This is a genomic window from Rhodococcus sp. IEGM 1307 (genome assembly GCF_030056915.1).
Taxonomy (GTDB): Bacteria; Actinomycetota; Actinomycetes; order Mycobacteriales; family Mycobacteriaceae; genus Rhodococcus_F; species Rhodococcus_F opacus_D.
Map to the genome: position 1 here is coordinate 1 of NZ_JASHKW010000012.1, position 55485 is coordinate 55485.

At 67.2% G+C, this 55485-nt stretch carries 58 protein-coding genes (1 of these 58 only partly in view); 19 read left to right on the top strand and 39 right to left on the bottom strand.

Annotated features, from left to right (window positions below; all coding sequences use genetic code 11):
• Positions 1-98 precede the first annotated feature (98 nt).
• Both pyk and QM841_RS22965 read left to right on the top strand, forming a co-directional pair.
• On the top strand, positions 99-1571 hold the full coding sequence (gene pyk, locus QM841_RS22960) for a pyruvate kinase (RefSeq protein ID WP_283333676.1): 1473 nt from the start codon (positions 99-101) through the stop codon (positions 1569-1571).
• A 134-nt stretch (positions 1572-1705) separates the two neighbouring features.
• The gene (locus QM841_RS22965) at positions 1706-3889 is read left to right on the top strand and encodes a malate synthase G (RefSeq protein ID WP_283333677.1); all 2184 of its coding nucleotides are present in this window, start codon (positions 1706-1708) and stop codon (positions 3887-3889) included.
• Between the two features lie 58 nt (positions 3890-3947).
• On the opposite strand, the gene QM841_RS22970 is transcribed toward QM841_RS22965, so the two are convergent.
• The 9 genes from QM841_RS22970 to QM841_RS23010 all read right to left on the bottom strand — a co-directional run bounded on the left by QM841_RS22970 (position 3948) and on the right by QM841_RS23010 (position 12393).
• Positions 3948-4685 (bottom strand): anti-sigma factor, encoded by a 738-nt coding sequence (locus QM841_RS22970; RefSeq protein WP_283333678.1) that lies wholly within the window; start codon positions 4683-4685, stop codon positions 3948-3950.
• The gene (locus QM841_RS22975; protein ID WP_011595276.1) at positions 4678-5256 is read right to left on the bottom strand and encodes a sigma-70 family RNA polymerase sigma factor; all 579 of its coding nucleotides are present in this window, start codon (positions 5254-5256) and stop codon (positions 4678-4680) included. Before QM841_RS22975 ends, QM841_RS22970 begins: the two co-directional genes overlap by 8 nt.
• A gap of 98 nt (positions 5257-5354) precedes the next feature.
• Positions 5355-6155: a DUF1295 domain-containing protein gene (locus QM841_RS22980; protein WP_283333679.1), complete on the bottom strand. Its 801-nt coding sequence runs from the start codon at positions 6153-6155 to the stop codon at positions 5355-5357.
• Positions 6152-7462, bottom strand: a complete 1311-nt coding sequence (locus QM841_RS22985) for a class I SAM-dependent methyltransferase (protein ID WP_283333680.1) — start codon at positions 7460-7462, stop codon at positions 6152-6154. The genes QM841_RS22980 and QM841_RS22985 overlap by 4 nt, the downstream gene beginning before the upstream one ends.
• Positions 7459-8841 carry a class I SAM-dependent methyltransferase gene (locus QM841_RS22990; protein WP_280780610.1) on the bottom strand — a complete coding sequence of 461 codons (1383 nt, stop codon included), beginning with the start codon at positions 8839-8841 and terminating at the stop codon, positions 7459-7461. Before QM841_RS22990 ends, QM841_RS22985 begins: the two co-directional genes overlap by 4 nt.
• Complete coding sequence (locus QM841_RS22995) at positions 8838-9578, bottom strand: DUF1365 domain-containing protein (protein ID WP_283333681.1); 741 nt, start codon at positions 9576-9578, stop codon at positions 8838-8840. Before QM841_RS22995 ends, QM841_RS22990 begins: the two co-directional genes overlap by 4 nt.
• Positions 9575-10915: an NAD(P)/FAD-dependent oxidoreductase gene (locus QM841_RS23000; protein ID WP_283333682.1), complete on the bottom strand. Its 1341-nt coding sequence runs from the start codon at positions 10913-10915 to the stop codon at positions 9575-9577. The genes QM841_RS22995 and QM841_RS23000 overlap by 4 nt, the downstream gene beginning before the upstream one ends.
• Entirely contained in the window at positions 10908-11555 is a 648-nt protein-coding gene (locus tag QM841_RS23005; protein WP_283333683.1) for an alpha/beta hydrolase, read from the bottom strand. Before QM841_RS23005 ends, QM841_RS23000 begins: the two co-directional genes overlap by 8 nt.
• A 172-nt stretch (positions 11556-11727) precedes the next feature.
• The gene (locus QM841_RS23010; protein WP_283333684.1) at positions 11728-12393 is read right to left on the bottom strand and encodes a fasciclin domain-containing protein; all 666 of its coding nucleotides are present in this window, start codon (positions 12391-12393) and stop codon (positions 11728-11730) included.
• A gap of 205 nt (positions 12394-12598) precedes the next feature.
• Here QM841_RS23010 and QM841_RS23015 point away from each other — a divergent pair, with 205 nt between their 5' ends.
• Positions 12599-13201 carry a lipocalin family protein gene (locus QM841_RS23015; RefSeq protein WP_283333685.1) on the top strand — a complete coding sequence of 201 codons (603 nt, stop codon included), beginning with the start codon at positions 12599-12601 and terminating at the stop codon, positions 13199-13201.
• Here the strand turns inward: QM841_RS23015 and QM841_RS23020 are convergent.
• The gene (locus QM841_RS23020; protein WP_283333686.1) at positions 13180-14661 is read right to left on the bottom strand and encodes an SDR family oxidoreductase; all 1482 of its coding nucleotides are present in this window, start codon (positions 14659-14661) and stop codon (positions 13180-13182) included. The two genes, QM841_RS23015 and QM841_RS23020, sit on opposite strands and share 22 nt — an antisense overlap.
• A 59-nt stretch (positions 14662-14720) precedes the next feature.
• Here QM841_RS23020 and QM841_RS23025 point away from each other — a divergent pair, with 59 nt between their 5' ends.
• On the top strand, positions 14721-16073 hold the full coding sequence (locus tag QM841_RS23025; protein ID WP_283333687.1) for a TIGR01777 family oxidoreductase: 1353 nt from the start codon (positions 14721-14723) through the stop codon (positions 16071-16073).
• Positions 16074-16092: 19 nt separating this feature from the next.
• On the opposite strand, the gene QM841_RS23030 is transcribed toward QM841_RS23025, so the two are convergent.
• The 3 genes from QM841_RS23030 to QM841_RS23040 all read right to left on the bottom strand — a co-directional run bounded on the left by QM841_RS23030 (position 16093) and on the right by QM841_RS23040 (position 19129).
• Entirely contained in the window at positions 16093-17361 is a 1269-nt protein-coding gene (locus QM841_RS23030) for an MFS transporter (protein WP_283333688.1), read from the bottom strand.
• Positions 17362-17477: 116 nt separating this feature from the next.
• Positions 17478-18248, bottom strand: a complete 771-nt coding sequence (locus QM841_RS23035; RefSeq protein WP_283333689.1) for an SDR family NAD(P)-dependent oxidoreductase — start codon at positions 18246-18248, stop codon at positions 17478-17480.
• Between the two features lie 29 nt (positions 18249-18277).
• On the bottom strand, positions 18278-19129 hold the full coding sequence (locus QM841_RS23040; RefSeq protein ID WP_283333690.1) for a sugar phosphate isomerase/epimerase family protein: 852 nt from the start codon (positions 19127-19129) through the stop codon (positions 18278-18280).
• A 170-nt stretch (positions 19130-19299) separates the two neighbouring features.
• Between QM841_RS23040 and QM841_RS23045 the strand changes: the two genes are divergently transcribed.
• Positions 19300-20163 (top strand): LysR family transcriptional regulator, encoded by an 864-nt coding sequence (locus QM841_RS23045; RefSeq protein ID WP_283333691.1) that lies wholly within the window; start codon positions 19300-19302, stop codon positions 20161-20163.
• Here QM841_RS23045 and QM841_RS23050 read toward each other — a convergent pair.
• Positions 20153-20521: an MmcQ/YjbR family DNA-binding protein gene (locus QM841_RS23050; RefSeq protein ID WP_283333692.1), complete on the bottom strand. Its 369-nt coding sequence runs from the start codon at positions 20519-20521 to the stop codon at positions 20153-20155. The genes QM841_RS23045 and QM841_RS23050 overlap by 11 nt on opposite strands.
• 170 nt (positions 20522-20691) lie before the next feature.
• Between QM841_RS23050 and QM841_RS23055 the strand changes: the two genes are divergently transcribed.
• Positions 20692-21111 carry a carboxymuconolactone decarboxylase family protein gene (locus QM841_RS23055; protein ID WP_283333693.1) on the top strand — a complete coding sequence of 140 codons (420 nt, stop codon included), beginning with the start codon at positions 20692-20694 and terminating at the stop codon, positions 21109-21111.
• Between the two features lie 16 nt (positions 21112-21127).
• Here QM841_RS23055 and aztD read toward each other — a convergent pair whose 3' ends face one another.
• The 4 genes from aztD to aztB form a co-directional block, all read right to left on the bottom strand.
• The gene (gene aztD, locus QM841_RS23060; RefSeq protein ID WP_283333694.1) at positions 21128-22291 is read right to left on the bottom strand and encodes a zinc metallochaperone AztD; all 1164 of its coding nucleotides are present in this window, start codon (positions 22289-22291) and stop codon (positions 21128-21130) included.
• A 66-nt stretch (positions 22292-22357) separates the two neighbouring features.
• On the bottom strand, positions 22358-23269 hold the full coding sequence (gene aztC, locus QM841_RS23065; RefSeq protein ID WP_283333931.1) for a zinc ABC transporter substrate-binding protein AztC: 912 nt from the start codon (positions 23267-23269) through the stop codon (positions 22358-22360).
• 5 nt (positions 23270-23274) lie between these two features.
• Positions 23275-24549, bottom strand: a complete 1275-nt coding sequence (locus QM841_RS23070; protein ID WP_283333695.1) for an ABC transporter — start codon at positions 24547-24549, stop codon at positions 23275-23277.
• A gap of 13 nt (positions 24550-24562) precedes the next feature.
• Positions 24563-25417, bottom strand: a complete 855-nt coding sequence (aztB, locus tag QM841_RS23075; RefSeq protein ID WP_283333696.1) for a zinc ABC transporter permease AztB — start codon at positions 25415-25417, stop codon at positions 24563-24565.
• A gap of 18 nt (positions 25418-25435) precedes the next feature.
• Between aztB and aztA the strand changes: the two genes are divergently transcribed.
• Positions 25436-26071: a zinc ABC transporter ATP-binding protein AztA gene (gene aztA / locus QM841_RS23080; protein WP_283333697.1), complete on the top strand. Its 636-nt coding sequence runs from the start codon at positions 25436-25438 to the stop codon at positions 26069-26071.
• Here aztA and QM841_RS23085 read toward each other — a convergent pair.
• The 3 genes from QM841_RS23085 to QM841_RS23095 form a co-directional block, all read right to left on the bottom strand.
• Positions 26052-26444 (bottom strand): VOC family protein, encoded by a 393-nt coding sequence (locus tag QM841_RS23085; RefSeq protein WP_283333932.1) that lies wholly within the window; start codon positions 26442-26444, stop codon positions 26052-26054. The two genes, aztA and QM841_RS23085, sit on opposite strands and share 20 nt — an antisense overlap.
• A 26-nt stretch (positions 26445-26470) precedes the next feature.
• Positions 26471-26947 (bottom strand): VOC family protein, encoded by a 477-nt coding sequence (locus QM841_RS23090; RefSeq protein ID WP_283333698.1) that lies wholly within the window; start codon positions 26945-26947, stop codon positions 26471-26473.
• 91 nt (positions 26948-27038) lie between these two features.
• Positions 27039-28316, bottom strand: coding sequence for an MFS transporter (locus QM841_RS23095; RefSeq protein WP_283333699.1), 1278 nt, complete (start codon positions 28314-28316; stop codon positions 27039-27041).
• 194 nt (positions 28317-28510) lie between these two features.
• Here QM841_RS23095 and QM841_RS23100 point away from each other — a divergent pair, with 194 nt between their 5' ends.
• The 3 genes from QM841_RS23100 (at position 28511) to QM841_RS23110 (ending at position 32610) form a co-directional block, all read left to right on the top strand.
• A complete protein-coding gene (locus tag QM841_RS23100) occupies positions 28511-30586 on the top strand; it encodes an acyltransferase family protein (protein ID WP_283333700.1) in 2076 nt (691 codons plus the stop codon).
• A gap of 16 nt (positions 30587-30602) precedes the next feature.
• The gene (locus tag QM841_RS23105; RefSeq protein WP_280780593.1) at positions 30603-31340 is read left to right on the top strand and encodes an IclR family transcriptional regulator; all 738 of its coding nucleotides are present in this window, start codon (positions 30603-30605) and stop codon (positions 31338-31340) included.
• Between the two features lie 91 nt (positions 31341-31431).
• The gene (locus tag QM841_RS23110; RefSeq protein WP_283333701.1) at positions 31432-32610 is read left to right on the top strand and encodes a 4-hydroxybenzoate 3-monooxygenase; all 1179 of its coding nucleotides are present in this window, start codon (positions 31432-31434) and stop codon (positions 32608-32610) included.
• Between the two features lie 31 nt (positions 32611-32641).
• On the opposite strand, the gene QM841_RS23115 is transcribed toward QM841_RS23110, so the two are convergent.
• The 7 genes from QM841_RS23115 to QM841_RS23145 all read right to left on the bottom strand — a co-directional run bounded on the left by QM841_RS23115 (position 32642) and on the right by QM841_RS23145 (position 37256).
• Positions 32642-33268 carry a TetR/AcrR family transcriptional regulator gene (locus QM841_RS23115; RefSeq protein ID WP_283333702.1) on the bottom strand — a complete coding sequence of 209 codons (627 nt, stop codon included), beginning with the start codon at positions 33266-33268 and terminating at the stop codon, positions 32642-32644.
• Positions 33269-33278: 10 nt separating this feature from the next.
• Positions 33279-34553 carry an NAD(P)/FAD-dependent oxidoreductase gene (locus tag QM841_RS23120; RefSeq protein WP_283333703.1) on the bottom strand — a complete coding sequence of 425 codons (1275 nt, stop codon included), beginning with the start codon at positions 34551-34553 and terminating at the stop codon, positions 33279-33281.
• Positions 34550-34735 carry a rubredoxin gene (locus tag QM841_RS23125; protein WP_009475223.1) on the bottom strand — a complete coding sequence of 62 codons (186 nt, stop codon included), beginning with the start codon at positions 34733-34735 and terminating at the stop codon, positions 34550-34552. The genes QM841_RS23120 and QM841_RS23125 overlap by 4 nt, the downstream gene beginning before the upstream one ends.
• A 1-nt stretch (position 34736) precedes the next feature.
• Complete coding sequence (locus QM841_RS23130; protein ID WP_280780589.1) at positions 34737-34904, bottom strand: rubredoxin; 168 nt, start codon at positions 34902-34904, stop codon at positions 34737-34739.
• Complete coding sequence (locus QM841_RS23135; RefSeq protein ID WP_283333704.1) at positions 34904-36136, bottom strand: alkane 1-monooxygenase; 1233 nt, start codon at positions 36134-36136, stop codon at positions 34904-34906. The genes QM841_RS23130 and QM841_RS23135 overlap by 1 nt, the downstream gene beginning before the upstream one ends.
• 283 nt (positions 36137-36419) lie before the next feature.
• Positions 36420-36662: an aminoglycoside phosphotransferase family protein gene (locus QM841_RS23140; protein WP_283333705.1), complete on the bottom strand. Its 243-nt coding sequence runs from the start codon at positions 36660-36662 to the stop codon at positions 36420-36422.
• A 105-nt stretch (positions 36663-36767) separates the two neighbouring features.
• The gene (locus QM841_RS23145; RefSeq protein ID WP_283333706.1) at positions 36768-37256 is read right to left on the bottom strand and encodes a GAF domain-containing protein; all 489 of its coding nucleotides are present in this window, start codon (positions 37254-37256) and stop codon (positions 36768-36770) included.
• A gap of 120 nt (positions 37257-37376) precedes the next feature.
• Between QM841_RS23145 and QM841_RS23150 the strand changes: the two genes are divergently transcribed.
• Positions 37377-38459: an NAD(P)H-dependent amine dehydrogenase family protein gene (locus tag QM841_RS23150; protein ID WP_283333708.1), complete on the top strand. Its 1083-nt coding sequence runs from the start codon at positions 37377-37379 to the stop codon at positions 38457-38459.
• Between the two features lie 32 nt (positions 38460-38491).
• Here QM841_RS23150 and QM841_RS23155 read toward each other — a convergent pair whose 3' ends face one another.
• The 7 genes from QM841_RS23155 to QM841_RS23185 all read right to left on the bottom strand — a co-directional run bounded on the left by QM841_RS23155 (position 38492) and on the right by QM841_RS23185 (position 43237).
• On the bottom strand, positions 38492-39190 hold the full coding sequence (locus QM841_RS23155; RefSeq protein ID WP_283333709.1) for an HAD family hydrolase: 699 nt from the start codon (positions 39188-39190) through the stop codon (positions 38492-38494).
• A 52-nt stretch (positions 39191-39242) separates the two neighbouring features.
• Positions 39243-39566 carry a putative quinol monooxygenase gene (locus QM841_RS23160; protein ID WP_167115687.1) on the bottom strand — a complete coding sequence of 108 codons (324 nt, stop codon included), beginning with the start codon at positions 39564-39566 and terminating at the stop codon, positions 39243-39245.
• Positions 39567-39601: 35 nt separating this feature from the next.
• On the bottom strand, positions 39602-40174 hold the full coding sequence (locus QM841_RS23165) for an LmrA/YxaF family transcription factor (RefSeq protein WP_283333710.1): 573 nt from the start codon (positions 40172-40174) through the stop codon (positions 39602-39604).
• A 20-nt stretch (positions 40175-40194) separates the two neighbouring features.
• Positions 40195-40665, bottom strand: a complete 471-nt coding sequence (locus tag QM841_RS23170; protein ID WP_283333712.1) for a nuclear transport factor 2 family protein — start codon at positions 40663-40665, stop codon at positions 40195-40197.
• 141 nt (positions 40666-40806) lie between these two features.
• Complete coding sequence (locus tag QM841_RS23175) at positions 40807-42411, bottom strand: solute symporter family protein (protein WP_283333713.1); 1605 nt, start codon at positions 42409-42411, stop codon at positions 40807-40809.
• On the bottom strand, positions 42408-42761 hold the full coding sequence (locus QM841_RS23180) for a DUF485 domain-containing protein (RefSeq protein WP_009475213.1): 354 nt from the start codon (positions 42759-42761) through the stop codon (positions 42408-42410). The genes QM841_RS23175 and QM841_RS23180 overlap by 4 nt, the downstream gene beginning before the upstream one ends.
• The gene (locus QM841_RS23185) at positions 42758-43237 is read right to left on the bottom strand and encodes a nuclear transport factor 2 family protein (RefSeq protein WP_283333714.1); all 480 of its coding nucleotides are present in this window, start codon (positions 43235-43237) and stop codon (positions 42758-42760) included. Before QM841_RS23185 ends, QM841_RS23180 begins: the two co-directional genes overlap by 4 nt.
• A gap of 203 nt (positions 43238-43440) precedes the next feature.
• On the opposite strand from QM841_RS23185, the gene QM841_RS23190 reads away from it, so the two are divergent.
• The 6 genes from QM841_RS23190 (at position 43441) to QM841_RS23215 (ending at position 49950) form a co-directional block, all read left to right on the top strand.
• Positions 43441-44046: a TetR/AcrR family transcriptional regulator gene (locus tag QM841_RS23190; protein WP_280780578.1), complete on the top strand. Its 606-nt coding sequence runs from the start codon at positions 43441-43443 to the stop codon at positions 44044-44046.
• Between the two features lie 134 nt (positions 44047-44180).
• Positions 44181-45374, top strand: coding sequence for an acyl-CoA dehydrogenase family protein (locus QM841_RS23195; protein ID WP_283333715.1), 1194 nt, complete (start codon positions 44181-44183; stop codon positions 45372-45374).
• Positions 45371-46174 (top strand): hypothetical protein, encoded by an 804-nt coding sequence (locus QM841_RS23200; RefSeq protein ID WP_283333716.1) that lies wholly within the window; start codon positions 45371-45373, stop codon positions 46172-46174. Before QM841_RS23195 ends, QM841_RS23200 begins: the two co-directional genes overlap by 4 nt.
• Positions 46171-47019 carry an alpha/beta fold hydrolase gene (locus QM841_RS23205; RefSeq protein WP_283333717.1) on the top strand — a complete coding sequence of 283 codons (849 nt, stop codon included), beginning with the start codon at positions 46171-46173 and terminating at the stop codon, positions 47017-47019. The genes QM841_RS23200 and QM841_RS23205 overlap by 4 nt, the downstream gene beginning before the upstream one ends.
• A complete protein-coding gene (locus QM841_RS23210) occupies positions 47016-48722 on the top strand; it encodes an AMP-binding protein (protein WP_283333718.1) in 1707 nt (568 codons plus the stop codon). Before QM841_RS23205 ends, QM841_RS23210 begins: the two co-directional genes overlap by 4 nt.
• Positions 48715-49950 carry an acetyl-CoA C-acetyltransferase gene (locus QM841_RS23215; protein WP_283333719.1) on the top strand — a complete coding sequence of 412 codons (1236 nt, stop codon included), beginning with the start codon at positions 48715-48717 and terminating at the stop codon, positions 49948-49950. The genes QM841_RS23210 and QM841_RS23215 overlap by 8 nt, the downstream gene beginning before the upstream one ends.
• 4 nt (positions 49951-49954) lie before the next feature.
• On the opposite strand, the gene QM841_RS23220 is transcribed toward QM841_RS23215, so the two are convergent.
• From QM841_RS23220 to QM841_RS23235, 4 genes are all read right to left on the bottom strand, one after another.
• Positions 49955-50749, bottom strand: coding sequence for an alpha/beta fold hydrolase (locus QM841_RS23220; RefSeq protein ID WP_283333720.1), 795 nt, complete (start codon positions 50747-50749; stop codon positions 49955-49957).
• A gap of 72 nt (positions 50750-50821) precedes the next feature.
• A complete protein-coding gene (gene catA / locus QM841_RS23225) occupies positions 50822-51670 on the bottom strand; it encodes a catechol 1,2-dioxygenase (RefSeq protein WP_283333721.1) in 849 nt (282 codons plus the stop codon).
• Positions 51671-51691: 21 nt separating this feature from the next.
• Positions 51692-53308 (bottom strand): 4-hydroxyphenylacetate 3-hydroxylase family protein, encoded by a 1617-nt coding sequence (locus tag QM841_RS23230; protein ID WP_280780570.1) that lies wholly within the window; start codon positions 53306-53308, stop codon positions 51692-51694.
• Positions 53309-53329: 21 nt separating this feature from the next.
• Entirely contained in the window at positions 53330-53902 is a 573-nt protein-coding gene (locus QM841_RS23235; protein ID WP_280780569.1) for a flavin reductase family protein, read from the bottom strand.
• Positions 53903-54141: 239 nt separating this feature from the next.
• Here QM841_RS23235 and QM841_RS23240 point away from each other — a divergent pair, with 239 nt between their 5' ends.
• Complete coding sequence (locus tag QM841_RS23240) at positions 54142-55089, top strand: AraC family transcriptional regulator (RefSeq protein WP_283333722.1); 948 nt, start codon at positions 54142-54144, stop codon at positions 55087-55089.
• Positions 55090-55363: 274 nt separating this feature from the next.
• Positions 55364-55485 carry the 5' portion of an HNH endonuclease signature motif containing protein gene (locus tag QM841_RS23245; protein WP_283333723.1) on the top strand. 1408 nt of this gene lie beyond the right edge of the window, so the window shows 122 of its 1530 coding nt (coding positions 1-122); the start codon lies at positions 55364-55366; the stop codon falls past the right edge of the window.

Sequence of the window (55485 nt, forward strand, 5' to 3'; positions counted from 1 at the left end):
CCGTCGAGGCCGCCAACCGGTACCGCATCGACGACGTCCGCGCCGCGGCCGTCTCCTACGCCGACACCGGCAGTGCCTAGAACGGAATCGAAAATCCGATGACAGCAACAGTTTCCGAATACCTCGGCACACCCGGCCGGGAGGCGCCCGCATCGGCGAGGCGCGCGAAGATCGTGTGCACCCTCGGGCCCGCAACGGCAACCGGCGACCGCATACGTGAACTCGTCGACTGCGGAATGGATATCGCACGGCTCAACTTCAGCCACGGCGAACATTCCGATCACGAGGAGAACTACCTCCGGGTGCGGGACGCGTCCGAACGCACCGGCCGGGCGGTGGGTGTTCTCGCCGACCTCCAGGGCCCGAAGATCAGGTTGGGGCGTTTCGCCGAAGGCAACACCGTCTGGTCGGACGGCGACCTCGTGCGGATCACCGTCGACGAGTGCGACGGCACCCACGACCGGGTGTCGACCACCTACAAGCAACTGGCCGAGGACGCCGAGCCCGGTGACCGGTTGCTCGTCGACGACGGCAAGATCGGATTGGTCGTCACGGACGTCGACGGCAACGACGTGGTGTGCCGGGTCACCGAGGGCGGTCCGGTCAGCAACAACAAGGGTGTGTCGTTGCCGGGGATGAACGTGTCGGTCCCGGCGCTGTCGGGCAAGGACATCGCCGATCTCGAGTTCGCACTGCATCTCGGTGTCGACCTCATCGCCCTGTCGTTCGTGCGATCGGCGGCAGACATCGAACTCGTCCATGCCGTGATGGATCGGGTCGGCCGCAGGGTTCCGGTGATCGCGAAGCTGGAGAAGCCGGAGGCGATCGACAACCTGGAGGCGATCGTGCTCGCGTTCGACGCGGTGATGGTCGCCCGCGGCGATCTGGGCGTCGAGCTTCCTCTCGAACAGGTGCCGCTCGCGCAGAAACGGGCCATCCAGGTCGCCCGCGAGAATGCGAAGCCGGTCATCGTCGCGACGCAGATGCTCGAGTCGATGATCGAGAACTCACGGCCCACCCGCGCCGAGGCGTCCGACGTGGCGAATGCCGTCCTCGACGGCGCCGACGCCGTCATGCTGTCGGGCGAAACGTCCGTCGGGAAGCACGTGATGGAGACGGTCCGCACCATGGGCCGCATCATCAGCGCGGTGGAGGAGAAGTCCACGCAGGTTCCGCCGCTGGCGCACGTACCCCGCACGAAGGGCGGAGTCCTGTCCTACGCGGCGCGCGACATCGGGGAACGATTGGGTGCGGCGGCGCTCGTCGCGTTCACCCAGTCCGGGGACACCGTGCGCCGGCTCGCGCGGCTACACACTCCGCTGCCGTTGCTGGCGTTCACCCCGCTCCCGGAAGTGCGCGCTCAACTCGCGCTGACCTGGGGGACCGAGACGTTCCTCGTCGACCCCGTCGAGTCGACCGACCAGATGATCCATCAGGTCGACCACGCGCTCCTCGGCCTGGGCCGGTACCAGCGGGGCGACCTCGTCGTCATTGTCGCGGGATCGCCTCCGGGCACCGTCGGCTCGACCAACCTGATCCACGTCCACAGGATCGGCGAGGAAGACCACTGATCGGATGTGACGCTGTAACCGTACGCCCGTCCGCTATTGACAGAACTCGATGGACACGGTTTTCTTAATGTCAAGATACGAAACTGTGTTTTCGCATCGTGGAAGTTTTGCCAAGTGCGGAAGGTGGTCATTTCATGACTGAGCGTGTTGAGGTCGGCGGTCTGCAGGTCGCGAAGGTGCTCTACGACTTCGTGAACGAGGAGGCGCTGCCGGGGACCGGGGTGGACGCCGACGGGTTCTGGTCGGGTGCGGCCAAGGTGATCGACGAGCTGGCGCCGAAGAACAAGGCCCTGCTGTCCACCCGCGACGACCTGCAGGCCCGGATCGATTCCTGGCACCGCGACCGGGCCGCCGCCGTGATCGACCCGGCCGAGTACAAGGCGTTCCTGACCGAGATCGGGTACCTGGTGCCCGAACCGGCCCCGTTCGAGGTGTCCACGGCGAACGTGGACACCGAGATCACCTCGACCGCCGGCCCGCAGCTGGTGGTCCCGGTCCTCAACGCCCGCTTCGCGCTGAACGCCTCCAACGCGAGGTGGGGGTCGTTGTACGACGCCCTGTACGGCACCAACGCCATCCCCGACGACGGCGGCGCGGAGGCCGGGAGCTCCTACAACAAGGTCCGCGGCGACAAGGTCATCGCCTGGGCCCGCACCTTCCTCGACACCGCCGCCCCCCTGACGACCGGGTCGCACGCCGACGCCGCCCGCTACACCGTCGACGGCACCGCCCTGACCGTGCAGCTCGCCGACGGCACGATCACCGGCCTCGCGGAGCCGGGCAAGTTCGTCGGCTACCTCGGCGACCCGGCCGCCCCGACCAGTGTGCTGCTGCGCAACCACGGGTTGCACGCGGAAATCCAGATCGACCCCACCTCCCCGATCGGCCAAACGGACGCGGCCGGGGTCAAGGATGTGGTGCTCGAGTCCGCGGTCACCACCATCATGGACTTCGAGGACTCCGTCGCCGCCGTCGACGCCGACGACAAGGTGATCGGCTACCGCAACTGGCTCGGCCTCAACCGCGGCGACCTGACCGAGGAGATGACCAAGGGCGGCAAAAGTTTCACCCGCCGCCTCAACGGCGACCGCACCTACACCGCCGCGGACGGGTCCGAGCTCACCCTGCACGGGCGGTCGCTGCTGTTCGTCCGCAACGTCGGCCATTTGATGACCACCCCGGCGATCCTGCACGGCGACGGCACCGAAATCCCCGAGGGCATCCTCGACGCCCTGATCACCTCCCTGTGCGCCGTCCACGGACTCAGCACGGGCGAGCAGACGGGGCCGTTGGTCAACTCCCGCACCGGGTCGATCTACATCGTCAAACCCAAACAGCACGGCCCCGACGAGGTCGCGTTCACCACCGAACTGTTCGGCCGCGTCGAGCAGGTGTTGGGGCTGCCCGCCAACACCCTCAAGGTCGGCATCATGGACGAGGAACGCCGCACCACCGTCAACCTCGCCGCCTGCATCCGGGAGGCGTCGGAGCGGGTGGTGTTCATCAACACCGGGTTCCTCGACCGCACCGGCGACGAGATCCACACCTCGATGGAGGCCGGACCGATGATCCGCAAGGCCGAGATGAAGAAGCAGACCTGGATCACCGCCTACGAGGACTGGAACGTCGACACCGGTCTGGCCTGCGGGTTGCAGGGGCGGGCGCAGATCGGCAAGGGCATGTGGGCGATGACCGAGCTGATGGCCGAGATGCTCGAGCAGAAGATCGGCCACCCCAAGGCCGGCGCGAACACCGCGTGGGTGCCGTCCCCGACCGGGGCCACCCTGCACGCCACCCACTACCACCAGGTCGACGTCGTCGCCGTCCAAAACCGGCTGACGGGCACCCGGCGGGCCACCCTCGACGAGATCCTCACCATCCCCCTCGCCCCGAACACCGACTGGTCCGAGGCCGAGAAGCAGGAAGAACTCGACAACAACTGCCAGTCCATCCTCGGCTACGTGGTCCGCTGGATCGACGCCGGCGTCGGCTGCTCCAAGGTCCCCGACATCCACGACGTCGCCCTGATGGAAGACCGCGCCACCCTCCGCATCTCCTCCCAGCTGCTGGCGAACTGGATCCGGCACGCAGTGGTCACCGCCGACCAGGTCGTGCAGTCGCTGCAACGGATGGCCCCGGTCGTGGACCGGCAGAACCAGAACGACCCCACCTACCGGCCCCTGGCCCCCGACTTCGACACCAACATCGCCTTCCAGGCCGCGAAGGAACTCATCCTCGACGGCACCAAGCAGCCGTCGGGCTACACCGAACCGATCCTGCACCGCCGCCGCCGCGAATACAAAGCAGCCAACGCCTGACCGGTCGCCCCCCACGTGAGTGGCAAAGCGTGCTCGCGCACGCTTCGCCACTCACGTATCAGGTGAGGTTCACCGTCGCGAAGATGTCGCCGGTCGGCTGGGTGGAACCGCCGGGCGGTTCCACACTGAATCCAAGTTCCGTGGACTGGTCGATGTCGTTCACGACCGCGGTGGTCGACGGTGACACGTCATCGGCTTCCATGATTCCGGCGGACACCGGCTCGTGTGACGGTCCGAGCAGCCACATCTGATACACCGAACCCGGTGCGGGCGGCGGGACGTCGTTCATCACCAGCACTCCGGCGTCGACGTCCTTGGAGTACACGACGGTGGCCGAACCGCCACCGGCGATCGGTGCGACCGCCGTGCGGACGTCGTCGGCCGCGAGGATCTGAGCGGGCACGGGTTGGCCGTCCTCGCTCTGCAACTGCTGGGCGACGGTGATGCCACCCACGGCGAGGACGATCACCGCTGCCGCCGCGCTCAACGCCGCCACGAGACGCCTGCGCTTGCGCGCACGAACCTCGTCCAGTGCTATCGGCGCGGGCGAAGCGGCGGTGCCGGGCAGCGCATCGAGGATGCGCCCGAGCAGGTGAGCGGGCGGCTCGACCGCGGTGGACGCCGACTGGGCGGCCATCGTCTCGTGCACACCGCGGACGGTGGTGTCGAATTCGAGGCGAACGTCGGGCGGTGCGCTCTGGACCGCGGTGTCGATCTCGCGGCGCTGCTGATCGTCGACGGCGTCGAGGGCGTACACCTGGGCGAGGTCGAGGATCTCGTGCTGGGACTCATCCATCGAACTGCACCCCCAGACATTGCTTGAGCCTGATCAATCCGTCTCGAATTCGTGATTTCACCGTCGGAAGCGCCACGGACAGCCGTTCCGACACCTCTCGGTACGTCAGGCCTCCGTAATAGGCGAGGACCACCGTTCTCTGCTGGACTTCGGTGAGCGTGCCGAGGCAGTCGACGACGTCGCTGGTGTCGCCGCGTCGGGTGACTTCCTCCGACACCGCGTCGAACGGTCCGTACCAACTCGAGGCGCCGTAGGCGGCTTCCCGTTCGGTGCCGGACTGCTCCGACCGCACCCGGTCGACGGCACGGCGATGAGCGAGGGTGATCAGCCACGACAGCGGCGACCCCTGCTTCGGATCGAATTTGTCCGCGTTGTTCCAGACCTGCAGGTACACCTCTTGGGTGGTTTCCTCGCTGTATCCGGGATCGCGCAGGACCCGCAGCACCATGCCGTACACCCGCGCGCTGGTGCGTTCGTAGAAGTCGCTGAAGGCATCCCGCTCGCCCTGTGCGATACGCGCCAGCAACGCCGTCAGCGTCACGTTCTCCGTGTCCCTGTCGACACCGGTCATCGGCCCATTCCGTTCATCGATCCACAGCCTAATAGCAGGTTGCGGCCGGTGTGACCACGATGGGATCCGAGGGGATGCGAGCGATGCCGGCATGGCACTCACCGCTTCGGCGGCAAGGGGAGGAAATAGCTGGTGCGCTGCTGGTATTCGGGGTAGCCGGGACGCTGCGACATCGTCTTCTCGAGCAGTCGCGCGCCGGTCGCGAACACCAGGAAGTACGTCATGACCACGGGAGACAGCACGGTGACGGCGCCGGGCCACACGCTCGCCGCGATGAGCCAGAGTCCCCACCACACGCAGGAGTCGCCGAAGTAGTTCGGGTGCCGCGTCCACGCCCACAGGCCGACGTCCATGATCACGCCCTTGTTGGACGGGTCCGCCTTGAATGCCTTCAACTGGTGGTCGCCGACCGCTTCGAACACGACACCGACCACCCACAGGAGGACTCCGAGTACCGCGACGACCGCGCCGAGGCCGGATGCGGGACCGAGTACGGCCGACATCTGCAGCGGCAGCGAGACGAACCACTGCGCGAGTCCCTGGGTGAGAAAGATCTTCCGGACGACGACCCAGGGCGAGTCGCCGCCCGCCCGGTCGAGCATCTCCACGTAGCGCGGGTCCTCGCCCTTGCCCGCAGACTTGGCGTACATGTGCCAGGTCAGCCGCAGACCCCACACCGCGACGAGCACCACCACCAGCCAGCGGCGCAGTGCGTCGCCGTCGCCGACGACGGCGGCCATGAGCGCTACCAGGACGAAACCGAGGCCCCAGGACACATCGACGACGTTGTAGCGTCCGATCCGCCGCCCGATGAGGAACGTCGCGGCCTGGAGGACGGCGAGCACGAGAACACTCGCCGCGGTGACGGCGCCGAATTCCGACCAGTCGATCCCGTTCATCGGAGCACGCCGGATCCCGCGGAGTCGACCCGCACGGCAGGCATCATCGACCGACCCGCCGCGGTCGGCTTGACGGCCAGGATCTGATCGACACCCATGCGGCCCTGCTCGAAGCTCATCGCGCCGCCGACGAGGTACAACCGCCACACCCGGGCCATCTCGAGCCCGACCATCTCGACGACGTCGTCCCAGCGGGACTCGAACTTCTCCAGCCAGGCGTCGACGGTCCAGACGTAATGCTCACGGAGACCGTGCACGTCGCGCACCTCGAGCCCGGCTCGTTCGAGGTACGCGACGCTCTCACCGACGGGACGCATGGTCATGTCGGGAGCTATGAACGACTCGATGAACGGGCCGCCGCCGGGATGGCGTCCGGTGCGCGACATCTGCTGGATCAGCACCCGCGCACCGGGCTTCGCGTTGTCGTGGAGGGCCTGCGCGTACCGGGCGTAGTTCTTCTCGCCCACGTGCTCACCCATTTCGAGGGACGCGACGGCGTCGAACGGGCCGTCGGGGACCTCGCGGTAATCCTGCAGACGGATCTCGACGCGGTCCTGCAAACCGCGCTCGGCGATCCGCTTGTCGATGAACACTTTCTGCTCACGGGAGATGGTGACACCGACGACGTGTGCGCCGTATTCGGCCGCGGCGTGGAGGCTCAGCGATCCCCAGCCGCATCCGACGTCGAGCAGTCGCATGCCGGTTTCGAGTCCGATCTTGCGGCACACCAGGTCGAGTTTGTCCCGCTGGGCGTCCTCGAGTCCGTAGTCCGAATCCTGCGGCGTTCCCGGCGCATTCCGGGTGAAATAGGCGCACGAGTAGGCCATCTGCGGGTCCAGGATCAGTGCGTAGAAATCGTTGGACAGGTCGTAGTGGTGACTGATCGCGGCGCGGTCGCGCAGCATGCTGTGCAGCCGTCCGCGGATGTTCGCCTGTGCGGCGGGTGCGGGAAGCGGCCCGCCCGTGACACCCAGCTTCGCGGCGACGCGCAACACCTTCGCGACCGTCCACGGGCTCGGCCGGACGCCGCTGAGACCTCGCTCGCGCGCCACCGCCCACACATGTGCCAGGGCCTCGCCCAGGTCGCCCTCGACGTCGATCTCACCCGTCACGTAGGCCTGTGCGGCCCCGAGTTCCCCGGGGCTCCACAGCAATCGGCGCAGGGCGTCGGGACTGCGCAGCACCACCTTCGGCGCCGTCACCGGGCCGGCGGTACTGCCGTCCCACGCGGTCAGATGAACGGGCAATTCCCCGCGGACGAGCGGACGCAACGCCTTGTCGAGTTCGGCGGCAACGGTCACGGTCATGCTCCCGTCTTGTCGAGGACGAACTGCTGGACGTCGATGTAGCCGGAGCGGAACCCGGCCTCGGAGTAGCAGAGGTAGAAATGCCACATGCGGCGGAACGTCTCGTCGAATCCGAGTTCCTCCGCCTGCGCGCTGTGCGCGGCGAACCGGTCCTTCCACAGCCGGAGCGTCTCCGCGTAGTGCTGTCCCATGCTCAGGCGCTCCCGCACCCGTAGCGCGGTGTGTTCGGCGGTGACGGATTCGATCGCCTCCGTCGACGGGAGGAAACCGCCCGGGAAGATGTACTTGTGCACCCAGGTGTAGGTGTTGCGGGTCTGGAGCATCCGATCGTGCGGCATGGTGATCGCCTGCAGCGCGACCTTTCCGCCCGGAGCGAGGAGTTTGTCGAGCACCCGGAAGTAGGTGGCCCAGTACTCATGTCCGACTGCCTCGATCATCTCGACCGACACGATGGCGTCGTACTCGCCGTCGACGTTGCGGTAGTCGAGCAGGTCGATCTGCACGGTGTCCGAGTGGCCGGCCTCGGCGACGCGCAGGCGGGCCAGGCTCTGCTGTTCGCTGGACAGCGTCACCGAGCGGACCACGGCGCCGCGTTCCGCCGCCCGGATGCACAGTTCTCCCCAACCCGTCCCGACCTCGAGCAGCCTGGTGCCCGCACCGACGCCGGCCTCGTCGAGCAGCCGATCGATCTTGCGGCGCTGCGCGTCCGCGAAATCCTCCCACTTCGGGGTGATCTGTGGGACGGGTGCCCGCAGGACCGTCACGTCCCGGACCTGCCCCACCCGGGTCGGGGTCGACGCGAACAGTGCGCTCGAGTACGTCAGCGTCTCGTCGAGGAACGTCTCGAACATCTCGTTGGACAGGTCGTAGTGCCGGGAGATGTTGGAGCGGGTGTTCTGCTCGGTGTTGCGTTCCTGGGCGGGGTGTTTGGCGACATAGAGTGCGCGCAACCGTTGCAGCGGGCGGGGAACGAGGGTCGCCATCCGTGAGGCGAACACGCTCAGCACCGCGGCGAGATCCGGCGACGTCCAGTCGCCGGCCATGTACGACTCGCCGAAACCGATGAGGCCGCTCGTCCCGACCCGCCGGGCGAACGCATCCGGGTTGCGGATGATCATGCGCGGCAGGATCTCCTGTTCCCGGCGCGCCCCAACCAGGGTGCCGTCGGGGTACTCGATGCGGACGTCGAGGTCGGCGGCCGCGCGGCGGAACAGGCGGTCGGCAATCTTCGCCGACAGCGAGGCACGCAGACCGGTCGGCACGTCGGCCAGGCCGGGCCAGATCCGGTTGTCGATCCGCGGATCCTCGACGGTGAACGCGAGGTCGGCGGTACTGACGGCAGGCGATGCGTCCATGTCCGTGTCCTTGTTCCTTCTCACTGAACTGTCTCCTTCTGCCGGCCGTCGGGCCGAGCCGTGACGGGGAGTCCACGGGCCCACAAAGTGATCCCCTGGATGCGAATGCGAGCCGACACCACGAGAGGTGCCAGGGGAGTGCGTAGTTGGGTCCTCAGGACCGTGCGGTGGGTGGCGGGCTGCCGCGTTCCCCGCACCGTCGCGGTGAACGGGGCGTGCCCGTCCCGGTGGAGTACCACGTTCAGCGAGAGCGTGTCGCCGGGCTCGGGGAACCACATCTCGTAACGGCCGCTCACGTCGTTGAACGGGGAGACGTAGAACTGCTTGTCCACCTCGGCACGGTCGCGGCTGTCGGGTCGGATCAGGTAGCTGTGCCGCTGACCATAGGTGTTGTGTACCTCGGCGATCACACAGCGGAGGCTGCCGTCGACGTCGTGGCACCAGTACACGCTGAGCGGGTTGAACACGTACCCGAGCACCCGCGCGTTCAGGAGCGCCGTCACCGTCCCGCCGCCGAGGTCGATTCCGTGGGTGGCGAGGAACGCATCCACCCTGGCGCGCAGCGTGTCCGCGGCGGCACCGGGGACCGGCTCGAAGTGGTCCTCGGCGCGGAAGCGGGCGAACGGGCCGAGCCACCCGGGCAGGTGTGGAAGGTCGTCGACGTCGACGTACCAGCTGTAGCTCGAATACTGGAAACTGTTGCGGACGGGTTCGGTGCGGGCGTGCCGGATCGTCGTCGAGTAGATCGCCGGCGCGGTCATGACACCGTCTCCCGGTCGCGGTGTCGTCCGGCATGTGTATCCCACGAGCCGCCGATCCGTTCGGCGGCGCGCAGGCCCGAGAGTGCCCCGTCCTCGTGGAACCCCCAGCCATGGTAGGCGCCCGCGAAAGCAAATGTGCCGGAGCCGAGTTCGCTCAGCCGCGACTGCGCCGCCACGGATTCGGGGGTGTAGACGGGGTGCTCGTACGTCATCTCGGCGACGACCGTCGACGGGTCGACGAGGTGCTTCCCGCCGAGCGTGACGAGGAACCGCCGGTCGTGCACGGTGTTCAGGCGCATCAGCCGGGTCATGTCGTAGGTGACGATGACGCCCGTCGCGTCCGTGCTGTCGGCGGGAGTCAGGTAGTTCCAGGAGGCCCGGGCGTTCTCCGCGCGGGGGAGCAGCGACTCGTCGGTGTGCAGCTGGGCGTGATTCACCGAGTACGGCATGTCGCCGAGGATCTCGATCTCGAGGTCCGCGGCGTCGCCGAGCAGGGCGAGCGCCTGACGGGGGTGAACGGCCACCACCACGGCGTCGAAGTACCGGACGTCGTCGCTGCCGTCGACGACGCACGCGCCGCCGTCCTGGGTGCGTTCCACCCGCTGCACGGGGGTGCCGAGAAGTATCTCGTCGAGGTGCGCCGCCACCTTCTCGACGTAGCGGGCCGAGCCGCCCGTCACGGTGCGCCACGTGGGTGATCCGAAGACGGTGAGCATTCCGTGGTGCTCGAGAAAAGTGAACAGGTAGCGGGCCGGGTAGTGCGCCGCTGTCGTGGGATCGCACGACCACACCGCCGCGACGAGTGGAGTCATGAAATTCTCGACGAAGTACGGGCTGAAACCGCTGCGGCTCAGGAACTCGCCCAGCGGTTCCTGCGCGCCGGCCTCGTCGACCGGGGTGTCGAGCACGGCTCGGGCACAACGGTGGAACCGGAGGACCTCGCCGAGCATCCGCCAATACCGCGGCCGGGCAAGGGTGCGGGCGGTGGGGAACAGCCCGCGGATCCCCTTCGCGCCTGCGTATTCGAGCCCGCTCGCATCGGATCGGATCGACATCGACATGTCCGAATCCTGGGTGGCCACGTCGAGTTCGGCGAACAGGCGCAGCAGCGTGGGGTAGGTGCGGTCGTTGTGCACGATGAAGCCCGTGTCGACGTCCACTTCTGCGCCCGAGTCGAGTGTCAGGTGGTGCGTGTGGGCGTGGCCGCCGAGACGGGCGTCGGCCTCGTAGAGGGTGACGCGGTCGTGGCGGGACAGAACGTAGGCGGCGGTCAACCCTGCGACGCCGCTGCCGATCACCGCGACGTTCCTGCGTTCGAGCTTCTCCGAATCATGCATGGCGACCTGCTTTCCGGTCAGTCGGTGCGGCGACGACACCTTCCGCGGCGAAGGCGTCGAGAACGAAATCGGCGGTGATGCGATGCCACCAGCGTGGCCGGGTGAGCATGAAGTGTCCGGCTCCCGTCAGGGGAATCCACGAGGCGTTCACCCCACGAGCCAGCGCCTGCTCAGTCTGGACCCGGGAAGCTGTGGGATCCGTCCAGCGGTCGGCGGTTCCGTGCGCGACCATCAGGCTGCGGTCGGCGGGCACCAGTTCGCCGTCGGACGCGGGCCACCAGGGTGCGAGCGCGGCGATCGCCCGGACGTTGTCGAGGGCGGCGAGGTGGGCGGCGACGCGGCCGCCCATCGAATGCCCGACGACGGCGACGGGGACTTCCCCGAACCGCAGCCGGGCCCGTTCGACGGCTACCCGGGCGTCGTGCACCGGGCTGGCCTCGGGGGCGTTCCATCCGCGGACCCGGTACTGCAACCGCTCCACGACGATTCCGTGCCGCCCGAGCCTGGACTTCAGAGACCAGGCCATCCAGGTCATGCGCAGATTCGACAGATGCCAGCACCGCGAGGGTGCCTGACTGCGTGGTTTGCCGCCGGGCAGCACGAGCACGTACGCCGGGGTGGTGGGTGAGCCTTTCTCCATAACCGTTATTCGGAGCTGAGTTTGCGTCGGATGGGCGCACCCGCACCCGCTCACGTGAGTGGCGAAGCGTGCTCGAGCACACCGCGGCACTCACGTGGGAGCACGCAAGAGCCCGGCGGCATCGGTGTGGGACCGATGCCGCCGGGCACGGAGAACTCTGAGACGAGCGTGCTTACTGGGGCATCAGGACGGTGTCGACCAGGTACACCGTGGCGTTGGCGGTCTGGACGCCACCGCAGATGACGCCGGCGTCGTTGACCTTCAGGTCGTCGCCCGAACCGGTGACAGTGACCGTGCCACCCTCGACGGTCGTGTGCTGGCCGTCGATGTCACTCGGCGCGATCTGGCCGGGGACCACGTGGTAGGTCAGGACCTTGGTGAGCAGCGCCGGGTCGGTCTTGAGGGTCTCGATCGTGGCCGGGTCGACCTTCGCGAACGCGGCATCCACCGGCGCGAACACCGTGAACTGTCCGCTGTTCAGCGTGTCCACCAGGTTGACCTGCGGGTTGAGCTGACCGGATATGGCGGCGGTGAGGGTGGTGAGCAGCGGGTTGTTGGACGCGGCGGTCGCGACCGGATCCTGCGCCATGCCGCTGACCGAACCGGCACCGTCGGGCACCGTCTTCGCGTACTCGGCGCAGCCCGGACCGACCAGGTTGGCGGCGGGATCGGCCATCGCGGACGAGGTCATCGAACCGGACGACATCGACTCGGACGTCATCGCCTCCGAGGCGGAGCCGCTGCTCGACGAGTCGCTGTCGTCCGACGAACACGCTGCGCCCAGCAGGACGAGGGACGTGCTCGCTGCGACTGCCAGAACTCGTGTGCTGATGTTCATGGGTTATTGCCTCTCTCCGGTGTGGGTGCGGATGAGCACCATCGACAGGCATTCGGAGCGGTCTCCGGAACGGATGGGTCGAAGGTTGTCCCGGATCGACCCATCCGATCCGGAAGTGGCGTCGAATGTCCCGAGAGAGGGTGCTGCACAGGCACTCCGTTCAGGTTGCCCGTTTCGTCGACGCATGATCGTGAAAGGACCCGAGATGACACTCTCGAAGGCTCGTGGATTCGCCGCAGGACTGCTGGCCGCCGCTGCGGCCGTGGTGCTGGCGGCGAGCCCGGCGCAGGCTCAGCCCGGTGCGCTCGCACCAGTCCCGTCCCTCGACGTGCCGCGGTACCTCGGCACGTGGTATCAGTTGGCCGCTGTGCCACAGCCCTTCAACCTGGACTGCGCGCGGGACACCAGGGCGACGTACGGACTCGTGGACTCGTCGAACGTCAGCGTCGCCAACTCGTGCACCACCTGGGCGGGAGGGACGAACGGAATCAACGGCAATGCGCGTGTCAACGACCCGGTCACCAATGCGCTACTCCACGTGAGTTTCCCGGACGTGCCGTTCCAGAGTTCACCGGACGGTCCCACCAACTATGTGGTCACCTACATCGCCGACGACTACTCGTGGGCGCTCGTCGGTGACCCGGCACGGGCTTCGGGTTTCGTCCTCTCCCGCAACCCGGCGGTCGACGACGTGGGATGGAAGCAGATCCGGCAGGTGGTGGAATCGCGTGGCTACAACTCGTGCCTGCTGCTGACGTCCCCGACCACCGGTGGCCGAGAGGCTATTCAGCCGCTCTGCACGGTCTGACGGGCAGCGGAGCCGGTGATGTTCTCCATCATGCCTTTGAAGATGATTCCGTGGAACGGCATGATGGAGTACCAGTACAGCCTTCCGGCGAGGCCTTTCGGGAAGAAGATGGCCCGCTGATCGAGTCGGGACCGGTCGGAATCCACACTGTGGACGCGCCATTCGAGCCACGCCCCGCCCGGTGCCCGCATCTCGGCGCGCAGTCGTAGCAGGGACCCCCGGTCGATGCGTTCGACCCGCCAGAAGTCCAGGGGGTCGCCGGTGTTGAGCTGCTTCGGGTTCCGGCGTCCGCGGGTGAGACCGACACCGCCGACCACACGGTCGAGCCAGCCGCGCACCGACCACGCGAGGGGGAACGAGTACCAGCCGTTCTCACCGCCGATGCTCTCCACGACGCTCCACAGCGTTCCGGCGTCCGCGTCGCAGTCCATGGTGCGTTCGTCGGTGTAGACGACCTCACCGGCCCAATCCGGGTCGGACGGCAACGGATCGGACGGGGCGCCGACCGGGGACGCACTGGCCCATGTCGTCTCCACCTCGCCGTTGTCGATGCGCCGCAACGCCAGTCGCACGGCGTCCCGGTACGTGGTCAGGCCTGCCTTCGGCGGTGGGATGACGTCGTCGATGTCGTGCTCGGAGGCGACGGCGTCGTTCTGCAGGGATTCGATCAGGGCCCGCCCGAGCGAGCGGGGGATCGGGGTGACCAGGCCGATCCACAGACCGGCGAGCTTCGGGGTCAGCACCGGAAGGACGAGGATGCGACGCTGACGGAGACCGGCGACCTCGGCGTATGTCTGCATCATCTCGCCGTAGCGGATGACGTCGGGGCCGCCGATGTCGAAGGTGCGGCTGCGCGGCAACGGTGCCTCCGCTGCGGCGACGAGGTAGTGCAGCACGTCGCGGACCGCGATCGGCTGGATCTTGTTGTTCACCCACCGCGGGGTGGTCATCACGGGGAGCCGGTTGGTGAGGTGGCGGATCATCTCGAACGACGCAGAACCGGAGCCGATGACGACCCCGGCCTGCAGAACCATTGTGGGAACGCCGGAGTCGACGAGAATCTGCCCCACCTGTGTGCGGGAGTGCAGGTGCGGAGAGAGGTCCACCGAGTCGGGATGAAGCCCGCCGAGGTAGACGATCCGGCCGACACCGGACGTGCGGGCAGCCTCGGCCACGTTCTCCGCGCTGACGCGTTCGGCCTCCTCGAACTCGTCCGAACCACCCATCGAATGCACGAGGTAGTAGACGACGTCCACGTCCGTGAAAGCGGCAGAAAGGGATTCGGGATCGCTCAGGTCGCCGCGGGCGATCTCGACGTCGGACGCCCACGGGACGTCGGTCAGTTTCTCGGGTGAACGCACCAGCACCCGCACCCGATAGCCGGCTTGCGAGAGCCGGGGAGCGAGGCGTCCGCCGATGTATCCGGTGGCACCGGTGACCAGTACACGTAACTGCGTCATTCCCACACGCTACTCGTCGTTGTCACCGCCTCGCCCGCCATCGCGGCTAAGGTCGGGTCATGGGCATCGTGCATTCGAGTGTGGTCGAGGCCTCGCGGGACGAGTTGTTCGCCTGGCACACGAGGGCCGGGGCGTTCACCCGGCTCTCACCGCCGTGGCAGCCACTGAGTCTCGCGAAGGAATCCGAGTCTCTGAAATCGGGTCGTGCAGAATTGCGCCTACCCGGCGGACTGACGTGGATCGCGCAGCACGACGCCAAGGAGTACGACCCCCCGCACCGGTTCGTCGACTATTCGGCCGCGCTGCCGCTGCGCCTGCTGGTGCCGTGGCGGCACACGCACACGTTCGACGTCGTGTCCGAGGGCCGGACCCGGGTCACCGACCGGGTCGACACCATCGTGCCCGGCCACTTCCTCCGCTCGACGTTCGTCTACCGCCACCGCCAGCTCGCCGACGACATGGACCGGCACCACTGGGCGTCCACACTCCTGCCCGGCCCCCTCACCATCGCCGTGACGGGGAGCTCCGGTCTGGTCGGCTCCGCCCTCACTGCGTTCCTGAGCACCGGCGGGCACCGAGTGATCCGGCTCGTGCGCCGCGCGCCCGGCACACCCGACGAGCGGCGCTGGAACCCGGACGCTCCTGCCGCGGACCTGCTCGACGGAGTCGACGCCGTGATCCACCTCGCAGGCGCGTCCATCGCGGGACGGTTCACCGACGGTCACCGCCGGGCGATCAGGGACAGTCGCATCGAGCCCACCCGTCGGCTGGCGGAAGTGGCGGCAGCGTCCGGGCAGGGACCGAAGATCTTCGTCGGTGCGTCGGCGATCGGGTACTACGGCCCCGACCGCGGCGACGAGGTGCTGCACGAGCAGGACCCGCGGGGCGACGGCTTCCTCGCCGACGTCGTGGCGGACTGGGAGGACGCGGCGAAGCCTGCCGCCGACGCCGGACTGCGGGTGGTGCACGTCCGCACCGGGATCGTCCAGTCGCCGAGCGGTGGCGTGCTGCGCCTGCAACGGCCGCTGTTCGAGGTCGGACTCGGAGGTCGTCTCGGTGCCGGAACGCAGTGGCTGTCGTGGATCGACATCGACGATCTGATCGACGTCTACCATCGCGCCGTCGTCGATTCGGGATTGAGCGGTCCGGTCAACGCGGTGGCGCCGAATCCGGTTCGCAACGAGGAGTACACCGCAGTCCTGGCGTCGGTACTGCACCGTCCGGCCTTCCTCCCGGTCCCCGATTTCGGGCCGAAGCTCCTGCTCGGAGAGCAGGGTGCGCGCGAACTCGCCCTCGCCGATCAGCGCGTCGCCCCGGGCAAGCTCCTCGACCGCGGTCACCGGTTCCGGCGCCCCGACCTCGACACGGCGCTGCGCCACCAGCTCGGGCGGTTCAAGGCCGACGAGGGGTGACGCAGCGCAACCGCGTGGATCAGGTGTGCGCCAGTACCTGCCGGCTCTCCACTCGGGCCTTGGTGGAGATCCGGGCCGCCGCCGCGGCGAGAACGCAGATACCCGCAACTGCCGAGGCGGCAAGGACCCAGTTGTCGTCGCCGCCGATCAGGGCGTAGCAGATCGTGGGTGCGAAGCCGGTGAGCAGGAAGCTCAATTGGGTTGACACAGCGACACCGGTGTAACGGACGTTCGGCGTGAACATCTCGGCGAAGAACGACGGCCACAGGGCATTGGGAGCCGAGTACACGACGCCCTTGAGTCCCACCGTCGCGATGACGATGAGTACCGTACTGCCGGTGGAGATCGCGCCGAGGAACGCGAAGACCCCCACGGCACACAGCAGACAGCCGCTGACGTACACCACTTTCCGGCCGATCCGGTCCGCGATGAATCCGAACAGCGGATGGAAGAACAGCGCGACCACTTGGCTGGCGGCGATCGCCGTGAGCATCGTGGACCGATCGACACCGTGTTCCTGTGTCGCGTACGACAGGCCGAAGACGATCACGATCGTCGAGATGACCGTATTGAAGGCCGCGACGAAGACGATCACGGTCGCGCGCAGCTGAGTGCGGAGGAGCGTGGTCACGGGGAATTCCGATACAGCATCCTCCTTTTCGGCTTCGACGAACTCGGGGGACTCGTCCACCCCGCGCCGCACCAGGAGGGTGATGAACACCATGACGAAGCTGAGGAGGAACGGGATACGCCATCCCCAGGTGAGAAGCTGCTCCTCGGGCAACGCTCCCACGGGGATGAAGATCAAGGTCGCCAGGATCGAACCGGTGGCGGCGCCGTTGAGGAGCCAACTCGTGTAGAAGCCGCGACTCTTCTCGGGGGAGTGCTCCATGGTGAGCAGGCTGGCCCCGACCTGCTCGCCGCCGGCAGAAATTCCCTGCAGGAGCCTGCATACGACGAGGAGGGCGGGCGCTGCGGCGCCGATGGTCGCATGGGTGGGCAGCAGCCCGATGGCGAAGGTCGACGCGCCCATGAGGAGCAATGTGAAGAGGAGGACGTTCTTGCGGCCGATCCGATCGCCGGCGTGCCCGAAGAGCAGGGCCCCGAGCGGTCGCGCGATGTAGGCGGCCCCGAATGTGGCGAGCGATGCCAGTGTGCCGGCAGCGGAATCACTGTTGGGAAAGAAGATCTTGCCGAAGACCAGGGCCGCGGCCGTGCCGTAGACGAAGAAGTCGTAGTACTCGACGACGCTGCCGAGGAAACTTCCGAGTGCTGCCCTGCGGGCCATCTTCTTGCTGGGCTGAGGAGTCGGATCGTCGGGGTGAGGGCATGTGGAGTGTGTTCCTTTGGCTTGTTACCCGGTGAAGGCGAGGCAGGGGTGGTGTGGGTACTGAGGCGAGCGCGTCACGGCGCCGCCGCGAGTTGGGCGCCGCCGCACACGTGCAGCACTTCGCCGGTGATGAACGTGGCCCTGTCGGACGTGAGGAACTCGACGGCGTCGACGATGTCGTCGGCTGTCGCGAGACGGCCGAGAGGCGACATCCTGGTGTGTCTGTCGACGAACAGCGCGAATTCGTCGTCTGTGCGCCCACCCTGGGTGAAGGGCGTGACAACCATGCTGGGCGCGACGGCGTTGGTGGTGACACCGAGGGGACCGAGCTCGACTGCCAGGGAGCGGGTGAGGCCGACGACTCCGGCCTTGGAGGTGACATAGGCGGTGGGTCCGCCGCTCAGCCAGGTTCGTGAGGTGATGTTGACGACCCGTCCCGACCCGGTGCGAGACCAGATCGGAACGGCACTCCGGCACAGCGACATCGGACCGCGAAGGTTCACTGCCATCGCCGTGTCCCATTCGGCGTCGTCGACGTTCGCGAGCCGTGCGCGCGGGTTGATCGCCGCATTGTTCACGAGGCGGTCCAACCGCCCGAAATCTTCGTCGATTCGCTTGACGGCGAGGCGGATCGATTCCTCGTCGGCGATGTCTACGACCCATCCGAGAACCTGTGCGCCGGTCTCGTCCGACAGCGTCCGGGCAACGGCCCGCACGGCATCCGCGTTGTTGTCGAGGAGGATCACGGTGTCACCGCCCTGCGCGAATCGGCGGCTGATCGCCGAGCCGAGGGCCCCTGCGCCTCCGGTCACAACTGAAACCGGGGTGTTGTGGTATTCGTTCATGATCGTCCTGTCGAGATGTGATGTGTGGATCAGAGTGACTGGGGGACTGGAGTTTCGAAGTCGGCATGTTGCCGCAGGAACTGCGCGTTGAAGCGCAGTCGTTCGTGGACGGGCCGGGAATCGCTGAAGTCTTCGACGGACACCCACCCGCGGTAGCCGGCTTCGGTGAGGAGGCGGAGAACCCGGGGGATGTCGGCGACGCCGTCGTCCATCGGCGACCACCGGTGGGTCCATACCCCGCCGCCTGCCGGCCTGACGTAGTGAGCGTTCTTGACGTGGACGTGGGAGAGGTGGTCGCCGAGAATCTGCAGGGCCATGCGATGGTCTTCGTACCCTTCCACCACGAGATTTCCGACGTCGTAGATCACTCCTACTCGATCGGGCGGCAAGTGGCCGACGAGTTGATGCGCGAGCGAGACACTGGGGCAGATCGAGCGTTGGTGGATCTCGAGGAGCGCCCGGACCCCGTAGTGCCCGGCCAGGGTAGACACGTGGTCGAAGAACTCCCGCGCTTCCGCGAACAGTCGGTGAAACCCGCGGTCATCCATCCACGGGGCGCGCAACCGGATGCTCGGCACCGAATTCGCTCGCGCGAACCGCATCATCTCCTCGACCCCCGCAACGTCGCCGGAGTCGATGTACGGGCTGAGCGCGACGACCTCCAAGTCCGCAGCACGTGTCCGCGTGCAGATGTCCGCGACGGACCGGCTGTCGGGAGCGACGGTACAGCGATTGTTGGTGAGGAAATGCGGGTGGCCGGAAGAACCGATGTCACTCGCGACGCGCCATTCGATGCCTGCGTAGCCCGCCGCTGCCGCCGCATCGATCGCTTCGGGCGGAACCAGGGAAGGTAGGCAAGCTGAGTAGACCCCGAGCTTCATCGGTCTCCTTGAGTGTGAGCGGCATCTGAGGGTGACTCGCCCTCGGCTTCGTTCCATTAGAGACCGCCCTCACAGGGATTGTCCAAGCCCTGTTGAGCACACCAGCTATACGCAGTAGGCATAACCGGTGTCGTATCCTGGTCGAACGCCTGCAGTGGAGGAAACCGACCGTGGAGTTTCGCCATCTTCATTACTTCTTGGCTATAGCCGAAGAAGGATCGTTCAACCGCGCTGCGGAGCGGTTGCGGATTTCTCAACCGTCCCTCAGCCGGCAGGTGCAGGCGCTGGAGAGGGAACTCGGCCAGGCGTTGTTCGACAGAACGGCACGTGGCGCCACTCCGACTGTCGCGGGCGAGGCACTCCTCCAGCACGCACGACAACTGCTGGCGCTCGAGGCTGCAACCCAGGAAGTGGTGTCCGGCGCGACCGAGATCCGGGAAGTCGTCACGATCGGCGTCCCACCGGGTACGTCCAGCGAATGGCTCGTGAGCATGGTCGGCCGCCTCGACGACGAGGTGCCCGGATGCGCGCTACAACTCGTCGAGGCGAACAGCACGAACCAACTGCGGATGCTCCGGGAAGGGCGACTCGACCTGTGCATGGTGCACCAATCACCGCCCAGTGATTGCTCGTCGTGGAAACTCCGCGAAGAGCCGTTCGGGCTCGCCGTTCGCCCCGGCCACACCCTGGCGTCTGCAGAATCCTGCTCGCTGCGGGATCTCGATGGGCTCCGGGTGCTCGTCCATTCCCGCGACCAGGTTCCCACGCAGCAGGACGGGTTGATCGGCGCGGCGGTGGAGGCCGGTATCCGGCCGTACTGGCAGTTCGCGCAGTTCGTCGAGCACGCGCTCGCCGGTGCGGCTGCCGCGAAGGCGGACGCTGTGCTGGTGAGCCGGTACACGGCGGAGAAACAGATGCCGGGGTGGCCCTGGCGCCCGCTGACCGAGCTGCCGCTGGCAATGACGACGTGGCTGGTGTGTCAGCGGCACACGAGGGCGGTGGTCGGCGACGTGACGACAGCCATCATGTCCTGAAATGCAGGCCCGCCGCGGCGTCGTACGCCGCCACGACCCGCTTCGGGGCGGTGAGACGCCACGCCTCCTCGACGAGTTCGGCCAGTTCTTCGGCGTCGACTCGGTCGAGGACGACGTCGATCCAGCCCCACCGCCCGAAGAACGGTGCGACCAGGAAGACGTCGGGATCCTCCTGCAGCAGGGCCGCCTGCGTTTCCTTCGTCGCTTTGAGGCAGACGGTGGGGGCGCCGTAACCGACGAGACCGAACATCTTCTTGCGGACGCGGAACGTCGGCTGGTCGCCCCAGTTGGCGATCACCACCTCGTGCGCCTCCGGCAACGCCAGCATCATCGCGCGCACGTCGTCTTCGGTGGGCATCACAGCTCCTGGGCAGCGGGTCGGTGGTCCGGGACCTTTATATCCCGGATCACCGACAGCCCGGACCGTGGTGGGCGCGGAGACGCGATGGTCCGAGGCAGGCGGGCACTCCGTCGTCGAATCGTAGAGTGACTCCCGAACACGTAGGCGCTGTGAACAGGAGTGAACCCATGACCAGTGAAGAACCCGGGAAGCGGAGTCCGGCCGTCGAGGCGGGGCTGACGGTGCGGCGTGAGGTGATGGGCCCCGACTTCGTCGAGCGGGCACTCACTCGCACGGCGGGGACCGACAGCGAACAGCTGCAGGAGTTCGTCACCGAGCACGTCTGGGACGCCGTGTGGAACCGGCCGGGGCTGGACCGGCGCAGCCGCAGCCTCCTCAACCTCGGCATGCTCATCGCGCTGCGTGCGCACGGTGAACTGAAGGGCCACGTGCGGGGTGCACTGCGAAACGGTCTGACCCGCACCGAGATCGTCGAGGCGGTGATCCACGCGAGCGCCTACTGCGGCGCCCCCGCCGGGTTGTCGGCGATGGCGGTGGTGCAGGAGGCGCTCGACGCGGAACTGGGACCGCTGGAAACCGAAGACTGACGCCGCGGTAAGCGAATCAGCCCGTGACGCCGGTGATCTCGTTCGGGGTCTCCGGCAGGTCGGCCTGCCCGGATACGGTCCAGGTGTCGAGGTCGATCGTGTGGATCTTCTTGTTCGCGGGGTCGGTCACGTAGGCGGTGTGGTCCTGCACGTACAGCGCGGGCCGCGGCGACTGCCACTTGTCCGGCTCCGTCCACGGATCGAGGACGTCGACGGTGCGGCTGACCGCCTTGCTGTTCGGGTCGATCACGTGCACGGCGCCGTCGGTGCCGAGGACGAGGGCCTCACCGTGCGGGGCTCGACCGAGCGAGCGGAACGTGTAGCTGGTGCCCAGGTCGACGAGGGTGAGTTGTCCGGTGGCGGTGTCGGTGAGCGAGACCCGTTCGGGGCGTTCGAGTTCGGCGTCGGGATCGGTCTTGTAGTCGCCCAGGATCATCGGTGAATCCTCGTCGCCGGCCTGGTTTCCGATGCGCCCGTAGGGGTCCGGGCTGGTGACCTTGGTGATGACGCCGCCCCGGTAGATCAGCAGGCCGTTCTGGCATCCCACGACCACCGTCTCGCCGGCGGCGACGGCCTCACCGTGCACACCGGGGCAGTCCTCGTTGCGCGCGATCTCCTTGCGGTCGCGGTCGAGTACGACGATGCCGGTGCGTTCGTCCTCGTTGCCGACGGTGGTGAGCAGGCTGCCGTCGGAGAGTTCCACGGCCACTCCGTGATGCGCCTCCGGCGTCGTGAACTCGGTGGTGTCGGGTGTGCCTTCGGAGAGTCCGGCCGGATCGAACACGCGCACCAGTCCGGTGCCGTCGTCGAACAACACGGTCTTGCCGTCGTGCCGGACCACGTGTCCGGGCGTCTTCGCCTCGAACGCGACGTCGGTGAGGGCGGGTTCGGCGGTGTCGAGGGCGGTGAAACTGTTTCCGGTGCTGACCAGCACGTGCCGGTCGTCGCCTGCGGGGTTGAGCCGGGTGAATCCGTCCACCTCGGCCGAACCGACCACGTCGAGGCTCTGCGCGTCGAGAACCAGCACGCCGCCGTCGTAGCTCAGTGCCAGCCGCGGTGTGGCCGAGTCGGTGGTGGTCGCTTCGGCCGTGCCGGAGTCGGTGGAGCAGGACGTGAGCAGTGTCGCCGAGAGTGCCACGGCGGCAACGGCGGTGGGGAGAGGTCTACGCGTAAGGGTCACCCAGGAGAATTAACTCTTATTGCAAACGGTTGTCAAAGTCGGAAGTGTGCATGTGTGAATGCATCGCTATTTCAACCCCTCCGCGATCGCCAGGGAGTTCGAATCCATCATCTCGATGTACGTGCCCGCGCCCGAGCCGTTTTCGCCCAGTGATTCCGTGAACAGCGAGACGACGTCGACGGGAACACCGGCCTCCGAGGCCAAGACCTGCGCGAGCCGATCGGGCTGGGAGGAGTCGACGAAGATCGCGGGAACCCGCGACGCGGTGATCGTCGCGGCGAGGTCCGAGAGGTCCGACGCGCTGGGCGACGCCAGGGTGGTCCCGCTGGGAATCACCGCCCCCACGGTGACGAAGCCGAAACGTTCGGCCAGATAACCGAAGACGTGATGATTGGTCACCAGCTTTCGCCGGTCTGCGGGGACGGCCGCGAATCTGTCCGTCATCCGGGCGGTGAGTTCTTCGAGTTGCCGGGCGTAGCTGTCCGAGTTCTGGCGGACGGCCCCCGCGTCGATCTCCGGCACGTGGTCGATCACCGCGTCGCGGATCAGTGCAACGGCCTCGCGTACCCGGTCCGGGTCGGTCCAGATGTGCGGATCCAGGGTGCCCGTGGACTTTCCGGAACGGTACTCGATCGGCCGCACGGCCTCACCGACCTGCAGGATCGGAACTCCCTCGGAGTGTGCAGTGTCGACGGTCTTGCCGATTCCCTCCTCGAGTCCGAGACCGTTCGACACGAGGAGGTCGGCGCGCTCCACCCGCGCGGCGTCCGACGCGGAGATCTCGAACGAATGGGGATCGGCGCCTCTCGGCATCAGCACCATCACGTCGGCCTCGTCGCCGACGACGTTCTGCACCACATCACCCAGAATGTTCGTGGTCACGACCACGACCGGTCCGTCGGAGGCGCCCGGGGAACACGCCGTCACGGACAGCGCCGCGAGCGCGGCCAGCAGGGTCAGCGGCAGCAGGCGCCGCATCCCGGTCACAGCCCCACCACGCCGAGGGTGGACGCGGCGACTCCGACGTCGAGAGTCCGCGCCACCCGCGCGTCGTCCCGGAAGTCGATCTCGGTCACCGTCTTCGATGCGGGATCCGAGACGTATGCGCGGGTGCCGCCGACGACGACGGCAGGCAGCGTTGCGGACTCGTCGCTCCCGTCGTAAGGGGCGGCCAGCACGTGCGAGGACGCGGTCTCCGCGCCGGTCGTCGTGTCGTACACGCGGAAGGTGCCGTCCGCGAGGACCGCGAACACGGAGCGACCGTCGCCCGCCAGTGCGACGCTCAGCGCGCGATCCGGCGTCCGGACGTGCGTCCACCCGCGGGTGCGGGCATCGAAGACCAGCACCCCGTCGTTGGTGGCAGCGGGTCCGGCGGCGGCGACATGGATCGGCAGGCCGTCGTGTCCGCGGAACGACGTGGGTCGGGTGGCGGCGCCGATGCCTGCCGGGTACGGAACCTTCTCCGACGTCCACGCCCCGGCGGCGGTGGTCGCGAGGAACAGTCCGTCGTCGCACGCGGCCAGCACGTTCGTGTCGGACACCGCCGTGCCGTGCATGTTCGGGCAGGCGGTGTCGAAGCTCTGCTCGACCTCCCCGTGCGCGGTGTGGACCTCGAACGTGCCGGGGCGGGAATCGCTTCCGTCCGCGGCCGAGTGCGACACCACGAAACCATCGGCGATCGGCAGGGCGACGCCGTGGTGCGGTGCGTCGGCGTCCACGACGGCCCCGACGTCGATGCTGTCCTTGCGGAGGGCGGCGAAATCGATCACGCGGGCGAGTCCGTCGCCGTCGAAGAACGTCGCCACCTTGTCGTCGCCTTCGATCACGTGCGCAGGCTTGCCACCCTCGAGGGCGCCGAGTTCGACCGGCGGTTTGGTGTACGAGTGGGTGTGGTCACCGTGATCGATGGTCCAGGAACCGGCGTCCACGACATGCACCGCGCCGCCGGCGCCGTCCACGGCGAACGCGTAGCGGTCCTTCACCGTCGTCACCCGCGCCGGATTGTCGAACTCGAACGAATGGAGTCTCTCTGCCGTAGCGAGGTCGAACACGTCCACCCGGCCGGAGTCGGCGTCCGACACGACGAGCCGGGGTTCGGGCCCGTCGACCTCGGTGGATCCGGCCTCGGCGGCAAGGTCGCTACCCGGTTGACTCCGGCCGTCGGGGGACGCGGCCTCCTCCTGTGGAGATGCGCAGGCTCCGAGGGCCAGCGCGGCGACCGCGGCAATTGCTGCGCGGGCGAGGGTGGTGTTCGGCATTCATGGTCTCCATCTATCGAACGGGTATCGGGGTTGGCCGAAAGGCAGGCCGAAGTCGTCGCGCCGCCGACCGGGCGAGGGCTGCGACGAAGAACTGGAGCACGGCGATTCCGGCGATCGTCGCGCCCGCAGCGGTGTCGGCATTCCACGACACGATCAGCCCGGCGAATGTGGCGGACCAGCCGAGGAGCACGGCAATCGCCATCGTCGCGCCGATCGACCTGCCGAACAGTGCTGCGGTGGCGGACGGGGCGACGAGGAGACCGAACACGAGGAGGGTGCCGACGATGCGGAACGACGCGACCACCGCGAGGACCACCAGAGCGAGCAGTGCGAGGTGCGCCCACCGTGGTTGCAGGCCCAGGGTGTGGGCCTTGCGTTCGTCGAAGACGAGGGTGACGAACGGGCGGTACGCGATCACCGAGACGATCCCGGCGACCGCGGCCGCCGCCGCGAGCCAGATCAGGTCTCCCGGTGTCGCCGACAGGACGTCACCGAACAGGAAGGCTGTGAGATCGACCGCGAACGACCTTGCACGCGAGACGATCACGACACCCAGCGCGAGCATGCCGACGAACAGCAGGCCGATCCCGGTGTCCTCGGACAGTCGCGAGTTCTTCGACACCCAGGCGACGCCGAGGATCATGACGACCGCACTCGCGGCCGCGCCGACGAGGAGATTCGCGCCGGCGAGATAGGCGACGGCCACGCCGGGCAGCATGCCGTGCGAGATGGCCTCGCTCATGAAGGCCATGCCGCGCAACACGACCCACGTGCCCACCAGCCCGCAGAGCACGGACACCAGCATTCCCGCGAAGAGCGCACGCCGGACGAAGGACACCATCAGGGGGTCGAGTAGCCACTGCACTCTGCTAATCTAACGATAATGATTGTCGTAAGCGAAATCGAGGTTCGGTACGGCCAGACCCCGGCGTTGAACGGTGTGAGCGCCCGGCTCGGGCCGGGTACGGTCACGGCCGTCGTGGGGCACAACGGTTCGGGGAAGTCGACGCTCCTGCAGTGCCTGGCCGGCATCGCGCGACCGACGGCGGGACGGATCGACGGCACGAAGGGGTTGGGCACGGCATATGTGCCGCAACGCAATGCGGTGAGCGATCAGCTACCGCTGACCGTGCGCGAGGTGGCGGCCATGGGAGCCTGGCGCCGGCGTGGCTTGTGGCGACGGCTCACCCCCGGCGACCGGGAGGCCGTCGACGAGGCGCTGGGCAGGCTCGGTCTCGCAGACCTCGGCCGGCGGCGGATCGGCACACTGTCGGGCGGCCAGCGTCAACGTGCCCTGCTCGCGCAGGCGCTCGTGCAACGCGGCGACCTGTTACTCCTCGACGAGCCGACCACCGGTCTCGACGCGGAAGCCCGCGCGGTGATCGGCGACGTCGTCGGCGAAGAGGCCGCGCGCGGTGCGACCGTCGTCGTGGCCACGCACGAATCCTGCGACGCGGAACGCGCCGACCAGGTGCTGACCCTGTCGTCGGGGGTGCAGCTCAACCCACTTCGACGATGACCAGTTTGTTGCCGTCCGGGTCACGGAAGTAGAACATGGGCGGCACGTAGTCGCCCATCCGCAGCACCTCCGCGTCCACGTCGACGCCGTTCGCCGACAGGGTCGCATGGTCGGCGTCGGCGTCCGAGGTGGTGAGGCGGATGCCCGTCTCGACGCCCGCGGGGACGCCGTCGCGTGCGGGCACGAGCGCGATCGACGTCGCCGATCCCGGTGGCGCCACCTCCACCCACCGCTGTCCGGGACTGAACTCCGCATCCATGCGGCGTTCGAAACCGAGTGCGCCCAAATAGAATTCGAGCGCCCTATCCTGATCGGTCACGGGGACCGCCACCGTGTGCACCCCGTTGATGTGGGTCTTGCCGTCCGCGCTCATGCCGTCCACCTTCTCGTCGGCAGGCATCACGCCTGCGCGAACGCCTTCTCGAGTTCGGCGACGTCGAGTTTGCGCATCTGCAGCATGGCCTGCATGGCGCGCTGCGCCTTCTCGGTGTCCGGGTCGCGCATGAGTTCGTACAGCCGCTCGGGCACCACTTGCCAGGAGACGCCGAAACGGTCCTTGACCCAACCGCATTGGCTTTCCTCACCACCGTCGCCGGTGAGGGCGTCCCAATACCGGTCCACTTCCGCCTGATCCTTGCACAGGATCTCGAAGGAAATGGCCTCGTCGAACGTGAACTGCGGGCCCCCGTTGAGCGCGATGAACGGCTGCCCGTTGATCTCGAAGGACACCGTCAACACCGCCCCCTCCGGACCGGGAGTGTTCGGACCGTAGTGGGTGACCTCCGTGATCCGCGAATTCGGAAACAGCGACGTGTAGAACTTCGCGGCCTCTTCACCTTCGGTGTCGAACCAGAGGCAGGGGGTGATCGGTTTCATGGCGCAGTTCCTCTCGCAGGTCCTCGTCGATTCATCCTCGCCGATATAGACCGCGCCCACGCCCGAAACTCATCGAACGGCTGTCAGGAGTTCAGCGCACCGTCCGGGTGGAGGAGATGGCGATCGCTCCGAACAGCCCTACCAGGGCGAATGCGTAGAAGCCCCACGGAACCGCGTAGCCGGCGCCCAGCAGGACGCCGCCGAGGATCGGACCGCAGATCGCGCCGACCCGGCCCACACCGGCCGACCACCCGAGCGCGGTCGCGCGGATCTGCGGCGGGTGGTTCGCGCTCGTGAACGCGTAGACGAGAACCTGTGCGCTGAACACGAAGCAGCCGGCGAGGAACACCAGGGCGTAGATGCCGAACGACACCTTGACGCTAAGCAGGGCGAGGAACACCGCGGCGCCCGCGAACCAGATGATGGCCGCCGTGCGCGGGCCGATCTTGTTGGCGACGCCGCCCGCGATCAGCAGACCGACCACCGCGCCCGCGTTGAGGATCAGCAGGAACGTCAGCGACGCGCCGAGGTTGTAGCCCGCCTCACGCATGATCGTCGGCAGCCACGTGTTGAGACCGTAGACGAGCAGCAGTCCCATGAACGACGTGACCCAGATGGCGATGCTGTTGCGCAGGAACGGACGCGAGAACAGGGCGCGCACCGGGTTCGCCGAGGCCGCGACGGGAGCGTCGGCGGCGGGTGCAGCCTCCAGCTCCAGGCCGTACTGCTTCGCGACGGCCTCGGCCTCGGCGCGCTTGCCGTGCGCCAGCAGGTACGACGGGGACTCGGGGAGATACCGCAGCATCAGCGGAATCAGGACCACGGCGGGCAGGGCGCCGACGACGAACATCGAACGCCAGCCGAACGGTTCGATCAGCACGATCGCCAGCGCAGCGGTTGCGACGGCACCCACGTGATATCCGGTCATCAGCAGCGTCGACGCGGAACCGCCGCCCTGCCTCTTCGAGAACTCGTTGACCAGGGCCAGCGCCGTCGGCAGTGCGCCGCCGAGTCCGACTCCCGCGAGGAAGCGGAACAGCCCGAAGAAGAACGGATTGGGCGCCATGGCGCAGAGGAGCGTGAGAACGGAGAACGCCGCAACGGCATACAGAAGGGCTCGCCGGCGTCCGATGACGTCGGTCAGCGTCCCGATGACCAGTGCGCCGATGGTCATGCCGACCAGGCCGAATGTCGAGATGAACGTGATCGTTCCAGTGGTCAGACCCCAGTCCTCGTAGTCGAGGAGTGAAGGGATGACGGCACCGAGGACCACCAGGTCGAAGCCGTCGAGCAGCACGGCAACCCAGCACAGGGGCGCGACCCAGAGGGCGGTGGAGGCGCGGGCGGCGCTTCGTTGGGAAGTGGTCATGATGTCCTCGACATTCGGCGGTGATGTGCGCGGGGCGTTCGCGATGCGAACCCTAGTTCTATACGCGGACTTATTGTGTGGCGCGCCATAGTTGCCTGTCAAACATCGGCTACTCCACGCCCCGGCAGGTCAAGAACTGGTAAAGCCTGTGTGGATAATCGATCGGGTACCGAATCGATGAGCCAGGACGGATTGTGAGACCCAACCCCCAGGTGGCTGCGAGCCGTCCGAGCCACGCCGCGGCGCCACCGTCGGCCGTGAACGGTTACCGGTACGACCTCGACGGTCTGCGCGGAATCGCGATCGCGCTGGTCGTGGTCTATCACGTGTGGTTCGGGCGGGTGTCCGGCGGCGTCGACATCTTCCTGGTCCTCTCCGGGTTCTTCTTCACGGGCATGCTCGTGCGACGCGCCGGGGCGGATTCGGGTCCGTCGATTCCCGCCGTCCTGCGGCGCACCGCCCGCCGGCTGCTGCCCGCGCTCGTGGTGGTGTCGGCCGCGACCGCGGTCGTGACGGTGATCCAGCGGCCGTTCACGCAGTGGTCGGGGATTGCGGACCAACTCCTCGCGTCACTGCTGTACGTGCAGAACTGGCAGCTGGCCCGGACGGCATCCGACTACGCCGCCGCCGACGCGTCGGTCAGTCCGCTGCAGCACCTGTGGTCGATGTCCGTGCAGGGGCAGTTCTATCTGGTCGCCCTCGCGGTGGTGGCCGGGATCGCGTGGACGTGCCGTCGTCGCGGCCGACCGGACCTCCTCCGCCGCGTGCTGGGTGGTGTCCTCGTTCTCGGGTTCGGGGCGTCGTTCGCCTACGCGGCCGTGCTGTCGCAGGACCGGCAGTCGTGGGCGTACTTCGACACGTTCGCGCGACTGTGGGAGCTGCTCGCGGGGGCGTTGCTCGCGCTCGTCGTGCACCGGGTCGCGCTGCCCCGGTGGTCGCGGACCGTCCTCGCGGTGTCGGGCTTCGCCGTGGTCCTCGGATGCGGGTTCCTCGTCGACGGCGCCGCCCTGTTCCCCGGACCGGCGGCCCTGATCCCGGTCGGCGCGGCGGTGGCGCTGATCCTCGCGGGCGCCGGGCGGTCCGAGCAGCCGGGGATCGTGACGATGATGGCGTCGCGGCCGTTCGTCGAACTCGGTGGCCTGGCGTATTCGCTGTACCTGTGGCACTGGCCGATCCTCATCTTCTACCTCACGTGGCGGGAGCGGCCCGCGGTCGGAGCGCTCGGCGGACTCGCGGTGACCCTCGTGTCGCTGGTGCTGGCGTGGCTCACCCAGCGGCTGATCGAAGCGCGGTTCCAGACCGGGTCGGCCCGGCCGAGGCGAGCGCTGACCGCGCTGGTCGCGATCCTCGGCGTCGCCGTGGTCGGGACCGCGTCCGGCTGGCACGTGTATCTGGTCCGCAACCCCGAGACGACCGCCCGGGTCGGTGAGCTGGACCCGTGGCTGTACCCGGGCGCGGCGTCGTTGACCGACGGCGCGTTCGCGCCGCGCACGGACATGCGACCCACCCTGCTCGAGGCGTCGGGAGATCTTCCGCAGCCGACCCTCGACGGCTGCATCTCCGATCTGAGCACCCGCGACGTCGTCACCTGCGTGTACGGCGACCTCACCGCCGACCGGACGATCGCCGTGGTGGGCAGTTCCCACGCCGAGCACTGGGTGCCCGCGCTCGATCGCATCGGGCAACAGCGCGGCATCCGGGTCGAGACGTACCTCAAGATGGGGTGCCCGCTGACCGTCGCGGACGTCCCGCTGCTCGCCGGCGAGCCGTATCCCGAGTGCGGCGACTGGTCCCGCGACGTGCTCGACCGTCTCCGGGATCACCGGCCGGACTGGGTGTTCTCGACGTCCTCCAGGCCCAACGAGGAGGGCGCCGGCGACGTCACCCCCGACGACTACGTGGGCCTGTGGGCGCGGCTGGCGGATTTCGGGCTCCCGTTCCTCGGCATCCGCGACACGCCGTGGCTGCACAACGACGGCGTCCCGTATTCGGTCGTCGACTGCCTCGCCGACGGCGGCGACGCGGACAGTTGCGGGATGCCCCGCGACGACGTGCTGGCCCCGGACAACCCGACGCTCGAGGCGGCCCGCGACCTGCTGTCGGTGCATCCGCTCGACCTCACGGACGCCGTGTGTGACGTGGCGATCTGCCGTGCGGTGCAGGGAAACATCCTCGTGTACCACGATTCGCATCACCTCTCGGCGACGTACGTCCGGAGCCTCGTCCCCGAACTCGACCGTCAGATCGGCATGGCCACCCGCTGGTGGTGACCGGGATACTGGCGGCATGTCCGAAGACGACCGCAGCATGCTGGGACGCGCCTTCCTGGTGCTGGGTTCGTTCACCTCGGAGCGCCCTCGGCTGTCGCAGTCGGAGCTGAGCCGGCGCACCGGACTGCCGCTGCCGACGGTGCACCGGCTGTGCCGTCAACTGGTCGGCAACGGCGCGCTCGAACGCGTCGACGACGGGCACTACGAGATCGGGGTGCGGCTGTGGGAGTTGGGTGCGCTCGCGCCCCGCGCCCACGGATTGCGGCAGGTGGCGTTGCCCTACCTCGAGGACCTGTACGAGGCGACGCGTGAGAACGTCCAGCTCGTGGTCCGGGAAGATCTCGAGGCGCTCTACATCGAACGGTTGTCGGCGCGCGGTGCCGTGACCGTCGTCGGGAGGGCCGGCGGCCGGTTGCCGCTGCACGCGTCGAGCGGCGGCCTCGTGCTGTTGGCGTTCGGCGGCAAGGACCTGCTCGACGAGGTCCTCGCGGCGGGCCTCGAACGCTTCACCCCGTCGACCATCACCACCGAACATCGCCTGCGCAGCACCCTCGACGACATCCGCCGAACCGGCTGGGTCACGTGCCGCGAACACCTCAACGTCGGAACGCTGGCCGTGGCCGCGCCGGTGTCGCGGTCGACGGGTGAGGTGGTGGCAGCGGTGTCCGTCGTGGTTCCGGCGGAGAAGGATCCCGCGCCCCTGATCCCGGCGGTGCGGGCGGCCGCACGCGGCATTTCCCGCGGCGTCGCGTAGCTCGTCTTTCACTCAGTGAAAGAGGGGGTGTTGCGATCACACGGCGGGCAGCACAGTGACTGGTGTCACGAACTACGCGAGGAGTCTGCTCATGAACACACAGGTCGGGATCGTCGGCGGGGGTCCCGCAGGACTGATGCTGTCCCATCTCCTGCACCTGAAGGGCATCGATTCCGTCGTGCTCGAAAGCCGCACCCGCGAGGAGGTGGAGGGCACGATCCGGGCCGGTGTGCTCGAACAGAACACCGTCGACCTGATGGTCGACACCGGACTCGGCGACCGCGTCAAGCGTGAAGGACTCACCCACCACGGCATCGAACTGCGGTTCGGCGGCCGCGGCCACCGCATCGACTTCGACGAACTGACGAACGGTCGCGCCGTCACCGTCTACCCGCAGCACGAGGTCCTCAAGGACCTCATCGCCCGGCGTCTCGAAGACGACGGCGACATCCGCTTCGGCGTCTCCGACGTGCAGGTTCTGGACCACACGTCCGACAACCCGAAGATCACCTACCTCGACGCCGACGGCAACGAGCAGACACTCACCTGCGCGCTCGTCGCCGGTTGCGACGGCTCGCGGACCACCACCCGCGGTCTCATCCCCGAGACCACCGTGCGCACCGACCACTTCCGCCAGTACCCGTTCGCCTGGTTCGGCATCCTCGCCGAGGCCCCGCCGTCGTCCGAGGAACTGATCTACGCCAACCACCCGCGCGGCTTCGCGCTCATCAGCACCCGCACACCGGAGGTCCAGCGGCACTACCTGCAGGTCGACCCGGACGACTCCGTCGACAACTGGTCCGACGACCGCATCTGGTCGGAACTGCACGCCCGCGTCGACGGCGAAGGCGCGGAGATCAAGGACGGCAAGATCTTCCAGAAGTCGATCCTGCAGTTCCGCAGCTTCGTGTGCGAACCCATGCAGCACGGCAACCTCTTCCTCGCCGGCGACGCCGCCCACACCGTGCCCCCCACCGGCGCGAAGGGCATGAACCTGGCGATCGCCGACGTGTACTTCCTGTCCAAGGCGATGGCCGAATACTTCGCGACCCGCAGCCGGGCCGGGCTCGAGGGTTACACCGACAGCGTCCTCCCACGCGTGTGGCGGACCCAGCACTTCTCCTGGTGGATGTCCTCGATGCTGCACCGACTCCCCGACGACACCGGATTCGGCCACAAGCGGCAGGTCGCCGAACTCGACATGGTCACCCGCTCCGTCGCCGGCCGCACCCTCATCGCCGAAAACTATGTCGGCACCCCGCTGGGCTGACACCCCGTGAGTACTTATAAACGTCGGGCGGTTAATAAGTACTCATGGGTGGCGGAGCCGCAACGAACGGGGCGAACAGCTTGGCGGTGTTCGCCGACGCCGCCGCGGTGTCCTCGGGTGGGTTGGCGATGAAACTCAAGGCGAGCCGGACGATGGCGTGCGCGATAATGTCCGCGTCGTCCGGGGACGAGTTCACCCACGACCGCTGCAACGTCACTGCGAGCCGTTCGGCTGCGGGACGAATGATGATGTTGCTGTCCGTCGTGATCAGGCGCAGCAGATCCTCGGGTGCCTTCCCCTGGTGCAGCGACATCACCAGGGGATCGGCTCCGCTGAGTTCGAAGAACGTCGCATAACCTTCCCGCAGAGCAGTTGTCGCGTCGCCGGGGTTCTCGTACAGAGCGGATTCGATGACGGTGACGAGGCTGTCGGTCAGCCGAAGTGCGTACCCCTCCGCCAGGCCGCGCCGCGAGCGGAACTCTTTGTAGATCGTCTGCCTGCTCAGCCCGGCGGCGACCGCGACGTCGGTCATGGTGATTGTCGGCCAGGGACGTTCGAGCAGCAGTTCCCGGAGCGCATCGAGGGTTGTCTCCCGCATCAGCGACGTCGCGGCCAGCCGGTATCGACTCTGTCGCTCGGTGCGGTCGTCTGCGGACATGACCTCGATGCTAGCGGGCGGCCGGAACCCGACCTTCCCGCTCGCCGGCGAGCACGTCGGTCAGAGCAACCGACTCGTCCGCCAATGCGGCGCGGTCGACTGTGCCGCCCCGGGCGATCATGGTGCGCACGGTTCGGAGGTCTTTCGGGCGGCCCACGGCGATGACCCCGACCGGCGTGCTCGCACGCACCGCGACCGCTGTGAAATCGCGATCGTCGATCGAACCGCGGATCACGTAGTCGTCGTCGAAACGGGTCGTGCCGGCGAACTGCACGTTGTGGCCGTACTGCGTGGACCATCCCCACGGAACGTCGGTGAACGGCGTGGGTTTCCCGAGGATGGAGTGCGCGGCGGCAATCCCCTGTGCCTGAGCGCCGTTCCAATGTTCGGAACGGAAACGCTCGGAGACACGCGCACCGGGGAGGTTGGCGGCGTCTCCGGCCGCGTAGACGCCGTCGGCCGAGGTGCGAAACCGCTCATCGACGGTGATGCCGTTGTGGACGCGCAGTCCCGCCGCGACCGCGAGCGTCACCTCGGGGACGGTGCCGACAGACACGAGGACGGTGCCTGCACTCCAGCTGCGACCGTCGTCTGCGGTGGCGCGGACGGAGCCGTCGTCGCTCACGTCGAGCGACGACAGTGCGACATCCGTGCAGACGTCGACGCCGTTCTCGGAGTGCAGCGACGCGATCATCGTCGAGATTTCCGGGGGCACAATTCGACTGAGGAGCGACGGGTCTCGTTCGAGGACGGTGACCTCCGCGCCGAGCGACCTCGCCGTGGCCGCGACCTCACATCCGATGAGACCCCCGCCAATCACGAGCAGGGAACCGGTGCGCCGAATCGACTCGCGAAGGGAATCGGCATCGGCCATCGACCGCAGAGTGAAGACGTGCGCACCGGAGACACCCTCGAGTTTTCGGGCCCGGCCACCGGTCGCGAGCAGCAGGGCACTGAACTGCAGTGTGTCGCCGGAGGAGAGCGTCAGCAACTTCCGCCGGGTGTCGAGTTCGACTGCCGTTGCACCGGTGATCAATTCGATATCTCTTTCCTTCCAGAAAGAGTCCGGCTTCAGCGCGGCCTTCTCCGGGGTAGTGGCACCCGACAGGAGGTCCTTCGACACCGTCGGCCGCCGATACGGCGGTGCGGGTTCGTCTCCGATCAGGACGACGCGCCCGCTGAAGCCTTCCGACCGGAGCGTCTGCGCGGCGCTCGCCCCTGCGATACCGGACCCGACGATGACCACCGTCGACAGTTCCGCGGGGAGATTCGGCATTGCGCTCATGCCCGGCTGACCTCGACCATGTCGAAGTCCGCCTTGGCGGCCCCACAGTCGGGGCACGACCAGTCCTCGGGAATGTCGTCCCACCTGGTGCCGGGCTCGATGCCGTCCTCCGGCCAGCCCTCGGCCTCGTCGTACTCGAATCCGCATTGGGCGCAGCGGTAAAGCTTGAAATCGGTACTCATGTCACGCCACCTTCGGGTCGAAATCGATCTTTTCGCGGACCCCGCAGTCGGGGCAGCACCAGTCGTCGGGCACATCGGTCCACGCGGTGCCGGCGGGGAATCCCTCACGCGGTGCGCCGGAGGCCTCGTCGTAGACGTAGTCGCAGACCGGGCACTGGTAGGCGGCCATCACCGAACTCCGCCGCTGTACTTGGCCAGCACCTTCTCGCGCTTGCCGGGTTGGATGTTCACGCGGGTGATGTCGCCGTCGTAGTGGTCGAGCACGCGGTGATCCATCACCTTGCGCCAGAGCGGCGGGAAGTACGCGAGCGTGATCATGCTGGCGTAGCCGCTGGGCAGGTTGGGGGCGCCGTCCATGCTCCGGAGCGTCTGGTACCGCCTGGTCGGGTTCGCGTGATGGTCGCTGTGACGCTGCAAGTGGTAGAGGAAGATGTTGGTGACGATGTGGTCGGAGTTCCAGCTGTGTGCGGGAGCGCAGCGTTCGTAGCGGCCGCTGGCGGTCTTCTGACGCATCAAACCGTAGTGCTCGAGGTAGTTGACCGTCTCGAGGAGAGAGAAACCGTAGACCGCCTGAATGATCAGGAACGGGATGACGACCGGACCGAAGACGGTGATGAGCACACCGAACAGCACTACTGACATGAGCCAGGCATTGAGTACGTCGTTGTGAATGCTCCACGTGCTCTTGCCGAGTCGCTGCATCCGCGTCTTCTCGAGCTCCCAGGACGACTTCAGGCTTCCCCAGACGCTGCGGGGCAGGAACGTCCAGAAGCTCTCGCCGAAGCGTGAACTCGCCGGATCCTCCGGCGTGGCAACCCGAACGTGGTGGCCACGGTTGTGCTCGATGTAGAAGTGACCGTAGAAGGTCTGCGCGAGAGTGATCTTGGCCAGCCACCGTTCGAGCTCGGTCTTCTTGTGGCCCATCTCGTGTGCGGTGTTGATGCCGATGCCGCCCATGACGGCGACGCTGAACGCGACGCCGACCTTCGACACCAGCCCGAGGCCGCCGTCGATGCCGAGCCAGGAGAGGTTGTCCGCCGACCAGAGGTAGCACGCGAACACCAGGCTCGCCATCTGGAACGGGATGAACACGTAGGTGCAGTACCGGTAGTACCTGTCGTTCTCGAGCTGTTCCATCACTTCCTCGGGCGGGTTCTGGCCGTCGGGCCCGAAGAACCTGTCGAGGAGTGGAAGCAGTCCGAACAACAGCAGGGCGCCGATCCACCACCACACCGGAGCCGCCGCCGACCATCCCCATTGGTTGAAAGCCCACACGAGCCCCGCAGCGAGGAACACTGCGGTCGGGGGAATCAATCCCATCAACCACAGGTAGCGCTTGCGGTCACGCCACGCTTCCGGTGGCGCCTCTCCTGAAATCCTGCCGACATTCGACGTCGTCACGATCCGAACCTCCTCGTCCAGTAGCCGTGCCGGTATGAACCAGCTCACTCTCATTTGGACAGTACACGGGCTTTGATCCAGGGGCTAGACAAATATGAAGATTTGTAAATCCGACGGAATGCAGTGCTCTAACGCCGGGGTCTTCGGTGCCGATAGACAGGTCGACACCGTTACACCGTGCTGAGGAGGCCCTCGATGTTCCGCGATCCCGGACTTCCCGACTGGCTCGAATTCGTGCTGGGCCTGCTCGGGTACCGCTGGTAGCTCCGCCTGTGAGTACTTATTAACCACGGGCGGTTAAGGTTAATAAGTACTCACGGGCGGAGCATCGCGCCCATGTGCCCGAGTCGAGGAGCAGCGCCGTGGTGTGGTCGAGCACGCGGTGGTCGAGCAGTCGGACGGCGCCGTCACCGTCCCAGGCCGCGAGTCCGTCCGCTTCGTGCAGTGCCTCGTCGTGTCGCCAGCCGACCTTCAGCACCACGCGTTCGCCGGCGGCGGTACGGGCGGGCGCCGTCCAGGACGTCACGCCGCCCGGCTGGAACGGGCGACCGATGTCCAGCGACCACTGCCGACTCAGCGTTTCGACGACGGCGGGGAGGTCGGACAGCCACGTTCGGCGCGGCGCGTCGGGTCACCGCCTTCCGCGGTCCCACACGCGCCGCGTCTGCTCGGCGATGTCAGGGTGGTGGGTCTGTTGGAAGTTGCGTCCACCGCGGGCGAAGGTGTGCACGGTCGCGGGCGGTACGTCGAGCTCGGCGACGGGTACGTCGAGCCACTCGCAGTCTCGGAGGTGCACCAGATCCACAGCCGTGGCCTCCGGACTCGAGTCGTAGCGCCACGGACCGTCGATCCGGCCGAGGAGGTAGAGCCCGTCGGCGTCACGCGACCAGACGAACGATCCGTCCAGCACCTGCGTGAAGCGTTCGAGCCGGCGTGCGGCCGGATCGCCGTAGGTGCGCTCGGTCGCGTCGAGCGCCTCACTCAGATCGACGGGAGGTGGGGCCAGCAAACCGCCGATTCCACACACGTGCATGGCGAGCGCGCGCTGCACCGCGAGCCCTGGGTCCACGTCGTCGCGACGGGAACGCATCGGTGCGCGGTAGACGTCGGTGGGTGTCATACGTATGGATTCTCCCTGACGCCGAACCGCGATAGCACTCTTCGGCAATCGTCCACCCGGTAAACTAGAACCTGTTACATTCGCGGGAGGGGTGCTACTTCTGGAACTCGGAGAGAACTCATGAGATACCGCGTCGTCGAATGGTCCACCGGTACGGTCGGGCGTCACGCCATCGCAGGGATCGACGCCCGCGACGACCTCGAACTGGTCGGTGTGTGGGTGTCCGATCCGGAGAAGGTCGGGAAGGACGCCGGGGAGCTGGCCGGTCTCGGAAGAGAACTCGGCGTGGCGGCGACCGACGACAAAGCAGCACTTCTCGCCCTGAAGCCGGACTGCATCGTGCACACCGCGATGACGGACGACCGCATCTTCGACGCCATCGAGGACCTGATCTCCTTCCTCGAGGCGGGCATCAACGTCGTGTCCTCGGGACCTGTTCTGTTGCAGTACCCGATCGGTGTGGTCCCGGACGAACTCGTCGACCGCATCCACCGCGCCGGCGAGCAGGGAGACGCGAGCCTCCACGTGAACGGTATCGACCCCGGATTCGCGAACGACGTTCTGCCGCTGGCCATGACGAGCCTGTCGCAGCGGATCGACGAGGTGCGCTGCGCCGAGATCGCCGACTACTCCACCTACTACCAGCCGGTGGTGATGACCGAGATCTTCGGTTTCGGCAAACCTGTCGAGGAGACGCCGATGCTGTTCCAGCCGGGCGTGCTGTCTCTGGCATGGGGGAGCGTCGTCCGCCAGATCGCCGCGGGACTGGACCTCACGCTCGACGAACCGCTGGTGGAGAAATTCGAACGCATCCCCGCCGAGCAGGACCTGGACATTCTCTCGTGCCACATCGCGAAGGGAACGGCGGCGGCGGTGCGGTTCGAAGTCGTCGGCACGGTCGACGGAGTGCCTCGCGTGGTCCTCGAGCACGTCACCCGCACCCACCCCGAACAGAAACCGGACTGGCCGAAACCGACCCGCGGCGACGGGTGCTACCGCATCGACATCACGGGCGAGCCGATGATGACCGTCGAGTTCAACCACCACGGCGAAAACGGCGACCACAACGTGTCGGGGATGATCGTCACCGCGATGCGGCTGGTGAATTCGGTGCACGCGGTGGTCGGGGCAAAGCCCGGATTGGTGACCGCACTCGACCTGCCTCTCGTCACCGGCCGCGGATTGTGCGCTTCGCACCCGTGAGTACTTGTTAACCGCCCGTGGTTAATAAGTACTCACAGGCCGAAGGCACCGAGGGCTGTTCGGAGACCGTCCGGGCGCTCCGCGAGGGGAACGGGTTCGACGAGTGCGAACGCGCAGCCCACCTTTCGTGCCGCACCGTCGGCTTCCTCGCTGTCGCCGATCATCAGAGTACGTTCGGGCTCGGAACCGAGTGCGGCGAGAGCGTGCTCGAAGATCTTCGGGTCCGGTTTGATCGCACCCACCTCGAACGACAGCACGAACGCATCGACGAGATGCTCGACTCCCAGATCCGCGAACGCGGGCCGGATGTCGAACGCGATGTTGCTCAGCACCGCGACCTTGATTCCCCGGTCCTTCAGTGACGCAAGCACTTCCGCGGTGTCGGGGTATGCGCTCCAGCATCCCGGGTCGATGACCCGCTCGTACAGTCCGACCGCCTGGTCCTCGTGTGCGACCCCGGACTTGCGCAGAACGTCGAGGTACGCCTGCCGGTGGAACCGAGGGTCGAGGTCGCGGTTGGTCCACGCGTGGTGCTCGGCGGCATCCATCTCGACGGTCTGACCGACGGGCGCCGTCATGCGCCGCATCAACTCGGCCTGCTGGTGGAGGTCGAACGGCTCACCTTCGTGGTCGGTGAGGTCGGCCATCCAGCTGTCGTCCTCTTCCAGCCGGAACAGCGTGCCGGAGAAGTCGAAGATCACTGCGTCGAATTCGGTGAGATCGGAAGCCACGTTTCCAGGCTAACGCGCGGTGCACGCGACTTCAGCGTGAAGCCGGACGAGGTCAGTCGACTTCGAGTTCACCCATCAGCGACCACTCGGTGCCGTCGATCGTGGTGTTGATGATCCGCGGCGTCTGCGCGAGGGCGGGTTTCAACTCGCGCAAGGCGTTCTGGAAGTGCTCGCTCTGCACGTGGGCGACGGCGGCGTCGTCGTCACGGAACGCTTCGACGAGGACGTACAGGTTCGGATCCTCCACCGCCCGCGACCAGTAGAACCACAGGTTGCCCGGTTCGTTTCGGGTCGCGTCGGTGAACGGCTGCACCAGGTCGAGCCAGCCGTCCGCGTGGTCCGGTTTCACGGTGAAGTTGACGACGATGAAGATCACGGCTGCCTCACTTCTCGAGTTGACGCATCCGAATCCTACGCGCGCGATGTCGTCGGATCTCCGACCGAGCGGCGTAGCCGGGTGAGGATGCGCGTGAAACTGTCGGGGTCGTCCAGGGCGCGCGCGAGGACGAGCGCGCCCTGGATTCCCGCGACGACCTCCTCGGCGAGCGGCCGCGACTGCCTGCCGTGGCCGGTGTCGGCGAGAGCGCCGGCGAGCGAATCGACCCAGTCGGTGAAGTAGGCGCGGACCCGGTCGGCGAAGCGGTCGCGTTCGAGGCCGAGCGCGAACGCGCCGAACAGGCAGATTCGGCGTCCCGACCGGAAGTACGTCTCGACCTCGTCGAACATCCGCTCCAGACGGGCAGTGGCGGGCTCGGACCCGCGCAGCGGCAGGTATACGGCGGTCTGGAACCAGGCGTCGACCTCGTCGAGGACCGCCTCCGCCATCTCGTCCTTGCCGCGAGGGAAGAAGTTGTACAGGCTGCCTTTGCCGAGTCCCGTGTGCTCGGTGATGACGGCCAGGCTCGCGCCGTCGAACCCGTGGGATCGGAACACCTCCGCCAGCACGGGGACGACGTCGCCGCGCTCGGCTACTGCTCGGGGCATGACTACTCCTCGTGTGGCGGTCAGAGGCCGAGATCGCTCAGTCCGGGATGATCCGACGGTCGCACGCCGGACATGTCCCAGAAGAACTTGCGGTCGGATTCGTCGATCGGCACGTCGTTGATGCTGGCGTGACGCCACCGCATCAGACCGTTGTCGTCGAACTGCCAGTTCTCGTTGCCGTACGCGCGGAACCACTGCCCGTCGGTGTCGTGGAACTCGTACGCGAACCGGACCGCGATCCGATTCCCGTCGTGCGCCCACAGTTCCTTGATCAGACGGTATTCCAGTTCGCGGTCCCACTTCCCGGCGAGGAAGTCGACGATCTCGCGGCGCCCCTGCAGAAAGGTGGACCGATTGCGCCACCAACTGTCCTCGGTGTAAGCCTGCGCGACCTTCTCGGGATCACGGGAATTCCAGCCGTCCTCGGCGGCGCGGACCTTCGCGATCGCGGTGTCGAGTGTGAACGGGGGTGCGGGTGGGCGAACGGACATGGTGGGCGCTCCTCCAGGAGTTCTTGTACCTTTCAGTACAGACTGTACCGATAGGTACAAGTGCTGTCCAGGGTGGCGCCGGACACACGTCACGGCCGATGCCCCCGCCGTGACGGCGGGGGCATCGGCCGAGCGTGAAACCTAGTGCGCCTCTGCGAGTTCCGCGCCGATACCGGTCTCGGCGCGCACCAGCATCTCGGCGAACTTCTCGTCTCGATCTGCCGAACGGCCGTGAAGGCGTTCGCCGGCGAGGGAGCCGATCACGGCGGCGGCGAGCCCGAGCGGCATCGTGATGATCACCGGCAACTGAATGGTCAGCGGCGCCGGTCCACTACCCAGCCAGAGCGCCTCCGTGAACATCAGGCTGACCACGGTGGATGCTAATCCGACGGAGATGCCCCACACGGCGCCTGTGCTGTTGAACCGCCGCCAGTTGAGACTGAGCAGCAGGCTGGGCAGGTGCGCACTGCCTGCGACCATGAAGGCCATACCCATGAAGTAGGTGATATTTGTAGTGTCGCCGATTGCCATCGTCAGTCCGATCGCGACGACGCTGAACGCGACCGCCGCATACCGGGCGATCTTCGCCTCGCGGGCATCCGCAGTCTCCGTGCCGGCGTCGGCCGACTTCCGGCGGGTGAGGGTGGGCCACACGTCGTGGGCGAACGTTCCCGCAGCCGAGATCACGACGCCCGCGACGACGGCGACGATGCTCGCGAACGCGACGGCAGCCACCATGGCCAGCGCGATCGAACCACCGATGGTGCCGACGCCTCCGCCGAGTTCCGTGACCAGCGTGGGTGCTGCGAGATTGCCGCCGGCGCCGACACGATCCGCCCCGTCGGGACCGAGAAGCGCGGCGGTGCCGAAGCCCATGACGATGACGATCAGGTAGAAGATGCTGCACAGCGCGACGGTCCAGCCCAGTGACTTCCGGGCCGTCGCGGCCTCGGGGACGGTGAAGAAGCGAATCAGGATGTGCGCCATACCGGCCGTGCCGAGCGCGAACGCCAGGGAGTACGAGATCAGGTTGATCGCACCGGTCTGCCCGAAGATCAGGCCCGGCGAGAGGATGGCATCTCCGGCCGCGGCGTTCGAGGTTGCCGCCCCGAGCATGCCGGGGACGCTGAAGCCGAACTTCGCGAGGATCCCGAGGCACACCACGATCGCCAGGATCGACAGGATGGACGACTTGATCACCTGAACCCACGTGGTCGCCAGCATTCCGCCGACGAAGACGTAGATGCCCATGAGTGATCCGGCCACCACGACGGAGAGACCGAACGGGATCCCCGAGACGGACTCGAGCAGGACACCCGCCGCCACGAGCTGGGCGAGCAGCACGAACGTACCGGTGACGATGGTGCTGAGCGCAACCACCACCCGGACGCGTCGTGCGCCGGTCCGGAACACCAGAACATCCGCGAGCGTGAACTTTCCGACGTTCCGCATCTTCTCGGCGAGGAGGAAGAGGACGGGGAGGAAGGAGACCACCGACGTGCACAGAATGACGGCGCCGTCGACGCCCTTGTAGAAGATCAAGCCGGTGGTGCCCAGGAAGCTACCGGCCGAAATGAATTCGCCGGCGATCGCGAAACCGTTCTGCCAGCCGGTGATCGAGCGACCCGCAGCGAAGAATCCGGTGGCGCTTCGGCTTCGGCGCGATGCGGCGAATGTCACCCACAGCGTGAGTGAGATGACGGCAGCGCAGATGCCGATGGCGAGGAAATCGGCGTCGCCGGTCATGAGGCAACCTCCTGATCACGTTGCGCGATGGCCCGGACTGCGGCATCGGCTGCGGGTTGGATATAGGTTCGGGAAAGCCGGAAGTACGCGTACACGAGCACCCAGGTGCCGGCGAACTGGGAGAACACCACCCACAGAGACAGTGGAATGCCGAACGCCGAGTTGTCGCCGAGGAATTCGGGGAAGAAGGCGAATCCGACGAGAAAGCCTGAGAACAGTGCGATCGCGATCAGGCCGAGTCCGGCAGTGACCGCCCGGCGTCGTCGTCGCAGTTCGACGAACTCCGGCAACACGAGAATCGGTGACCAGACGGCTGCGCTCGCCGCGGTGGCGGGGGACTCGGTGGTCACGCGTTCACCGCCGCACGTCGTGCCGAGTCGAGCGCAAACTGGTTCTCGTCCCAGCCCTCCGCGAGCGGACCGAAGTAGTGGAAGCGCACCTGCTTGACGCGGTACAACCAGCGGCCGTCGACTTTGACGGCCTCGTCCGTGTATCGGCCGGCGGCGATGGAGGCGTTGCCGTCGGATACACAGGGCTGCCACAGGAACGAGCGGACGGTGGCGCGATCGCCGTCGAGGTCGATCTCCAGGTTGGTGATGAAATGCCAGAACGCGGTGAGCCCGCCAGGGGCGAGGCCGGCGAAGAACGCCCGCATCTCGCTCTTGCCCTTAGGGTTGGACAGCCCGTCGAATTCGCCGTCGTCGGTGAACAGATCCATCAGGGCGTCCCAATTGCCGTCGTCGAGATGGCGGCAGTACTGCGCGTCGAGGTACCGGATGGCCTCCAGGTCTTCCAGGCGGCGAATTCGATCTTCGAGGGTGCTCAAGGTGGCATACCTCCACGGTGTGAGGAGCGGAATGCGCGAACTGGTCATTAACGAGTGTTCACGTGATGTGGACCATAATGGACGCGCTACCGCCGGTCAACACCGTGCGCCGTTCACCTGGATCGACGTGCGTGAAGGCTGGTGAGCTGCGTTTTCTGCAGGGTGTGTTGCCCGCGCCTTGTGCGGCACCTACCCTCCGAGGGATGAACACTCGGTCAAGCGGTGCGGTGATTCCCTCCGTCCGGCAGCGGATCCTGGACGCGGCGCTGGAGGAGTTCTATACCGCCGGCTTTCATGCGGCGACCATGCGCACCATCGCCAAACGTGCGGGCTGCAGTGCCGCCAACGTGTACAACCATTTCGAGAACAAGGACGAGCTCCTGGTCGAGATTCTGCGGTCGGCCAGTGACGAGCAGTTCACCGCCACCCGGACCGCTCTGCGGAAGGCTGGGTCCGCGCCGGCGGAGCAGTGGACGGCCGCGGTGGTCGCGCATTCGCTGTACACCGCCCGCAATCAGCAAGCCTGCCTGGTGGCGAACACCGAGCTGCGGTACCTCGACGAGGTGGACCGCAAACGGGTCGTGGGCTCGCGCGACGCGCAGGAGCACCTGTTCGTCACCATCGCGGAGGCGGGTGTGGCGGGTGGTGACTTCGACGTCCCCCATGTTCACCAGGCGGTGACTGCGGTGCTCACCATGTGCGCGGGAATCGCGCTCTGGTACCGCCCGGACGGACCGTTGTCCGCGCAGGCGGTCGCGGACTCGTACGGCGTCTATGCGCTCAACCTGGTCGGATACCGTCCCGCCTGACTCGGGGAGATTCGGCATTGACGGTGCGTCCCGTCCGTGCTCTACTGGGTGAACAAGCGTTAATGTGATCCGAGTGTGGAACCGCGAGTTCCCCGAGTCACGCGCCCCGTAATTCGAGTGGATGAGGAGTGTCCATGACTCACCGGCCGTCACAGCCGCGTACCGACTCGCCGCGGTATCTGACCGAGGACCGGGTGGCGATCCGTGACCTGGCTCGCGAGTTCGCGATGAAGCAGGTGCTCCCGGTCGCCAACGAACTCGACCCGGTCCGCGGCACCATCCCGGACACGGTGAAGAAGGCGATGGCCGAGGTCGGGTTCTTCGGGATCATGATCCCCGAGGAGCACGGCGGTCTCGGTCTCGGGGTGTTCGAGTACTGCCTGGTCGCGGAGGAGTTGTCCCGGGCGTGGATGAGCGTGTCGGGGCTGCTGGCCCGCGGCAACGGGATGGGCGGCGGGTTCACCGCGGAGCAGGAGGCGGCGTTGCTGCCGAAGGTCGCGCGTGGTGAGTACCTCGGGGCGTATGCGCTGTCGGAGGCCGAGGCCGGATCGGATGTGGCGAACATTTCGTGCCGCGCGACCCGCGACGGCGACGATTGGGTGATCAGCGGCACCAAGATGTGGTGCACGTACGCCGACGAGGCCGACTACCTGGTGCTGTTTGCGCGCACCGATCCGCACAAGGATCCGGCGAAACCGCACCGGGGGATCAGCGCGTTCCTGATCGACAAGCAGCGCGGCGGGTTCCCGGAGGGGATCAGCGGGACGAAGATCCGCAAGATCGGGTATTTCGGGTGGAGCACGTGGGAGCTCTCGTTCGACAATTTCCGGGTGCCGGCCACGGCCATGCTCGGTGCGGAGGGCAAGGGTTTCTACCTGGCGGTGTCCGGTCTGGAGGTGGGGCGGGCGCATACCGCGGCCCGGGCGATCGGTCTGGCGCGGGGTGCGTTGGAGGATTCGATCGCGTATCTGCACACCCGCCGGCAGTTCGGGCACGAGTTGGCCGATTTTCAGCATCTGCGGTTCAAGGTCGCGAAGATGGCCGCCGACATCGAGGCCGCCCGGCAGTTGATGTATTCGGTGGCCACCGATATCGACACCGGCCGTCGGTGTTCGCTGGAGGCGTCGATGTGCAAGCTGGTGGCGACGGAGATGGCCGAGCGGGTGACGAGTGAGGCGGTGCAGATTCACGGCGGCGCCGGGTACACCACCGACTTCCAGGTCGAGCGGCATTGGCGGGATGCGCGGTTGACGAAGATCTTCGAGGGCACCAGCGAGATCCAGATGCGGATCATCTCCGACGAACTGCTGGGGAGGGCAGGCGAATGAGCACACTCACCACAAGTATCGCCGTCGGCGATCGCACTGTGAGCGACGCCCGACGCGTCTCCGAACTCGGACTGTCGCTGCCGGAGGCGTCGTTGACGGGAATCGTCGTAGCGGGAGTACTCGCTCCGGCGACGACGTCCGGTGCCACACGCAGCGGATTGCAATGGAATTCGCAGTACGCGGTGGCGGGCGACGACGTCGTCCACGTCGAGTCCGTAGTCACGCGCGTCGAACAGTCCGAGACCGGAGCCGAGTTCGATCGCCACGTGCGGCTCGTCGACGAGGCCGGGTCGATTCGCGAGGAGGGAATCGAGACGTGGCGTTCGCCCGAACCGTCCGACGTGCGATTCGATCCCGGTGTCGACTTCTGCACACCGGCCTGGGGAGAGCGTCTCCGCGAATCTCTCTCCACCGATACAGCCTTCGCGTCCTCACTGTCGACGTGGGACGGCACCGTGGGTCTGCGGTGCACCGACTCCTCGGGCCGGGCCCGCGAACTGCAGCTGCGGATCTACCGCGGAACGATCATCGACGTCGCCCGCCGCGTCCCGGGTGGGGCAACGTTCACACTCATCGCCCCGGCCGTCACCTGGGTCGACCTGGTGTTCGCCGAACGGAACGATTTCATGCGCCGCGCCATCAGCGGTGAATTCTCTTCCAGCGGTGAGGGGTACGAGTACCTGCGCCTCACCAAACCGCTCGACATCATCATCGCCCATGCCCGCAGCGCCGCACGTGAGTGGCAAAGCGTGTCGGGGCACACTTTGCCACTCACGTGCGGAAGGCAGGCCCGGCCATGATCGAGGCCCGATACCTGGAGATCGACGGAGCGCTCGGCTTCGCCGAGATCATCACCCCCGACAATCAGCCGGCCACCGAGGCGCCCACCGTTCTATGCCTGCACACCGCAGGCCAGAGCGGAGTCCAGTGGCGGCACGTCGCGTCCGAACTGGCAGGCCGGGGCTACCGGGTGATCGTCCCCGACCTTCCGGGGCACGGACGTTCCGAGCCCGCGGTCGACGGTCCCGTCACCAGCATCGTCGCCTTCGGAGACTGGCTCGGGAAGGTCCTCGATGCGCTCGCCGTCGAACGCCCCTTCGTCGTCGGGTGTTCCATCGGTGGCAAACTGACACTCGAACTCGCCACGCGGTCGTCGAGGCCGCTGGCCGGAGCGATTGCGATGGCAGCGGAGGCCGGTCCCGGCCGCGTCAACGTGGGAGGGTTGCGCCGCGAACTCGAGGATGTCGCCGGGCCCAGCCGCGCCGACCGCACCTACCTGGGCACGCTCGCCTCCGTCGGACATTCCGTGCCCGAGGCGAAGGCGCACCTGATCGCCACGATGCACAAGCGTGAGGACCCGGAGATCTCGTCGTCCGACCTGATCGGCTGGGGGACGCACGACGTGCGCGACCGGATCGCCGAGATCACCTGTCCTCTCAGGCTCGTCGCCGGCGCGCAGGACCCGTGGATCGACGCCGGACGCGTCGAGCAGACCGTGTCGGCGCTCGACGCCGCCCGTCCCGGACTTGCGTCCTTCGCCCTGCTCGAGGGCATCGGCCACTACCCCATGGAGGAGATCGACGACTTCGCCTCGGTGGCGGACGAGTGGTTGACCGAACTGCGTGCGGCGGTGGTGCTCTCGTGACGGCGCACGACACGGCGACGCGGCGTGACACACTCGCCTCGCTGCTCGACGAACTCGTGACCGCCGACCCGGGTGCCGCCGCAACCCTCGACGTCGTCGACGGCGATCCGGTCGTCACCAGCCGCACCGAACTTCGTGCCCACGTCGACGCCCTGAAGTCGGAACTCCTGCGCGTCGGCGTCCGGCGCGGCCAGTGTGTGGCCGTCCTGTTGCCGAACTGGTCGGACGCGATCGTCTGGCAACTCGCCGCGTCCGCTGTGGGTGCACACGTCATCGGCGTCAACACCCGCTACAACACGCACGAGATCGCACACATCCTCACCTCTGCGCGTCCCGCGGTGGTGGCCGTGGCCGACCACTTCCACGGTCTCGACCTGTTCGGCCGACTCGAAGAGGCACAGCACTCCCTCGACCTCCCGGCACCGGCTGTTGCCGTCGTGTGCGGACCTCGAACGGAAAGCGCCGCTCCCGACCTGGCGCGATTCGACCTCGGCGGCGGTGCCTGGACAGCGGGCAGCGCGGACACCGGAACCGTCCAGGTGCCGGAGACACCCGACAGGGCAACCGTCACGGCTGCCGGCGAGCGGGCTGACCCGGACGACGTGCTCGCAGTCGCGTTCACGACGTCCGGATCCACCGGTGTCCCCAAACTCGCGGCGCACCGCGAATCGGCGGTGGTACGGCACGCGCGAGCCGACGCCGTCGTCCTCGGCGTCGAACCGGGCGACGTCACCCTGTGCGTCCTGCCGGTGTCCGGGGTATTCGGATACTCCACTGCTCTGGCCACTCTCGCGGGTGGCGGCACGCTGCTGATGGAACCCGTCTTCGACGCCGCGGCCACGCTGGCCCGCATGGAATCGGCGAAGGTGACGCACGTCGTCGGCGGTGACGATCTCTTCACCCGGCTCCACGACACGTGGCACGCGGGTAACCGCGCCGACCTGTCGTCGTTGAAACGCCTCGGGATCGCCGACTTCCTCGGCCGGTCGCACGAGGTCGCCGCGTGGGTGCGCGACGAATTCGACGCCGTCACCACGGGCGTCTTCGGGTCGTCCGAGGTGTTCGCCCTGATGCTCCTGTGGGATGCCGCGGACCCGGAATCCCTGCGCTGGAACGGCGGTGGGCGTCCGGTCGAACCCGGCATCGAGGTTCGCATCGTCGACCCGCTGGACGACTCCGTCCTTCCGGACGGTGAGCAGGGCGAGCTCCAGGTGCGCGGACCGAACGTCGTCGACGCCTACCTCGGCAATCCGGATGCGGCGGGTCGGGCGTTCACGAGGGACGGGTGGTTCCGCAGCGGCGACCTGGCCGTCGCGACCGGCGACGGCGGCTATACGTACGTGTGCCGGATGGGGGACGTCCTCCGGCTACGCGGATTCCTGGTGGACCCCGCCGAGATCGAGCACCGCCTGGCCGAACACGACGCCGTCCACCTGACGAAGGTCGTGGGCATCACCGGCTCCGGCGGATACACCGAGGCGGTGGCGTTCGTCGTCCCCACCGACGGTGCGTCGGCCGGCGCCGCCGAGCTCAAGGCATGGTGCGCAGAGTCGCTGGCGGCGTTCAAGGTTCCCGCCGCGGTGCACGTGATCGAGGAAATGCCGACCACCGTGGGCGGCAACGGAGCCAAGATCCGAGCGGTCGAACTGCGTGAATGGGCGCAGCGCTGGACCGATCACGAAAGGGATTTCCGCAGTGCCTGAAAATACGAATGCCCAGGCGGACGATGTCGTCGTCTGTGAGCCCCTGCGCACCCCCGTCGGCCGATACGGCGGTCAGTTCAAGGACGTACCCGCCGCCGACCTCGGCGCTCGGGTGGTGTCCGAACTGCTCGCGCGGACGAAGGTCGATCCGGGCAGGGTCGACGACGTGATCTTCGGTCAGTGCTACCCGAACGGTGAGGCGCCTGCCATCGGCCGCGTTGTGGCCCTGGACGCGGGAATGCCGGTGACGGTTCCCGGTCAGCAACTCGACCGTCGTTGCGGATCCGGTCTGCAGGCGGTGCTCGACGCGGCGATGCGGGTGCAGACGGGGATCGCCGAACTGGTGATCGCCGGCGGCGTGGAATCGATGAGCCGCGCCGAGTACTACACCGAGTCGATGCGCTGGGGAGCCAACGGTGCGCCGGCAGCGCTCCACGACCGGCTCGCCCGCGGTCGTGTCACCGCAGGCGGACGCAATTATCCGGTGCCGGGCGGCATGCTCGAGACGGCGGAGAACCTGCGCCGCAAGTACGACATCAGCCGCCTCGAGCAGGACGAACTCGCAGTGAGTTCCCACCGGCGGGCGGTCGCCGCGATCGACTCGGGAAAGTTCGCCGAGGAGATCGTGCCGGTGGAAGTTCCCGTCCGCAAGGGCGATCCGCAGGTCGTCGACCGGGACGAGCACCCCCGAGCCGACACGACAATCGAGTCGCTCGCTCGGTTGCGGCCCATCATGGGCGGCACCGACCCCGACGCGACCGTCACCGCCGGCAACGCCAGTGGGCAGAACGACGGTGCGGCAGCATGCCTCGTCACTACCCGGGCGGAGGCGGAGCGTTTGGGGCTCCGGCCCCTCGCACGCCTGGTCACCTGGGCGGTCGCCGGGGTGGAGCCGTCCGAGATGGGCATCGGACCGGTGCCGTCCACCGAACGGGCCCTGAAACGCGCCGGGCTGACGCTCGCCGACATCGACCTCATCGAACTGAACGAGGCCTTTGCGGCGCAGGCGCTGGCTGTCACGCGCGAATGGAATTTCGGTGCACAGGATTTCGACCGCACCAATGTCAACGGCTCGGGAATCTCGCTCGGGCATCCCGTCGGTGCGACCGGGGTGCGGATCCTGACTACACTGCTGCGCGAGATGGACCGTCGCGGAGCCCGTTACGGCCTCGAGACGATGTGCATCGGCGGTGGCCAGGGACTGACCGCGATCTTCGAGAGGGTCTGACCACTCAGCTGTCGAGAGCCCGAATCCAGTCGGTGAGCGCCCGCACAACCTGTGCGGGCGCTTCCGGCATGAGCGCATGGCTCGCATTCGGGATGACGGTCACGGTGACCAACTCGCCGAACCGATCAAGCAATTCGTTCTCCGTCTCGCGCGGACGGAACGGATCGAGAGCGGATTGCAGGTCCAGGATCGGCTGGTGCGCGACCTCCCACCACTCGTCCTTGGGTGTGGCGGCCGAGGCAGCGAGTTGCCGCTTCGACACCTCCGGATACCAGCCGGTCAGCCACTCGGCCGGATCGTTGCCGGGTGCGAAGAATCCGGCCTGCAGGTAGCCGATCCGCTCTGCCTCGGGCAGTGAGGAATCGGAGCATTTGACCGCCAGCGCCGTCAGCGCGGCTGGGTAGTTGCGGGCACCCGCCGCAGCCACGACGACCCCGCGCACCAGGTCGGGCCGGTCGGCGGCGAGCATCCGTGCGACGTAGTGCCCGAAGGCATGTCCGAGAACGACGGCCGCACCGTTGTCCTGTTCCTCGATCACTGCTCCGACGTCGGCGGCCAGGTCGTGCAACGTGATGTCCTCCAGCGGTCCCGTGCTCCGGCCGATGCCACGCGGCTGGGGACGGCACACCCGGAAACCGTTCTGCGCGAGTCCCGCCGAGACGTCGTCGTAGTCGTATGACTCGCGGCCGAGGGAAGGCAGCAGGATCACCGACGGACCGCTGCCCTCGACGACCACTTCGATCACGGCCGTCGCGGTGTGCACGAACTCTGTCGTCCGCGCCGGTGATGTGCTCGGCATGATGTTTCCTCCACAAACGTCGATCCCCCGGGCGACACGATCTTTCGCGTCGCCCGGGGGAGGGTGGGTGTCTCAGTCCGCGGCGGGATCGAGCGCGAAGTCGTAGCTGACAACCTTACGCCCGGCGTCGTCGAGCTGCGGGTCGAGAAGGAGTTCGGGTTTGGTTGCGGTGGCGACGTCGTCGTCGATCCAGTCGCCGCCGGCGAAGTACAGCTGGGTGATGATCGGCTGCTTGCCCGGGGACGTCACCCGCAGGTGCAGGTGCGCCGGACGCCACGGGTGCCAGCCGGCCCCCTCGATGAACTGTCCGGTCGGGCCGTCGGTCGGGATCTGGTACGGGGCAGGCTCGATGGTGGTGATTTCGTACCGCCCGTCCGGGTCGGTGACGATGGTCCCACGCAGGTTCCATTCCGGCAGGTGCGGGGCGAACTGCGAGTAGTAACCCTCGTCGTCGGCGTGCCACAACTCGATGATCGCCCCGCCGAGGCCTGCCCCGTCGAGGTCGGTGACCCGGCCGCGGAGGACGAGGGCGGGGTGGGCCCGGTCCTCCTCGCGCATCGGCAGGGTGCACCGCGCGGGCAGTTCCGGTGCGCCGGGCACGTAGTACGGTCCCTCGATGCTGCCCTTGGTGCCCCGGAACCGGGTGGAGTTGACCTCCTCGATGTCGTGCTCGACGAACACGTCGAGCAGCAGCGGCCACTCGCCACCCTCACCGACATCGATGAGCCACTGCTTGAGGACCCGGTACTCCGGGTAGGTGACGGCGTGCTTGTGGATCAGGGCGCTCAGCCCGGCGAGCGCCTCGGTGGCGATCGCGGACAGGCGTTCCGGGGACGTGTCGGCGGTGAACCTTGCGCCCTTGAACTTGTCGGTGGCGGCGTTGCCGGAGCCGACCGCGGTGGGGCTGTCGATGGTGGTCATGGTTTCTCCTGGTCTGCGCGGTTAGCTGCGGCCGAAGTAGGACACGTCGTCGTTGCCGATCAGGTCGGGCACCGTCCACCCGTCCAGGTCGTACTCGGCCAGGCACTGCTCGGCCAGACCCTTCATCGAGCTGACCGTGCCCCGGTTCTCGGCGAACATCAGCAGTTCCGCCTTCACGCCCTCGTGGTTGCCGGCGTAGTTGCGCTCGTAGAGTTCGTGGCGGCCACCGAACTCGCTGCCGATCGAATCCCACAGCGCCTTCATGATCTTGACGCGCTCGACCGCGGTCATGCCCTCCGAGCCGCGGACGTACTTGTCGAGGTACGGGCGGACGTCGGGGCTCTTGAAGTCGGCGGACGAGGACGGCAGGTAGATCAGCCCGGACGCGACGTCCTGTTCGATGATCTCCTTGATCCGCGGGTAGCCCTGCTGCATGAACATCCGGTACGTCAGTCCGTACTCGAGCTTCGGGATGACGGTGTCACCCACCCACGGTTCCGGGTCGCGGACCATCGATTCGGTCAACGACCAGAACAGGTTCCGCCAGCCGATGACCTCACCGACGCGGGTCTGCACCCCGCGGAAGCCGCCCGCTCCGGTGGCGTCGAGGGCCTTCATCAACAGCCCGGCGATGAAATCCAGTTTCACCGCCAAGCGGGTGCAGCCCTGAAGGGTGAAGCGGGGCAGGAACCCGGACTGCGGGAAGAACGCGTTGATCTTGTCCACGTCGCCGTACATGAACACGTTCTCCCACGGCACCAGCACCTTGTCGAAGACGAAGATGGTGTCGTTCTCGTCCATCCGGCTCGACAGCGGGTAGTCGAACGGGGAGCCCATCACCGCGGCCTGCTGGGTGTAGGAGGTGCGGCAGATCAGCTTCACCCCCGGTGCGTCCATCGGCACGGTGCAGATCAGCGCGAATTGCTTCTTCTTGATCGGCAGGCCGTAGTGGGCGATGAAGTTGTAATTGGTGATCGCCGACCCGGTCGCCACGACCTTCGCACCGGAGACGATGAGGCCGGCGTCGGTTTCCTTCTCCACCTTCATGAACACGTCACCCACCTCGTCGGGCGGGAGCTGGCGGTCGACCGGCGGGTTGATGATCGCGTGATTCCAGTACAGAACCTTCTCCTGCGATTCCTTGTACCAGCGTTCGGCGTTGTCCTGGAACGGTGAATACAGTTCCTTGTTCGCGTGCAGGGTGCCGAGGAACGACGCCTTGTAATCGGGGCTCCGGCCCATCCACCCATACGTCATCCGCGCCCAGGTGGCGATCGCGTCACGATCCTTCAGCAGATCGTCGGAGTTCTTCGGCGCCCGGAAGAACGGCATCGTCACACCCCCGCTGCCGGTGTCCGTCGGGGTGGTCAGGGCGTCGACGTGCTCGCCGGTGTGCATCGCGTCGTAGAGGCGGGCGGTCATCCGGATCGGGTTACGGAACGCCGGATGCGTCGTGACATCCTTGACACGCTCGCCGTGCAGGTAGATCTCGCGGTCGTCACGCAGCGACTCGATGTACTCGTCACCGGTCATCGGGCGGGTGGCGAAGTTCGCGGTCCGGTTCGCTTCACAGTCCGCGGCGACATTGACCTTCGTGCGGTCGACGTCGGTATCGGCGGCAGCTTCGGTGGTGGTCATGGTGTTCCCTTTCGGTCAGGATTACGAGGCAGCCTGGGCGAGCTGCAGGTGGAGTGGTGTGAACGACGCGGCGGCGTCGAACCATCCGCTGTGGGGGTCGTCGAGGCAGCCGTTCCACGCCGTGGTGCCCGACGCGGCACCGAGATCGTGGAAGGTGCTGCGGTAGAACAGCAGTGGGTCCTTGGTCTGGTCGACGGATGCATCGACGATCTCGCCGATGAAGATGATGTGGTCACCACCGTCGTAGGACGCCCAGGGCGAGCACGTGAGCGTCGCCGCGTTGCCGGACAGTGCGGGAGCGATGCCTGAGGAGTCCCACACCGGTTCCGTCCGTTGCGGTTTGCCGGCGAAATGCATGGCCGTGTCGAGCTGATCGGCGGCCAGAATGTTCACCGCGAACGGTGCATCACCGAGGTAGCTGCATGCCTTCGATTTCCGGGTCAACGTCACCTGGCACAGCCGCGGCTCGATCGAGACGGCGGTGAAGGCGGTGACGGTCGCGCCGTGCGGCTCGCCGGCGGCATTGGCGCACGTGATCACGGTGACGCCACTGGCGAACTGGCCGAAAATGTTACGCAGAGTGCGCTGGTCCATTTCTCCTGACCGCCTTTCTGCACGATTCGTGCGATAGCCCCCGCGATGAGGGACCTGCACAACGTATGACGGGCGTCACAGTCCGTCGATCCGCATTGCGAAGGCGCGATCCGGAACGCGAAACGGGTTTGCCGGACAGGTGTCGGACGCCCTTGCAGTGACGTGAGTCACAGGCGATGCTAGGGTCGGGAGTTGCCCATGCGCGGTCGTGGCGCGAGGTGAGAGGTCTGGACGTACGCATGCGAGGAGAGCTGGAAGGTCCCGGTTTCACCGACTGGGACGAGGTTCACGAGGTGGTTGCGGACGCGTACTTCCCTCACGAGCTGCGTCCGCTGTCGCGGGACACCGCGGCGCGATCGTCGCTGGAGTCCTCCCAGATGGGCGCGTCCAGGCTCGCCCGGATCGGTTTCGGGGCGCCCGTGTCGATCGAGTCCGACCATCCCGGTGCCTACGGCATCAACATCCCGCTGGCCGGCCGCATCGTCTCCGTCACCGGCGGCACGGAAGTGACCTCGACACCGGGGCTGGCCACCATCTGCCCGCCCGACACCCGGACCGTCATCACCAACTGGAGCAGTTCCTGCGAGATCATCGGGTTCAAGGTGGACAGGGACTACCTGCAGCGCGAAATGGACCGCGTGCTCGCACGGCCCGGGCAGGAGTTGCCGCGGCAACTCGACCTACGCACCGGCGCCGGCGCCGACTGGCTGAGGTTCGTCCGCTCCGTCGCCGACCAGGCGTTGCGCGACAGCGTTCTCCTGCACAGCGATCAGGTGTCGCAACAACTGTGTGGAGCATTGACCACGGCGCTCGTGCTCACCGCGATGCCGGACGACGACACGGGTGCCGCGGGAATCCGGCCGCGCATCGTCAAGCGGGTCATCGACGCGATCCAGCAGGACCCGGCCCGCCCGTGGAGCGCGGGGGAGATGGCCGAACTCGTCGGCGTGAGCGTCCGGCGCATGCAGCAGGGGTTCCGAGAATACGTGGGCATGACACCGATGGAGTACCTCGTCGACGTGCGCCTCGAGCGTGTCCACGCAGACCTCACCGGAAGCGATTCCTGCGCAACTGTTTCCGAAGTCGCGACACGCTGGGGGATCATGCACACCGGCAGATTCGCCGCCGCCTACCGCCGCAAGTACGGCGTGACGCCGTCCGAGTCACTGCGCGATCGCGGGCTCTGATCGGTTCGGTGGCGAGGCTCGGTCGGAAGCGTGTCCAAAGGATCGCTGGCGACAGCTACGTTGCATCGTGGGCTTGGCTTCCAGCGTCAGGTATCTCTTTATGAGTCTTGCTTGCAACGGTTCTGGCGTACTGAATTTTGTTTGTCCTCCGGCGGGGGTGCATGTCCACGCGCCTGCCGGCTCTGAGCGGCTCGTGTATGTCGCGGTGTCGAAGCGGTAAGGCCGTCGGGTTTCGCGTCCGAAACTTGTCGGACCCCCGCGATACTATTCGCACATGAGTTCGACTGGGGGGTCGGTGGGTAGCGGGGTGGCGGAGCATCTGTTGAATGTCGCTGCCGCTGTCGACGAGCTGCTCGATGCCGGGCTGGCCGAGTTGTCGGACTCCGAGCTCGTCGA

What these genes read in the sequence shown, in the direction of transcription:
- pyk (WP_283333676.1), top strand. Translation starts at nt 99, where the DNA reads ATGACAGCAACAGTTTCCGAATACCTCGGCACACCCGGCCGGGAGGCG.
- QM841_RS22965 (WP_283333677.1), top strand. Translation starts at nt 1,706, where the DNA reads ATGACTGAGCGTGTTGAGGTCGGCGGTCTGCAGGTCGCGAAGGTGCTC.
- QM841_RS22970 (WP_283333678.1), bottom strand. Translation starts at nt 4,685, where the DNA reads ATGGATGAGTCCCAGCACGAGATCCTCGACCTCGCCCAGGTGTACGCC.
- QM841_RS22975 (WP_011595276.1), bottom strand. Translation starts at nt 5,256, where the DNA reads ATGACCGGTGTCGACAGGGACACGGAGAACGTGACGCTGACGGCGTTG.
- QM841_RS22980 (WP_283333679.1), bottom strand. Translation starts at nt 6,155, where the DNA reads ATGAACGGGATCGACTGGTCGGAATTCGGCGCCGTCACCGCGGCGAGT.
- QM841_RS22985 (WP_283333680.1), bottom strand. Translation starts at nt 7,462, where the DNA reads ATGACCGTGACCGTTGCCGCCGAACTCGACAAGGCGTTGCGTCCGCTC.
- QM841_RS22995 (WP_283333681.1), bottom strand. Translation starts at nt 9,578, where the DNA reads ATGACCGCGCCGGCGATCTACTCGACGACGATCCGGCACGCCCGCACC.
- QM841_RS23000 (WP_283333682.1), bottom strand. Translation starts at nt 10,915, where the DNA reads ATGCATGATTCGGAGAAGCTCGAACGCAGGAACGTCGCGGTGATCGGC.
- QM841_RS23005 (WP_283333683.1), bottom strand. Translation starts at nt 11,555, where the DNA reads ATGGAGAAAGGCTCACCCACCACCCCGGCGTACGTGCTCGTGCTGCCC.
- QM841_RS23010 (WP_283333684.1), bottom strand. Translation starts at nt 12,393, where the DNA reads ATGAACATCAGCACACGAGTTCTGGCAGTCGCAGCGAGCACGTCCCTC.
- QM841_RS23015 (WP_283333685.1), top strand. Translation starts at nt 12,599, where the DNA reads ATGACACTCTCGAAGGCTCGTGGATTCGCCGCAGGACTGCTGGCCGCC.
- QM841_RS23020 (WP_283333686.1), bottom strand. Translation starts at nt 14,661, where the DNA reads ATGACGCAGTTACGTGTACTGGTCACCGGTGCCACCGGATACATCGGC.
- QM841_RS23025 (WP_283333687.1), top strand. Translation starts at nt 14,721, where the DNA reads ATGGGCATCGTGCATTCGAGTGTGGTCGAGGCCTCGCGGGACGAGTTG.
- QM841_RS23030 (WP_283333688.1), bottom strand. Translation starts at nt 17,361, where the DNA reads ATGGCCCGCAGGGCAGCACTCGGAAGTTTCCTCGGCAGCGTCGTCGAG.
- QM841_RS23035 (WP_283333689.1), bottom strand. Translation starts at nt 18,248, where the DNA reads ATGAACGAATACCACAACACCCCGGTTTCAGTTGTGACCGGAGGCGCA.
- QM841_RS23040 (WP_283333690.1), bottom strand. Translation starts at nt 19,129, where the DNA reads ATGAAGCTCGGGGTCTACTCAGCTTGCCTACCTTCCCTGGTTCCGCCC.
- QM841_RS23050 (WP_283333692.1), bottom strand. Translation starts at nt 20,521, where the DNA reads ATGCCCACCGAAGACGACGTGCGCGCGATGATGCTGGCGTTGCCGGAG.
- QM841_RS23055 (WP_283333693.1), top strand. Translation starts at nt 20,692, where the DNA reads ATGACCAGTGAAGAACCCGGGAAGCGGAGTCCGGCCGTCGAGGCGGGG.
- aztC (WP_283333931.1), bottom strand. Translation starts at nt 23,269, where the DNA reads ATGCGGCGCCTGCTGCCGCTGACCCTGCTGGCCGCGCTCGCGGCGCTG.
- QM841_RS23070 (WP_283333695.1), bottom strand. Translation starts at nt 24,549, where the DNA reads ATGCCGAACACCACCCTCGCCCGCGCAGCAATTGCCGCGGTCGCCGCG.
- aztA (WP_283333697.1), top strand. Translation starts at nt 25,436, where the DNA reads ATGATTGTCGTAAGCGAAATCGAGGTTCGGTACGGCCAGACCCCGGCG.
- QM841_RS23085 (WP_283333932.1), bottom strand. Translation starts at nt 26,444, where the DNA reads ATGAGCGCGGACGGCAAGACCCACATCAACGGGGTGCACACGGTGGCG.
- QM841_RS23090 (WP_283333698.1), bottom strand. Translation starts at nt 26,947, where the DNA reads ATGAAACCGATCACCCCCTGCCTCTGGTTCGACACCGAAGGTGAAGAG.
- QM841_RS23095 (WP_283333699.1), bottom strand. Translation starts at nt 28,316, where the DNA reads ATGACCACTTCCCAACGAAGCGCCGCCCGCGCCTCCACCGCCCTCTGG.
- QM841_RS23105 (WP_280780593.1), top strand. Translation starts at nt 30,603, where the DNA reads ATGTCCGAAGACGACCGCAGCATGCTGGGACGCGCCTTCCTGGTGCTG.
- QM841_RS23110 (WP_283333701.1), top strand. Translation starts at nt 31,432, where the DNA reads ATGAACACACAGGTCGGGATCGTCGGCGGGGGTCCCGCAGGACTGATG.
- QM841_RS23115 (WP_283333702.1), bottom strand. Translation starts at nt 33,268, where the DNA reads ATGTCCGCAGACGACCGCACCGAGCGACAGAGTCGATACCGGCTGGCC.
- QM841_RS23120 (WP_283333703.1), bottom strand. Translation starts at nt 34,553, where the DNA reads ATGAGCGCAATGCCGAATCTCCCCGCGGAACTGTCGACGGTGGTCATC.
- QM841_RS23125 (WP_009475223.1), bottom strand. Translation starts at nt 34,735, where the DNA reads ATGAGTACCGATTTCAAGCTTTACCGCTGCGCCCAATGCGGATTCGAG.
- QM841_RS23130 (WP_280780589.1), bottom strand. Translation starts at nt 34,904, where the DNA reads ATGGCCGCCTACCAGTGCCCGGTCTGCGACTACGTCTACGACGAGGCC.
- QM841_RS23145 (WP_283333706.1), bottom strand. Translation starts at nt 37,256, where the DNA reads ATGACACCCACCGACGTCTACCGCGCACCGATGCGTTCCCGTCGCGAC.
- QM841_RS23150 (WP_283333708.1), top strand. Translation starts at nt 37,377, where the DNA reads ATGAGATACCGCGTCGTCGAATGGTCCACCGGTACGGTCGGGCGTCAC.
- QM841_RS23165 (WP_283333710.1), bottom strand. Translation starts at nt 40,174, where the DNA reads ATGCCCCGAGCAGTAGCCGAGCGCGGCGACGTCGTCCCCGTGCTGGCG.
- QM841_RS23170 (WP_283333712.1), bottom strand. Translation starts at nt 40,665, where the DNA reads ATGTCCGTTCGCCCACCCGCACCCCCGTTCACACTCGACACCGCGATC.
- QM841_RS23175 (WP_283333713.1), bottom strand. Translation starts at nt 42,411, where the DNA reads ATGACCGGCGACGCCGATTTCCTCGCCATCGGCATCTGCGCTGCCGTC.
- QM841_RS23190 (WP_280780578.1), top strand. Translation starts at nt 43,441, where the DNA reads ATGAACACTCGGTCAAGCGGTGCGGTGATTCCCTCCGTCCGGCAGCGG.
- QM841_RS23195 (WP_283333715.1), top strand. Translation starts at nt 44,181, where the DNA reads ATGACTCACCGGCCGTCACAGCCGCGTACCGACTCGCCGCGGTATCTG.
- QM841_RS23200 (WP_283333716.1), top strand. Translation starts at nt 45,371, where the DNA reads ATGAGCACACTCACCACAAGTATCGCCGTCGGCGATCGCACTGTGAGC.
- QM841_RS23205 (WP_283333717.1), top strand. Translation starts at nt 46,171, where the DNA reads ATGATCGAGGCCCGATACCTGGAGATCGACGGAGCGCTCGGCTTCGCC.
- QM841_RS23220 (WP_283333720.1), bottom strand. Translation starts at nt 50,749, where the DNA reads ATGCCGAGCACATCACCGGCGCGGACGACAGAGTTCGTGCACACCGCG.
- catA (WP_283333721.1), bottom strand. Translation starts at nt 51,670, where the DNA reads ATGACCACCATCGACAGCCCCACCGCGGTCGGCTCCGGCAACGCCGCC.
- QM841_RS23230 (WP_280780570.1), bottom strand. Translation starts at nt 53,308, where the DNA reads ATGACCACCACCGAAGCTGCCGCCGATACCGACGTCGACCGCACGAAG.
- QM841_RS23235 (WP_280780569.1), bottom strand. Translation starts at nt 53,902, where the DNA reads ATGGACCAGCGCACTCTGCGTAACATTTTCGGCCAGTTCGCCAGTGGC.
- QM841_RS23240 (WP_283333722.1), top strand. Translation starts at nt 54,142, where the DNA reads ATGCGAGGAGAGCTGGAAGGTCCCGGTTTCACCGACTGGGACGAGGTT.